58 protein-coding genes, 1 tRNA gene, 2 pseudogenes and 1 riboswitch are annotated in these 55,195 nt (G+C 73.8%); of the genes and pseudogenes, 35 read left to right on the forward strand and 26 right to left on the reverse strand.

The window, feature by feature from the left end; all coding sequences use genetic code 11:
- Positions 1-120: 120 nt before the first annotated feature.
- The 3 genes from AB0H28_RS23230 to AB0H28_RS23240 form a co-directional block, all read right to left on the reverse strand.
- On the reverse strand, positions 121-1,749 hold the full coding sequence (locus tag AB0H28_RS23230; protein ID WP_358043804.1) for an alkaline phosphatase D family protein: 1,629 nt from the start codon (positions 1,747-1,749) through the stop codon (positions 121-123).
- Positions 1,750-1,842: 93 nt separating this feature from the next.
- Positions 1,843-3,276, reverse strand: a complete 1,434-nt coding sequence (locus AB0H28_RS23235; RefSeq protein ID WP_358044123.1) for an MFS transporter — start codon at positions 3,274-3,276, stop codon at positions 1,843-1,845.
- A 72-nt stretch (positions 3,277-3,348) separates the two neighbouring features.
- Positions 3,349-3,585 carry a hypothetical protein gene (locus AB0H28_RS23240; protein WP_358044126.1) on the reverse strand — a complete coding sequence of 79 codons (237 nt, stop codon included), beginning with the start codon at positions 3,583-3,585 and terminating at the stop codon, positions 3,349-3,351.
- Positions 3,586-3,723: 138 nt separating this feature from the next.
- Between AB0H28_RS23240 and AB0H28_RS23245 the strand changes: the two genes are divergently transcribed.
- On the forward strand, positions 3,724-4,860 hold the full coding sequence (locus AB0H28_RS23245) for a geranylgeranyl reductase family protein (RefSeq protein WP_358043807.1): 1,137 nt from the start codon (positions 3,724-3,726) through the stop codon (positions 4,858-4,860).
- Between the two features lie 114 nt (positions 4,861-4,974).
- Here AB0H28_RS23245 and AB0H28_RS23250 read toward each other — a convergent pair.
- Positions 4,975-5,991 (reverse strand): annotated as a pseudogene (locus AB0H28_RS23250) (alcohol dehydrogenase catalytic domain-containing protein); the annotation flags it as partial.
- Between the two features lie 130 nt (positions 5,992-6,121).
- Between AB0H28_RS23250 and AB0H28_RS23255 the strand changes: the two are divergent.
- Positions 6,122-6,307 (forward strand): hypothetical protein, encoded by a 186-nt coding sequence (locus AB0H28_RS23255; RefSeq protein ID WP_358043810.1) that lies wholly within the window; start codon positions 6,122-6,124, stop codon positions 6,305-6,307.
- Positions 6,308-6,382: 75 nt separating this feature from the next.
- On the opposite strand, the gene AB0H28_RS23260 is transcribed toward AB0H28_RS23255, so the two are convergent.
- From AB0H28_RS23260 to AB0H28_RS23270, 3 genes are all read right to left on the reverse strand, one after another.
- Complete coding sequence (locus AB0H28_RS23260) at positions 6,383-8,179, reverse strand: 5'-nucleotidase C-terminal domain-containing protein (RefSeq protein WP_358043813.1); 1,797 nt, start codon at positions 8,177-8,179, stop codon at positions 6,383-6,385.
- A gap of 129 nt (positions 8,180-8,308) precedes the next feature.
- The gene (locus AB0H28_RS23265) at positions 8,309-8,959 is read right to left on the reverse strand and encodes a nucleotidyl transferase AbiEii/AbiGii toxin family protein (protein ID WP_358043816.1); all 651 of its coding nucleotides are present in this window, start codon (positions 8,957-8,959) and stop codon (positions 8,309-8,311) included.
- Positions 8,956-9,282, reverse strand: coding sequence for a hypothetical protein (locus AB0H28_RS23270; RefSeq protein ID WP_358043819.1), 327 nt, complete (start codon positions 9,280-9,282; stop codon positions 8,956-8,958). Before AB0H28_RS23270 ends, AB0H28_RS23265 begins: the two co-directional genes overlap by 4 nt.
- A gap of 332 nt (positions 9,283-9,614) precedes the next feature.
- Here AB0H28_RS23270 and fdh point away from each other — a divergent pair, with 332 nt between their 5' ends.
- The 8 genes from fdh (at position 9,615) to AB0H28_RS23310 (ending at position 18,866) form a co-directional block, all read left to right on the forward strand.
- Positions 9,615-12,941, forward strand: a complete 3,327-nt coding sequence (gene fdh, locus AB0H28_RS23275; RefSeq protein ID WP_358043822.1) for a formate dehydrogenase — start codon at positions 9,615-9,617, stop codon at positions 12,939-12,941.
- Positions 12,934-13,980 (forward strand): 4Fe-4S dicluster domain-containing protein, encoded by a 1,047-nt coding sequence (locus tag AB0H28_RS23280; protein WP_358043825.1) that lies wholly within the window; start codon positions 12,934-12,936, stop codon positions 13,978-13,980. The genes fdh and AB0H28_RS23280 overlap by 8 nt, the downstream gene beginning before the upstream one ends.
- A complete protein-coding gene (nrfD, locus tag AB0H28_RS23285) occupies positions 13,977-15,128 on the forward strand; it encodes an NrfD/PsrC family molybdoenzyme membrane anchor subunit (RefSeq protein ID WP_358043827.1) in 1,152 nt (383 codons plus the stop codon). Before AB0H28_RS23280 ends, nrfD begins: the two co-directional genes overlap by 4 nt.
- A 45-nt stretch (positions 15,129-15,173) precedes the next feature.
- Positions 15,174-15,269: transfer RNA gene (locus tag AB0H28_RS23290), tRNA-Sec, on the forward strand.
- A 21-nt stretch (positions 15,270-15,290) separates the two neighbouring features.
- A complete protein-coding gene (gene selA / locus AB0H28_RS23295; RefSeq protein WP_358043830.1) occupies positions 15,291-16,583 on the forward strand; it encodes an L-seryl-tRNA(Sec) selenium transferase in 1,293 nt (430 codons plus the stop codon).
- A 4-nt stretch (positions 16,584-16,587) separates the two neighbouring features.
- A complete protein-coding gene (selB, locus tag AB0H28_RS23300) occupies positions 16,588-18,351 on the forward strand; it encodes a selenocysteine-specific translation elongation factor (RefSeq protein WP_358043833.1) in 1,764 nt (587 codons plus the stop codon).
- Between the two features lie 65 nt (positions 18,352-18,416).
- The gene (locus tag AB0H28_RS23305; RefSeq protein ID WP_107157830.1) at positions 18,417-18,614 is read left to right on the forward strand and encodes a hypothetical protein; all 198 of its coding nucleotides are present in this window, start codon (positions 18,417-18,419) and stop codon (positions 18,612-18,614) included.
- Positions 18,615-18,680: 66 nt separating this feature from the next.
- Positions 18,681-18,866 (forward strand): hypothetical protein, encoded by a 186-nt coding sequence (locus AB0H28_RS23310; RefSeq protein ID WP_358044132.1) that lies wholly within the window; start codon positions 18,681-18,683, stop codon positions 18,864-18,866.
- Between the two features lie 10 nt (positions 18,867-18,876).
- Here the strand turns inward: AB0H28_RS23310 and AB0H28_RS23315 are convergent, their stop codons facing one another.
- A complete protein-coding gene (locus AB0H28_RS23315) occupies positions 18,877-19,533 on the reverse strand; it encodes a hypothetical protein (RefSeq protein WP_358043836.1) in 657 nt (218 codons plus the stop codon).
- A gap of 128 nt (positions 19,534-19,661) precedes the next feature.
- Here AB0H28_RS23315 and AB0H28_RS23320 point away from each other — a divergent pair, with 128 nt between their 5' ends.
- The gene (locus tag AB0H28_RS23320; RefSeq protein ID WP_358043839.1) at positions 19,662-19,868 is read left to right on the forward strand and encodes a hypothetical protein; all 207 of its coding nucleotides are present in this window, start codon (positions 19,662-19,664) and stop codon (positions 19,866-19,868) included.
- Positions 19,869-19,876: 8 nt separating this feature from the next.
- Here AB0H28_RS23320 and AB0H28_RS23325 read toward each other — a convergent pair whose 3' ends face one another.
- From AB0H28_RS23325 to AB0H28_RS23335, 3 genes are all read right to left on the reverse strand, one after another.
- Complete coding sequence (locus tag AB0H28_RS23325) at positions 19,877-20,341, reverse strand: hypothetical protein (protein ID WP_358043842.1); 465 nt, start codon at positions 20,339-20,341, stop codon at positions 19,877-19,879.
- Positions 20,338-20,547: a phosphatidylethanolamine-binding protein gene (locus AB0H28_RS23330; RefSeq protein WP_358043845.1), complete on the reverse strand. Its 210-nt coding sequence runs from the start codon at positions 20,545-20,547 to the stop codon at positions 20,338-20,340. The genes AB0H28_RS23325 and AB0H28_RS23330 overlap by 4 nt, the downstream gene beginning before the upstream one ends.
- A 64-nt stretch (positions 20,548-20,611) precedes the next feature.
- Positions 20,612-21,493, reverse strand: a complete 882-nt coding sequence (locus AB0H28_RS23335; RefSeq protein WP_358043847.1) for a universal stress protein — start codon at positions 21,491-21,493, stop codon at positions 20,612-20,614.
- Between the two features lie 235 nt (positions 21,494-21,728).
- Between AB0H28_RS23335 and AB0H28_RS23340 the strand changes: the two genes are divergently transcribed.
- The 16 genes from AB0H28_RS23340 (at position 21,729) to gcvP (ending at position 36,493) form a co-directional block, all read left to right on the forward strand.
- Positions 21,729-22,916: a PP2C family protein-serine/threonine phosphatase gene (locus AB0H28_RS23340; RefSeq protein WP_358043850.1), complete on the forward strand. Its 1,188-nt coding sequence runs from the start codon at positions 21,729-21,731 to the stop codon at positions 22,914-22,916.
- 48 nt (positions 22,917-22,964) lie between these two features.
- Positions 22,965-23,441, forward strand: a complete 477-nt coding sequence (locus AB0H28_RS23345; RefSeq protein ID WP_358043853.1) for a MarR family transcriptional regulator — start codon at positions 22,965-22,967, stop codon at positions 23,439-23,441.
- A gap of 290 nt (positions 23,442-23,731) precedes the next feature.
- Entirely contained in the window at positions 23,732-24,355 is a 624-nt protein-coding gene (locus AB0H28_RS23350; protein ID WP_358043856.1) for a CDP-alcohol phosphatidyltransferase family protein, read from the forward strand.
- The gene (locus tag AB0H28_RS23355) at positions 24,352-25,308 is read left to right on the forward strand and encodes a DUF881 domain-containing protein (protein WP_358043859.1); all 957 of its coding nucleotides are present in this window, start codon (positions 24,352-24,354) and stop codon (positions 25,306-25,308) included. The genes AB0H28_RS23350 and AB0H28_RS23355 overlap by 4 nt, the downstream gene beginning before the upstream one ends.
- Positions 25,305-25,637 carry a small basic family protein gene (locus AB0H28_RS23360; RefSeq protein WP_358043862.1) on the forward strand — a complete coding sequence of 111 codons (333 nt, stop codon included), beginning with the start codon at positions 25,305-25,307 and terminating at the stop codon, positions 25,635-25,637. The genes AB0H28_RS23355 and AB0H28_RS23360 overlap by 4 nt, the downstream gene beginning before the upstream one ends.
- Before the next feature lie 10 nt (positions 25,638-25,647).
- The gene (locus AB0H28_RS23365; protein WP_358043865.1) at positions 25,648-26,583 is read left to right on the forward strand and encodes a DUF881 domain-containing protein; all 936 of its coding nucleotides are present in this window, start codon (positions 25,648-25,650) and stop codon (positions 26,581-26,583) included.
- Positions 26,584-26,639: 56 nt separating this feature from the next.
- The gene (gene gcvH, locus AB0H28_RS23370) at positions 26,640-27,020 is read left to right on the forward strand and encodes a glycine cleavage system protein GcvH (protein WP_358043868.1); all 381 of its coding nucleotides are present in this window, start codon (positions 26,640-26,642) and stop codon (positions 27,018-27,020) included.
- A 217-nt stretch (positions 27,021-27,237) separates the two neighbouring features.
- Entirely contained in the window at positions 27,238-27,690 is a 453-nt protein-coding gene (locus AB0H28_RS23375) for an FHA domain-containing protein (protein WP_007071101.1), read from the forward strand.
- A 50-nt stretch (positions 27,691-27,740) separates the two neighbouring features.
- The gene (locus AB0H28_RS23380) at positions 27,741-28,442 is read left to right on the forward strand and encodes a MerR family transcriptional regulator (RefSeq protein WP_358043871.1); all 702 of its coding nucleotides are present in this window, start codon (positions 27,741-27,743) and stop codon (positions 28,440-28,442) included.
- Between the two features lie 214 nt (positions 28,443-28,656).
- Positions 28,657-29,121 (forward strand): bifunctional nuclease family protein, encoded by a 465-nt coding sequence (locus AB0H28_RS23385; protein ID WP_091056860.1) that lies wholly within the window; start codon positions 28,657-28,659, stop codon positions 29,119-29,121.
- A gap of 203 nt (positions 29,122-29,324) precedes the next feature.
- Entirely contained in the window at positions 29,325-29,870 is a 546-nt protein-coding gene (locus AB0H28_RS23390) for a MerR family transcriptional regulator (RefSeq protein ID WP_358043874.1), read from the forward strand.
- A gap of 413 nt (positions 29,871-30,283) precedes the next feature.
- On the forward strand, positions 30,284-30,673 hold the full coding sequence (locus AB0H28_RS23395; RefSeq protein WP_358043877.1) for a group 1 truncated hemoglobin: 390 nt from the start codon (positions 30,284-30,286) through the stop codon (positions 30,671-30,673).
- 2 nt (positions 30,674-30,675) lie between these two features.
- Positions 30,676-31,842 carry a globin domain-containing protein gene (locus AB0H28_RS23400; RefSeq protein ID WP_358043880.1) on the forward strand — a complete coding sequence of 389 codons (1,167 nt, stop codon included), beginning with the start codon at positions 30,676-30,678 and terminating at the stop codon, positions 31,840-31,842.
- Positions 31,839-32,516, forward strand: a complete 678-nt coding sequence (locus tag AB0H28_RS23405; protein WP_358043883.1) for a cell division protein DivIVA — start codon at positions 31,839-31,841, stop codon at positions 32,514-32,516. Before AB0H28_RS23400 ends, AB0H28_RS23405 begins: the two co-directional genes overlap by 4 nt.
- Before the next feature lie 67 nt (positions 32,517-32,583).
- Complete coding sequence (locus AB0H28_RS23410) at positions 32,584-33,426, forward strand: NAD-dependent protein deacetylase (protein ID WP_358043886.1); 843 nt, start codon at positions 32,584-32,586, stop codon at positions 33,424-33,426.
- An 80-nt stretch (positions 33,427-33,506) separates the two neighbouring features.
- Positions 33,507-33,597: riboswitch (glycine riboswitch) on the forward strand.
- Between the two features lie 73 nt (positions 33,598-33,670).
- Entirely contained in the window at positions 33,671-36,493 is a 2,823-nt protein-coding gene (gene gcvP, locus AB0H28_RS23415; protein ID WP_358043889.1) for an aminomethyl-transferring glycine dehydrogenase, read from the forward strand.
- A 95-nt stretch (positions 36,494-36,588) separates the two neighbouring features.
- Here gcvP and AB0H28_RS23420 read toward each other — a convergent pair whose 3' ends face one another.
- Entirely contained in the window at positions 36,589-36,789 is a 201-nt protein-coding gene (locus tag AB0H28_RS23420; RefSeq protein WP_013286363.1) for a DUF5999 family protein, read from the reverse strand.
- Positions 36,790-36,912: 123 nt separating this feature from the next.
- Between AB0H28_RS23420 and AB0H28_RS23425 the strand changes: the two genes are divergently transcribed.
- Positions 36,913-38,103, forward strand: coding sequence for a chorismate-binding protein (locus AB0H28_RS23425; protein WP_358043892.1), 1,191 nt, complete (start codon positions 36,913-36,915; stop codon positions 38,101-38,103).
- A 72-nt stretch (positions 38,104-38,175) separates the two neighbouring features.
- Here AB0H28_RS23425 and AB0H28_RS23430 read toward each other — a convergent pair whose 3' ends face one another.
- Together AB0H28_RS23430 and AB0H28_RS23435 are read right to left on the reverse strand one after the other, a co-directional pair.
- Positions 38,176-38,712, reverse strand: a complete 537-nt coding sequence (locus AB0H28_RS23430; RefSeq protein WP_358043895.1) for a hypothetical protein — start codon at positions 38,710-38,712, stop codon at positions 38,176-38,178.
- A pseudogene (locus AB0H28_RS23435) lies at positions 38,711-38,960 on the reverse strand (alpha/beta fold hydrolase); the annotation flags it as partial. The gene AB0H28_RS23430 and the pseudogene AB0H28_RS23435, both read right to left, overlap by 2 nt.
- Before the next feature lie 126 nt (positions 38,961-39,086).
- Here AB0H28_RS23435 and def point away from each other — a divergent pair.
- Positions 39,087-39,596, forward strand: a complete 510-nt coding sequence (def, locus tag AB0H28_RS23440) for a peptide deformylase (protein WP_358043898.1) — start codon at positions 39,087-39,089, stop codon at positions 39,594-39,596.
- Here the strand turns inward: def and AB0H28_RS23445 are convergent.
- Positions 39,576-40,370 (reverse strand): GNAT family N-acetyltransferase, encoded by a 795-nt coding sequence (locus AB0H28_RS23445; protein WP_358043901.1) that lies wholly within the window; start codon positions 40,368-40,370, stop codon positions 39,576-39,578. The two genes, def and AB0H28_RS23445, sit on opposite strands and share 21 nt — an antisense overlap.
- Position 40,371: 1 nt before the next feature.
- The gene (locus AB0H28_RS23450) at positions 40,372-41,145 is read right to left on the reverse strand and encodes a TSUP family transporter (protein ID WP_358043904.1); all 774 of its coding nucleotides are present in this window, start codon (positions 41,143-41,145) and stop codon (positions 40,372-40,374) included.
- Positions 41,146-41,320: 175 nt separating this feature from the next.
- Between AB0H28_RS23450 and AB0H28_RS23455 the strand changes: the two genes are divergently transcribed.
- On the forward strand, positions 41,321-42,100 hold the full coding sequence (locus AB0H28_RS23455; protein ID WP_358043907.1) for an endonuclease/exonuclease/phosphatase family protein: 780 nt from the start codon (positions 41,321-41,323) through the stop codon (positions 42,098-42,100).
- A 6-nt stretch (positions 42,101-42,106) separates the two neighbouring features.
- Here AB0H28_RS23455 and AB0H28_RS23460 read toward each other — a convergent pair whose 3' ends face one another.
- From AB0H28_RS23460 to AB0H28_RS23470, 3 genes are all read right to left on the reverse strand, one after another.
- On the reverse strand, positions 42,107-43,003 hold the full coding sequence (locus AB0H28_RS23460) for a tetrahydrofolate dehydrogenase/cyclohydrolase catalytic domain-containing protein (protein WP_358043909.1): 897 nt from the start codon (positions 43,001-43,003) through the stop codon (positions 42,107-42,109).
- A gap of 92 nt (positions 43,004-43,095) precedes the next feature.
- On the reverse strand, positions 43,096-44,121 hold the full coding sequence (locus tag AB0H28_RS23465) for a hypothetical protein (RefSeq protein WP_358043912.1): 1,026 nt from the start codon (positions 44,119-44,121) through the stop codon (positions 43,096-43,098).
- A 58-nt stretch (positions 44,122-44,179) separates the two neighbouring features.
- On the reverse strand, positions 44,180-45,178 hold the full coding sequence (locus AB0H28_RS23470; protein WP_358043915.1) for a tyrosine-type recombinase/integrase: 999 nt from the start codon (positions 45,176-45,178) through the stop codon (positions 44,180-44,182).
- Between the two features lie 95 nt (positions 45,179-45,273).
- Between AB0H28_RS23470 and AB0H28_RS23475 the strand changes: the two genes are divergently transcribed.
- Positions 45,274-46,137 (forward strand): aminoglycoside phosphotransferase family protein, encoded by an 864-nt coding sequence (locus AB0H28_RS23475; protein ID WP_358043918.1) that lies wholly within the window; start codon positions 45,274-45,276, stop codon positions 46,135-46,137.
- A 77-nt stretch (positions 46,138-46,214) separates the two neighbouring features.
- Here the strand turns inward: AB0H28_RS23475 and AB0H28_RS23480 are convergent, their stop codons facing one another.
- From AB0H28_RS23480 to pdxY, 4 genes are read right to left on the reverse strand one after another with little or no spacing between them, the layout of a single operon-like run.
- On the reverse strand, positions 46,215-48,575 hold the full coding sequence (locus tag AB0H28_RS23480; RefSeq protein WP_358043921.1) for an excinuclease ABC subunit UvrA: 2,361 nt from the start codon (positions 48,573-48,575) through the stop codon (positions 46,215-46,217).
- Positions 48,576-48,593: 18 nt separating this feature from the next.
- Positions 48,594-49,007, reverse strand: coding sequence for a VOC family protein (locus AB0H28_RS23485; protein WP_358043924.1), 414 nt, complete (start codon positions 49,005-49,007; stop codon positions 48,594-48,596).
- Between the two features lie 5 nt (positions 49,008-49,012).
- Positions 49,013-49,465, reverse strand: a complete 453-nt coding sequence (locus tag AB0H28_RS23490; RefSeq protein WP_358043927.1) for a helix-turn-helix transcriptional regulator — start codon at positions 49,463-49,465, stop codon at positions 49,013-49,015.
- A 46-nt stretch (positions 49,466-49,511) separates the two neighbouring features.
- Positions 49,512-50,363, reverse strand: a complete 852-nt coding sequence (gene pdxY, locus AB0H28_RS23495) for a pyridoxal kinase PdxY (RefSeq protein WP_358043930.1) — start codon at positions 50,361-50,363, stop codon at positions 49,512-49,514.
- Between the two features lie 53 nt (positions 50,364-50,416).
- Here pdxY and AB0H28_RS23500 point away from each other — a divergent pair, with 53 nt between their 5' ends.
- Positions 50,417-50,572 carry a hypothetical protein gene (locus tag AB0H28_RS23500; protein WP_358043933.1) on the forward strand — a complete coding sequence of 52 codons (156 nt, stop codon included), beginning with the start codon at positions 50,417-50,419 and terminating at the stop codon, positions 50,570-50,572.
- A 24-nt stretch (positions 50,573-50,596) separates the two neighbouring features.
- On the opposite strand, the gene AB0H28_RS23505 is transcribed toward AB0H28_RS23500, so the two are convergent.
- A complete protein-coding gene (locus AB0H28_RS23505; protein ID WP_358043935.1) occupies positions 50,597-51,325 on the reverse strand; it encodes an SDR family oxidoreductase in 729 nt (242 codons plus the stop codon).
- 74 nt (positions 51,326-51,399) lie between these two features.
- Here AB0H28_RS23505 and AB0H28_RS23510 point away from each other — a divergent pair, with 74 nt between their 5' ends.
- On the forward strand, positions 51,400-52,233 hold the full coding sequence (locus tag AB0H28_RS23510) for a patatin-like phospholipase family protein (RefSeq protein ID WP_358043938.1): 834 nt from the start codon (positions 51,400-51,402) through the stop codon (positions 52,231-52,233).
- A 9-nt stretch (positions 52,234-52,242) separates the two neighbouring features.
- Here the strand turns inward: AB0H28_RS23510 and AB0H28_RS23515 are convergent, their stop codons facing one another.
- Together AB0H28_RS23515 and AB0H28_RS23520 are read right to left on the reverse strand one after the other, a co-directional pair.
- Positions 52,243-53,436, reverse strand: a complete 1,194-nt coding sequence (locus AB0H28_RS23515) for a sigma-70 family RNA polymerase sigma factor (RefSeq protein WP_358043941.1) — start codon at positions 53,434-53,436, stop codon at positions 52,243-52,245.
- A gap of 25 nt (positions 53,437-53,461) precedes the next feature.
- Positions 53,462-53,854, reverse strand: coding sequence for a YciI family protein (locus AB0H28_RS23520; RefSeq protein ID WP_358043944.1), 393 nt, complete (start codon positions 53,852-53,854; stop codon positions 53,462-53,464).
- A 90-nt stretch (positions 53,855-53,944) separates the two neighbouring features.
- Between AB0H28_RS23520 and AB0H28_RS23525 the strand changes: the two genes are divergently transcribed.
- Together AB0H28_RS23525 and AB0H28_RS23530 are read left to right on the forward strand one after the other, a co-directional pair.
- Positions 53,945-54,409, forward strand: coding sequence for a peroxiredoxin (locus AB0H28_RS23525; protein WP_358043947.1), 465 nt, complete (start codon positions 53,945-53,947; stop codon positions 54,407-54,409).
- A gap of 71 nt (positions 54,410-54,480) precedes the next feature.
- On the forward strand, positions 54,481-55,170 hold the full coding sequence (locus tag AB0H28_RS23530; protein WP_358043950.1) for a hypothetical protein: 690 nt from the start codon (positions 54,481-54,483) through the stop codon (positions 55,168-55,170).
- Positions 55,171-55,195: the final 25 nt, after the last annotated feature.

Raw genomic sequence — 55,195 nt, forward strand, 5'->3', positions numbered from 1 at the left:
CTACCCCGACGCCTACGCCCAGTGGGAGCAGCAGGCCACCGACCTCGTCCACCAGCACTGGAACAAGTAAGCAGACACACCGAAGGCCGGCACCCGGAAAGGGTGCCGGCCTTCGACGCGTCACGAAAGGGGTGCGCCCTCGGAGCGCAGCTTGGCCGAGCCGGCGGCCACCGACCAGCCGGCCACCCAGCGGCTGCCGCTGGTGCTGCTGGTCCGGTCGGCGAGGTGGTACCAGTCCATCCGGCAGCGCTGCGGCGTCACCTCGAACACGCCGTACCCGTGCCCGTCCAGCTCGGTCCAGCGCACGTGCGGGTTGGTCGCGCGGATCAGTCCCGCGCCGAGCTGGCTCAGCGCGTTGCCGGCCGGCAACTTGAGGAAATCGTTGACGTTGTCGCTGGTCACCGACGGCACCACGAATTCGACAGCGGCCGGGTTGGCCGACCCGGTCGCGCGGGTGGTCACCTCGTTGGCCCACGAGGTGTGGATGTCGCCGGTCAGGAACACCACGTCGCGGGTGCCGGTGGCCCGGATGTGGTCGACCAGTTCGTTGCGGTCGGCGTTGTAGCCGTCCCACTGGTCGGCGTTGAGCACCGCGCCGTTCTCCGGGATGCCGAGCAGCTTGCCGAGCGGGCCGAGCAGCCACGCGGGCAGCGTGCCGACGTCCACCCGGGCGATCATCACCGGGTTGCCGACCAGCTTCCAGCGGGCGGTCGAGCCGGCCAGGCCCGCCTTCAGCCAGGCCATCTGCGCGTCGCCGGTGATCGTCCGGGCCGGGTCGTCCACCGCCGTGCCGGATGCCTGCGCCGAGCGGTACGACCGCAGGTCCAGCATGGACAGCTCGGCCAGCCGGCCGAAGCGGAACCGCCGGTAGATCGCCCCGTCCGCGCCGATGCGCACCGGCATCCACTCCAGGTACGCCTGCCGGGCGGCGGCCAGCCGGGCGGCGAACGGACCCTCGGTGCCGGGCGTGTGGTTCTCCGCGCCGCCGGACCACTCGTCGTTGGCCACCTCGTGGTCGTCCCAGGTGATCACCCACGGCACGGCCGCGTGCAGCGCCTGCAGGTGCGGGTCGGTCTTGTAGAGCGCGTGCCGGACCCGGTAGTCGGCCAGCGTGCGCACCTCGTGCGCCGGCTGGGTGGGCCGCACCACCCGGCCGGCGGCGGTGAACTCGCCGGTGCCGTACTCGTAGAGGTAGTCGCCCAGGTGGACGATCAGGTTCAGGTCGTCCCGGTCGGCCAGCCGCCGGTACGCCGCGAAGTAGCCGGCCTCCCAGTTCGCGCAGGACACCACGCCGAGTCGCAGCCGGTCCACCGCCGCGTCGGCGGGCGGGGCGGTGGTGGTGCGGCCGGTCGGCGACCAGGCGTCGGCGTGCCCGAAGCGGTACCAGTAGGTGGTGGCCGGCGCGAGGCCGGAGACGGTGACCTTCACGGTGTGGTCGCGGGCCGCGCCGGTGCTGACCGTGCCGGCGGCGACCGGCGCGGCGAAGTCCGGGTCGGCGGCGACCTGCCAGCTCACCTCGACGTCCGGGCCGACGCCGGAGCCGGGCAGCGCCTCGGGATTGGGCGTGACCCGGGTCCAGAGCAGGATCCCGTCCGGCAGCGGGTCGCCGGAGGCGACGCCGTGCCGGAACGCGGCGGTGGCCGCGCCGGCGGCGGAGGCGTCGGCCAGGGCGGCGCCGGCGAGCACGGCGGTGCCGGCGGACGCGCCGGCGAGGCGCAGCAGGGTACGACGGTCGAGGGTTTTCGTCATGCCCTCGTATCTATCAATGTCGACGTGTGGCGCGCTGCCCCGGTCGCGCAGAGTTCTCCGGGACTTCCCCCCGGGTTGGCCGGGCCGGGTCGATCAGGACCGGCGGCCGGCGACGATGTCGGCCACGGCCACGCCCAGCGCCAGCACGATGATCCCGGCGGCCAGCAGCAGCGAGTGCCGGAACGCGAGCGCCCAGTCGTTCTGGCTCCGGGCCAGCGTCGAGAAGAACAGCGCGCCGACCGCCGCGATGCCGGCGGCGGTGCCGATCCGCTGCCCGGTCTGGAGCATGCCGGCGCCGCTGCCGGCCATCGGCACCGGCACCTCGGACAGGGTGAGCGTCTGGTTGGGCGCGATCACCAGGCCGCTGCCCAGGCCGGCGACGAGCAGCGGCAGCGCGGTGCGCAGCGGCACGTCGTGGTGCGGCTCGCCGGTCAGCGCCAGATCGGTCGCGACCAGACCGACGACCACGGCGAGCAGTCCGACCGCGACAAGCGGCCGGCCGTAGCGGGTGACCACCCGCCCGCCGAGCGCGGAGGCGAGCGCCGAGCCGAGCGCGAACGGGGTGATCGCCAGGCCGGCGACGAGCGCGCTGTAGCCCAGGCCGATCTGGAGGTAGAGGGTGAAGATGAAGAAGATCGCGGTGAAGCCGGCGAAGTAGACCAGCCCGATCAGCGAACCGAGGGTGTACGAGCGCAACCCGAACAGGCGCAGGTCGAACAGGGGTGTGGCCTGCCGGGCGAACCGGCGTTCCCAGCGCGCGAAGCCGGTCAGCAGCAGCAGGCCGAGCGGGATCAGCAGCCACTTCGCCGAGCCCTGCCACTGTTCCCGCTGCACCAGCGGCAGCAGGATCACGGTGACCCCGGTGCCGAGCAGCAGCACGCCCACCGGGTCGAGCCGGTGCCGGTGGGGCCGGCCCTCGGGTCGGCCCGGCACGAGCCGCCAGCCGAGGACCATCGCCACGATGCCGACCGGGATGTTCACGAAGAACACCCACCGCCAGCCGTGCTCCTCGCCGCCGAGCTGGATGAGCAGGCCGCCCAGCAGCGGCCCGACGGCGGTGGAGATCCCGATTGTGGCGCCGAGCAACCCGAACGCGCGCCCCCGGTCGGCGCCCCGGAACAGCTGCTGGATCATGCCGCTGACCTGCGGGTTGACCACGCCGGCGGCGGCGCCCTGGACGAGCCGCGCGACGATCAGCCAGGTCGACGAGGTGGCCAGCCCGGCCAACGCGCTGGTCAGCGTGAACAGTCCCACCCCGACCACGAACGCGGTACGCCGGCCGCGCGCGTCGCCCAGCCGCCCGGCCGGCACCAGCACCAGGCCGAACGTCAACGCATACCCGGACAGCACCCACTGCAGGTCGCTCGGGGTGGCGTCCAGCGCCCGGTCGATCGACGGGACGGCGACGTTGACGATGCTGACGTCGAGCAGCGTCATGAACGCCGCGACCAGGCCGACGCTCAGCGCCTGCCAGCGACGCCTGCCGTCGTACCCCGGGTCGGGCACCGGTGCCCGGTCACCGCTCATCGTGCCCCCCGCCGGCCGTTGATCACGCATGCCCCGATCGCTACCCGGAGCCCGCTGGGGCAAACGACGCGATCAGGCCGTCTGACGTGCGCACCAGCGGGGCCCGAAGTCCAGGCCCGACATCGGCGAGTCCTCCCGGTGCAGCAGCCCCCGCTCGGTGAGCGAGTGCAACGGCTCGTGCACCTCCTCCTCGGGCATCTGGATCTCCGCGGCGATCACGTCCGGGTAGGGCACGTGCCCGCGTACCTCCAGCGCGGTCACCGCCTGGTAGACCCGTTCCTCGAGCGCGGACAGCTGGACCTGAGGCATGGCTCCTCCTCGCCGGTGGGCCGCCCGACGGTGTGGACAGCCCGGCGACCTGCGGTTACCCGGGCGGCCGGCGATGATGCCCACCCGATCGTGGGTCGTGGCGGGCAATCCGGCCCGGCGGTGCCCTAGGCTGCACCCGTGATCATCTGGGAGCTGGTCGTGGTCGGTGGCGGGCCCGCCGGACTCGCCGCCGCGCGCGCGGCGGCCCGGGCCGGTGTGCGCACGCTCGTGGTCGAGCGGGCCACCCACCCCCGGTACAAGACCTGCGGCGGCGGCCTGATCGGCACCTCCCTGGCCGAGGTCGACGGCCTGGTCGAGGTGCCCGCGCACGACCGGGTCGACCGGGTCACGTTCACCCGCGACGGCCGGCGGGCGTTCACCCGCCGCCACCGCGCGCCGCTGGTCACCATGATCCGCCGGGAGGAGTTCGACGACCGGCTGCGCGCCGCCGCGGTGGCCGCCGGCGCCGAGGTGCGCGAGGGCGTCGCGGTGCGCGCGCTGGAGCAGGACCCCGACGGGGTACGCCTGCGGCTGGCCGACGGCGAGGTAATGCGCGCGCGGGTCGTGGTCGGCGCGGACGGCTCGTCCGGCGTGACCGCCCGCCACGTGGGGGTGCGTTTCCGCCAGGTCGACCTGGGGCTGGAGCTGGAGCTGCCGGTGCCCGCGGCCGACCGGGAGCGGTGGCGGGGGCGGGTGCTGCTCGACTGGGGGCCAGTGCCCGGGTCGTACGCCTGGGTCTTCCCGAAGGGCGACCGGCTCACCGTCGGCGTCATCTCCGCCCGCGGCGACGGCGAGCGGACTCGGGCCTACCTGCGCGACTTCGTCGCCCGGCTGGGGCTGGCCGGGATCGACCCGGACCACGACTCCGGCCACCTGACCCGCTGCCGCGCCGAGGACGCCCCGCTGCGCCACGGCCGGGTGCTGGTCGCCGGCGACGCGGCCGGCCTGCTGGAGCCGTGGAGCCGGGAGGGGATCAGCTACGCGCTGCGTTCCGGGCGCCTCGCCGGTGAGGCGGTCGCCGACGGCGACCTCGACGCGTACCCCCGGGAGGTCGGGCGGCGGCTGCTGCCGGAGATGCGCGCCGGACACCGGCTGCTGGAGGTGTTCGAGCGGCGACCCGACGTGTTCCACGCGATGCTGGCCAGCCCGCCCGGCTGGCGGATGTTCGTCCGGTTCTGTCACGGCCGGGTCAGCTTCGCCGACGTGCTCGACCGGCGGCCGGTGCGGGCCGGGCTGTCGCTGGTCGACCGGCTGCCCCCGCTCAGGGGACGATGACCGCCCGCCCGTGGATGTCGCCCCGGCGCAGCGCCTCGTACGCCTGCGGGGCCTCGGCAGCGGGAACGTCCGCACGTCGGCGTGCAGCCGGCCGGCGTGGGCCAGCGCGATCACCTCCTGGAGTTCGGCCCGGGTGCCCCAGAACGGCACCACCACGCTCGTCTCCAGCGGCACCGTGGGCGGCTCGTCGGCGACCGGCCGCACCGGCAACGTGCCGCCGGCCAGGCCGACCAGCAGCAGCTGACCGCCGGTGGCGACGACCTGCCGGGCGGTGTCCACAGTGGGTTGCGCGCCGACGAAGTCGAGCACCACGTCCGCGCCGTCGGGTGCCGGGCCGACCAGCTCGCGGATCGTCCGCACCGCGTCCGGGCCGGCCGGCACCAGGTGGTGCGCGCCGAGCCGTTCGGCCAGGTCCAGGGCGGCGGTGCTGGTGTCCACCGCGACGATCCGCACCGCGGTGGTGGCGATGAGGATCTGCAACGCCATGTGGCCCAGCCCGCCGATGCCGATCACCACGCAGGTGGTGCCGGGCCGCAGCCGGGGCCGGGCCAGTTCCACCGCGTGGTACGGGGTGAGCCCGGCGTCGGTCAGCGGGGCGGCCTGGGTCAGGTCCAGGCCGCCCACGTGCAGCAGCCGCGACGCCGGCACCACCACGTGGTCGGCCAGCCCGCCGTCGCGACTGAGGCCGATCCCGCCGACCGGGGTGACCCGGCAGCGGTTCTCCTCGCCGCGCAGGCAGGCCCGGCACCGACCGCAGCCGATGATCCCGTAGACCGCCGCCCGGTCGCCGGGCGTCCAGCCGTCCACGCCGGGCCCGGGGGTCTCCACCGTGCCGGCGATCTCGTGGCCGAGCGTCATCGGGGTGGGGTACATCCCCGGCGGCGCGTCGAGGATGTGCAGATCCGAGTGGCAGGCGCCGACCGCGCCGACGCGCAGCAGCACCTCGCCGGGCCCGGGCTGCGGCGTCGGCGCCTCGGTCAGCTCCAGCACCCCGGGAGCGGTCATCCGTACCGCGCGCATCGCGTCGCCTCCACCTCGTCGCCGGCCGTCGCGGCGGCATACCCGTGCCGCCCCGGTTGATACCGGGTTCCGGGCGAGCGAGACACCCGTGCCGTTCCACTCGCGCTCCATCCCGCCGCTGGGTGGAACGCCATGGGTGTCTCCGGCCCGTTTTGACGCCCATGTCGTTCCACTCACGCTCCGCCCGGCTCACGGGTGGAACGACCTGGCTGTCCCAGTGGAGGTGGCGCAGAATGCGGGCATGAGCGAACCGGCCGAGTCGTTCACCGACGAGGAGTACGCGTTCCTGCGGCACGTCCGCTTCGGCGAGCTGCCGGCGCGGGTGCGTCCCGAGGAGCGCCTGGCGTCCATCGAGACCGACACCCGCCCGGACCGGCCGGACCCGGTCGGCGGCGAGTCGGAGCGGCACCTGCGCGCGGGCGGCTGACACCCGGGCCACCCCGACGCCGGTGTGGGAGGTGACGAGGGCCCCGGCGTGACGCCGGGGCCCTCGCCGGTCGGCTCAGAAGACCGGCACGCCCTCGCGGACCAGCTTCCAGTTGGGCACGAAGAAGTCGGCCGGGTCGATCACGCCCTTGGCCTGCGCCCAGTCGATGAGCAACTGGCGGATCTCCTGCTGCGCGTTGTAGACCTGGGTCTTCACGATGCCGGGGAAGTTGCCGCCGCCACTGCGCCGGTAGTTGTTCACCGCCACCCCGAACTGCGCGTCGGCGGCCACCGGGGTGTCGGTGCCGGCCAGCACCAGGCGGGTGATCCGCTGCCCGACCGGCTTCGAGATGTCGATGTCGTAGTCGACGCCGGAGAACACGTCGTAGTTGTAGTCCGGCACCGCCGGGTCGCTGATCGCCTCCGGGTCGACCGGGGCGCCCACCGGCACCGTGACGAAGTACTTCGCCGAGTACTCCAGGTATGCCTTGACCTCGGCGCCGGTCAGCACGACCGCTTCCAGGGTGTTGTCGTACACGTAGAGGCCGGCCACGTCGCGGATCCGCACGTCGCCCTGCGGGAAGACCGCGGTGCGGCTGAACGGCGCGGCGATCGACAGCACCGGCAGGTCGGCGTACGCGCCGCCGGCCAGCGCCGCGGTGACCACCTCGGTCTGCACGTGGTTGATGAAGTCCAGGATCGGGGTGTCCTGGTAGCGCGACGCGGCGGCGGACAACTCCACGCTCGACTGCGCGACGACCCGGTTGACGTAGTCGACGGTCTTGGCGTGCTGGCCGCGCACGGCCGCGAGCACCGCCGGGTCCTCGACGACGGTGTTGGTGTTCAGCGTGGTGGCCGCCGAGTCGACCACCTTCCAGCAGCCCTTGGACCGGGTCAGCGTGAAGTCCATCCGGGTCAGTCGCTGGCCCCACTTCGACGGCTCGGAGGTGAGCACCGCCTTGCCGGTCTTCAGGTTGGTGACGAACTTCTCCGGCACCTCGTTGTGGGCGTGACCGAAGAGAATCGCGTCGATGCCGGGCACCTGCTCGGCGATCAGCGCGGTCGGGTTCTCGTTCGGCAGCTCCGGGCCGTAGCTGGAGGTGCCGCTGTCGCCGCCGTGCGCGGAGATGATGACCACGTCGGCGCCGCGCCGGCGCATCACCGGCACCCACTTGGCGGCGGTGGCGACCATGTCGGCGAAGACCAGCCGGCCCTCGACGTTGGCCTTGTCCCAGATGGCCACGCCGGGGTTGGTCAGGCCGAGGATGCCCACCCGCAGCTTCGGCGCGCCGTGTCCGCCGAGCCGGACCTCCTTGATCACGTACGGCAGGAAGGCCGGCTTGCCGGTCTTCTCGTTGATCGCGTTCGCGGCGAGCGCCGGGAAGCCGAGCTGCCGGATCCAGGTGGCGAGCAGCGGCAGGCCGTAGTTGAACTCGTGGTTGCCCAGCGTGACGGCGTCGTAGCGCAGCACGTTCATCGCGTTTGCCATCGGGTGCGTCTCACCGGTGCTGGTGATCGGCTCCTGCTTGGCGTAGTAGGTGGCCAGCGGCGTGCCCTGGATGGTGTCGCCGGCGTCCAGGACCAGCGTCGCCCGGCCCCTGCGCTCGGCCCGGATCTGGTTGACCAGGGTGGCCAGCTTCGCGACGCCGACGTCGTTGTGCTTGCTGTCGTCGAACTCGGCGTCCTTGTAGTAGTCCCAGTTGTAGACGTTGCCGTGGGTGTCCGAGGTGCCGAGGACGGTCAGGTCCCAGGTCTTCGGCTGCTTCGGCTTCGGCTTCGCCTCGGCGGGCGCGCCGGCGAGCAGGGGAGCGGTCGCCGCGGCGGCGGCGACGGCGAGCACCTGGCGCCGCGAGGCGCCGGAGGAGGAGGTCAATGCGGTGCCTTTCGGAGGGGGTACGCGCCTCGTGGGCGCCGTTGCGCACCATAACCACCAGGTGTCACAGGCGCCACATCGCCCCGAGATGTTTCCCGGCCCGTCACCGGCTGCTCCGGTGCCGTCGGGTCAGCGGGGCCAGCCGGACATCCGGCGACGCACCTCGGCGATCCGCGCCGGGTCGAGGCCGTAGCGGGTGAACCGGCGGTCGGCCAGAGCGTCGAGGTAGCGCCCGGCCGCGCGCACGTCGGTGTCGTCCAGCGCCGGGTCCACCTGGCGGGCCAGCTCCAGCAGCTCGGCCACCGCATACCGGTCCAGCGCGGCGGCGACGTCGATGTAGTCGCGTACCTCCCGCCGGTTGACCAGCGCGGCGGTCTTGTTGGCGAGCAGGTCCCGCACGTCCATCACCGGGCCGAAGTCCATCACCACCGGGCTGCGGTGCCGGTCCAGGCGGGCCAGGCTGAGCCGGATCTCCCGGCCGTCCCGGCTCACCACGAAGTCCCGCAGGTCGCGGTCGAAGCCGTCGAACACCTCGCCGAGCCCGCCCGGGTCCGCCTCGTCCACCCGGTAGCCGGCCCGCTCCAGCGCGGCGCGCACCCCGTCCGCCGCCGCGGCGGCGGCGCCCTCGACGTCGGCGAACAGGTCGACGTCCTCGGTGGGGCGGGTGACCAGGCCGTGCGCCGCCCAGGCCACGCCGCCGCCGAGCACGAAGCGGTGCGGGCCGGCGGCGGTCAGCGCCACCCGGGCCACCTCCCGGTAGAAGTCGTGCGGGTGCGTCACGCGCCGCGCAGGCTCCGGTGCCGGCGCTCCCAGGCCAGGCGCACGCCCCGGGGGAGGTTGAGCAGCGGCCACACCCGGCGCAGCGTCGGAGCGTGGATCAGCTCCCGCAGGTCCGCCACCCGGCTCGTCTCCCGCAGCACGTTCTCGTACATCCAGAGCAGCTCGTCCTCGTCGGCCAGGTCGAAGGCGCGCTCGCTGCTCCACATCAGCCGCACCGGCAGCTCCACGATGCCGGTGGTGGGGCCGGTCAGCTCGGCCAGGGTGCGCGCCACCACGGCGGGCCGCCCGGGCCGGGCGAGGTACGCGCTGACGGAGGCCGACATGGCATCAGGGTAACCCCTGCCCGGCGTTCCGGCCGCCATCCGCGGTGACCGGCGTCACGACCCCCGGGCGGAAGAAGGCACCCCCCGGTACCGTTGTGCACAGCGTCGGTGTGACCAGTGTCCCCGGGCCTCACCTAAATTGCCGTCGCGGAATACCGTTCGGCTGGAGCCGCGACGCGCCACTCGCCGAGAGGCGACCTGCACACCGACGCCCAGCGCCGCCCCGACCGTTCCGGCCGGGGCGGCGCTGTTTCCGGCTCGACTCGCGACCGTCGGACCGCTCGCCTAGTGTGCAAGGGGTCAGCCGTGCGCGACGGGAGGGGGTGCCCGGGGTGGGTCTGCGGACGTTCATCCGCCGGTGGCCGGTATACCGGCAACTCACCGGCACCGACCCGCTCGGCCGCGGCGCCGCGGCGCAGTCGGCCCGCTCCGCCGACCTGATCGCGCGCACCGAGACCGCCGACGGCGTGGCCCGTTCGGTCTGCCCCTACTGCGCGGTCGGCTGCGGGCAGCGGGTCTTCCACGCCGACGGCAAGGTCACCCAGATCGAGGGCGACCCGGACAGCCCGATCTCCCGCGGCCGGCTCTGCCCGAAGGGCTCGGCCAGCAAGAGCCTGGTGACCAGCCCGCTGCGCCAGACGAAGGTCCGCTACCGCCGGCCCTACGCCACCGAGTGGGAGGACCTGGACCTCGACGTCGCGCTCGACATGATCGCCGACCGGGTCCTCGCCGCCCGCGACGAGACCTGGGAGGACGTCGACGACGCCGGCCGCCCGCTGAACCGGACGCTGGGCATCTCCAGCCTGGGCGGCGCGACGCTGGACAACGAGGAGAACTACCTCATCAAGAAGCTGTTCACGGCGATGGGGGCACTCCAGATCGAGAACCAGGCCCGGATTTGACACTCCGCCACCGTCCCCGGTCTGGGGACCAGCTTCGGTCGCGGCGGCGCGACGGACTTCCAGCAGGATCTCGCCAACGCTGACGTCATCGTCATCCAGGGCTCCAACATGGCCGAGGCCCACCCGGTGGGCTTCCAGTGGGTGATGGAGGCGAAGAAGCGCGGCGCGAAGGTCTTCCACGTCGACCCGCGGTTCACCCGCACCAGCGCGCTCGCCGACAGCTACCTGCCGATCCGGGCGGGCACGGACATCGCGCTGCTCGGCGGCGTGGTGCGCTACATCCTGGACAACGAGCTGGACTTCCGGGAGTACGTGCTGGCGTACACCAACGCGGCCACCATCGTCAGCGAGCGGTTCGCCGACACCGAGGACCTGGACGGCCTGTTCTCCGGCTACCACCCGGAGACCGGCTCCTACGACCATGCGAGCTGGCAGTACGCGGGCCACGAGGGCAACACCACGATCCGGGGCACCGGCAAGGAGCGTGACTCGGCGTCCGGGATGGAGCACGAGTCGCACGGGGAGCCGGTGCCGGCGCAGGCCCGGCGGGACGAGACGTTGCAACACCCCCGCTGCGTCTACCAGATCCTCAAGCGGCACTTCTCCCGTTACACCCCGCAGATGGTGGCCCGGGTCTGCGGCATCGGCGAGGACAAGTTCCTGGAGTTGGCCCGCGCCTGGACCGAGAACTCGGGTCGGGAGCGCACCGGCGCCCTGGTCTACTCGGTGGGGTGGACGCAGCACAGCGTCGGTGTGCAGTACATCCGCACCGGGGCGATCATCCAGACGCTGCTGGGCAACATGGGCCGGCCGGGCGGCGGCATCCTCGCGCTGCGCGGGCACGCCAGCATCCAGGGCTCCACCGACATCCCGACGCTGTTCAACCTGCTGCCCGGCTATCTGCCGATGCCGCACCACGCCGACCACCCCACGTTCGACAGGTGGGTCGACAGCATCCGGCACCCCGGGCAGAAGGGCTTCTGGGGCAACTCGCGCGCGTTCGCGGCCAGCCTGCTCAAGGCGTACTGGGGTGACGCGGCGACGCCGGAGAACGACTTCTGCTACGGCCACCTGCCCCGGATGACCGGCGACCACGGGACCTACCAGCAGGTCCTGAACATGATCGACGGGCATGTGAAGGGCTACTTCCTGCTCGGGCAGAACCCGGCGGTCGGCTCGGCGCACGGCCGGGCCCAGCGCCTGGGCATGGCCAACCTGGACTGGCTGGTGGTCCGCGACCTGTTCCTGATCGAGAGCGCCACGTTCTGGAAGAACAGCCCGGAGATCGCCACCGGCGAGATCGTGCCGCAGGAGTGCCGCACCGAGGTGTTCTTCCTGCCGGCGGCCTCGCACGTGGAGAAGGAGGGCACCTTCACCCAGACCCAGCGGCTGCTGCAGTGGCGGGAGAAGGCCGTCGACCCGCCCGGCGACGCCCGCTCCGAGCTGTGGTTCTTCTACCACCTGGGCCGGGTGCTGCGGCAGAAGCTGGCCGGCTCCTCCAGGCCCCGCGACCGGGCGCTGCTGGACCTGACCTGGGACTACCCGACGCACGGCGCGCTCGCCGAGCCGAGCGCCGAGGCGGTGCTCAAGGAGATCAACGGCTTCGACGTGGCGACCGGCCGTCCGCTGAACGCGTTCGCCGAGGCGAAGGATGACGGCTCCACCGCCGTCGGCTGCTGGATCTACTCGGGCGTCTACGCCGACGGGGTCAACCAGGCGGCCCGCCGCCGGCCCCGGCACGAGCAGGACTGGGTGGCCGCCGAGTGGGGCTGGGCGTGGCCGGCGAACCGGCGCACCCTCTACAACCGCGCCTCCGCCGACCCGGACGGGCGGCCGTGGAGCGAGCGCAAGAAGTACGTCTGGTGGGACCCGGACGCCGGCGAGTGGACCGGCTACGACGTGCCGGACTTCGAGAAGACGAAACCGCCGTCGTACCGGCCGCCGGAGGACGCCGCCGGCCCGGCGGCGCTCGCCGGTGACGACCCGTTCGTCATGCAGGGCGACGGCAAGGCCTGGCTGTACGCGCCGAGCGGCGTGCTCGACGGCCCGCTGCCGACGCACTACGAGCCCGCCGAGTCGCCGATGCGCAACCCGCTCTACGGGCAGCAGGCCAACCCGACCCGGAAGGTCTACGAGCATCCGGTGAACCGGGTCAACCCGAGCCCGCCGGAGCCGCACGGCGAGGTCTTCCCGTACGTGTTCACGGTCAGCCGGCTCACCGAGCACCACACGGCCGGCGGGATGAGCCGGACCGTGGCACGCCTGGCCGAGCTGCAACCGGAGATGTTCGTCGAGGTGTCCCCGGAGTTGGCCGCCGAGGTCGGGCTGGCGCACCTGGGCTGGGCGCACCTGGTCAGCGGGCGGGCGGTGATCGAGGCGCGGGTGCTGGTCACCGACCGGCTCACGCCGCTGCGGGTGGACGGCCGGACCATCCACCAGGTCTGGCTGCCCTACCACTTCGGCCGCGAGGGGCTGGTCACCGGCGACTCGGCCAACGACCTGTTCGGCATCACGCTGGACCCGAACGTGCTCATCCAGGAGAGCAAGGTCGGCACCTGTGACGTCCGGCCGGGCCGGCGGCCCACCGGGCCGGCCCTGCTCGACCTGGTCGGCGACTACCAGCGGCGGGCCGGGATGACCCCGGACCGTAGGGTGCCGATCGTCACCACCGACGTGCTGGGCGGGGAGACCGCGGCCGGCAGCACCGACGAACAGACCCCCGAGGCCGCGGCGCGCGACGGAGACGACGATGCCTGACGTCAACAGCCGGCCCGGACCGCCGGACCCGGCCGCCGACGCCGGCTGGGAGTCCGCGCCGCCCCGGATGGGCTTCTTCACCGACACCAGCGTCTGCATCGGCTGCAAGGCGTGCGAGGTGGCCTGCAAGGAGTGGAACGGCGTCCCCGACTCGGGATTCGACCTGCTCGGCATGTCCTACGACAACACCGGCGCGTTGACCGCGAACTCCTGGCGGCACGTGGCGTTCATCGAGCAGCCCCGCCCGGCGGGGCACCGCACGCCGCCGTTCGCCGGGGACCCGACCGGCCCGGCGACCAGCAGCCCGTCGTCGGCGGCGGTCGGCGCCGGCACCGCAGCCGACACCGGCACGAATCCCGGGCTGCCGCCGGGCCGACCGGAGCCGGCGGCGCGGATGGCGGCCGGGCCGGAGTTCCTCGGCATGCCCGGCGCGCAGCCGCCCGGGCGGGGGACCGGCGCGGACGGCCGCACCGACTTCCGCTGGCTGATGATGTCCGACGTCTGCAAGCACTGCACCCACGCGGCCTGCCTGGACGTCTGCCCGACCGGGTCGCTGTTCCGCACCGAGTTCGGCACCGTGGTGGTCCAGGAGGACATCTGCAACGGCTGCGGCTACTGCATCTCCGCCTGCCCGTACGGCGTGATCGACAAGCGCGAGGACGACGGCCGGGCGTGGAAGTGCACGCTCTGCTACGACCGGCTGGGCGCCGGCCTGACGCCGGCCTGCGCGCAGGCGTGCCCGACCGAGTCGATCCAGTACGGCCCGCTCGACGAGCTGCGCGAGCGCGCCGCCCGGCGGGTCGCCACGCTGCACGAGCGCGGCGTGCCGGAGGCCCGGCTCTACGGCCACGCCCCGAGCGACGGCGTCGGCGGGGCCGGCGCGTTCTTCCTGCTGCTCGACGAGCCGGAGGTGTACGGGCTGCCGCCGGACCCGGTGGTCACCACCCGGGACCTGCCGCGGATGTGGAAGCGGGCCGGCCTGGCCGCGCTGGCCATGGCGGCGGCGACCGTCGCCGCGTTCGTCGGAGGTTCGTCGTGAGCCCGGACCGTCCGGTTGGTGCCCTGTTCCGTCGCTTCCGGGAGCGCCTGGCCGTCGACGGCGGGCTGCCGCCGGAGAGCGGCAGCCGGGCCACCGGCGCCGGCCCCGGGGTGGGCCGCACCGACGCCGGCGCCCGCGAGGCCGGCCTGGCCCCGCACCCGTCCCGCGACACCGCCCCACGACGTCGCCGTGGCGGCAAGGGCGGCGGCGAGCAGCTCACCGTGCCGCCGGCGGAGTTCACCTCCTACTACGGCCGGCAGGTGGTCAAGCCGCCGGTGTGGCGGTGGGACATCGCGGCCTACCTGTTCACCGGCGGGCTCGCCGCCGGCTCCTCGATGCTGGCCGCCGGCGGGCAGCTCACCGGCCGGCCGGCGCTGCGCCGTGGCGGCCGGGCCGCCGCGCTGGCGGCGGTGGGCGCCAGCGCGTACTTCCTGATCAACGATCTGGGCCGGCCGAGCCGCTTCCACCACATGCTGCGGGTGGCGAAGGTGACCTCGCCGATGTCCGTGGGCACCTGGATCCTCAGCGCGTTCGGCCCGGCCGCCGGGTTGGCCGCGGTCGCCGAGTTCGCGCCCCGGCTGCCGGATCGTGGCGTGCTCGGGTTGGGCCGGCGGCTGCTGCCCCCGGCCGGGCACGCGGCCGGGTTGGTCGCCGCCGTCACCGCGCCGGCGCTGGCCACGTACACCGCGGTGCTGCTGGCCGACACGGCGGTGCCCTCGTGGCACGAGGCGTACCCGGAACTGCCGGTGATCTTCGCGGGCAGCGCGCTGGCCAGCGGCGCCGGCGTGGGGTTGCTGGCCGCGCCGCCCGGGCAGGCCGGCCCGGCGCGACGCCTCGCGGTGGCCGGCGCGGCGCTGGAGCTGTGGGGCGCGCACCGGGTGGAGAACCGGCTCGGCCTGCTCAGCGAGCCCTATGCGGCGGGCACCCCCGGGAAGCTGCTGCGCGCCGGCCGGGCGCTCACCGCCGCCGGGGTGGCCGGCGCGTGGCTCGGCCGCCGGAGCCGGCTGCTGTCGGCGGCCTCCGGCGGCGCGTTGCTCGCCGCGGCGGTCTGCACCCGCTTCGGCATCTTCCACGGCGGCGTCGCGTCGGCGCGCGACCCGAAATACACGGTGCTCCCGCAGCGCGAACGCGCGGACCGGCGGGCCTGACACCTCGCCGGGCGGCCGGTGACCCGCTGTGGTTGACTGCCCGATGGAGGCGTTCAGGCGGCTGGTGCCCCTCCCGGTCTTCAAAACCGGTGTGGTCCGGGATCCGGGCCAGGCGGGTTCGATTCCCGTCCGTCTCCGCCACACCGTCGCAGGGGAGCGCCGATGCGTGAGGTCGACCCGCGGCGGCGAGTGCCGCGCACCGACGCGCTGCTCGCCGACCCGGCGCTGGTCACGGCCGCCGGCACGCTCGGCCGCGACCGGGTCAAGGCCGCGGTCGTCGCGGCCCAGCACCGTGCGCGCCGCGGCGAGATCACCCCCGAGCGGGTACGCGACACCGCGCTGGCCGCGCTGGCCGGGCGCACGCCCCGGCCGGTGCTGAACGCCACCGGCGTCATGCTGCACACCAACCTCGGGCGGGCCCCCCTCGCGCCGGCCGCCGTGGACGCGCTGGTCGCCGCCGCTGGGCACACCGACGTGGAACTCGACCTGGCCACCGGCCGGCGGGCCCGGCGCGGCCGGGAGGCGCTGGCCGCGCTCGCCGCCGCCGTGCCCGACGCGGCCGACGTGCACGTGGTCAACAACGGCGCCGCCGCGCTGGTGCTGGCCGCCACCGCGCTCGCCGCCGGCCGGGAGATCGTGGTCAGCCGCGGTGAACTGGTCGAGATCGGCGACGGGTTCCGCCTGCCCGACCTGCTGGCCAGCACCGGCGCCCGGCTGCGCGAGGTGGGCACCACGAACCGCACCGGCCGGGCCGACTACGCCGCGGCGATCGGCCCGGACACCGGCTTCGTGCTCAAGGTGCACCCGTCGAACTTCGTGGTCACCGGCTTCACCTCGACCGTGCCGGTCGGCGAGCTGGCCACGCTCGGCGTACCGGTGGTCGTCGACATCGGCTCCGGTCTGCTCGCGCCGGACCGGCTGCTGCCCGACGAGCCGGACGCGGCGAGCGCGCTGCGCGCCGGCGCGCACCTGGTCACCGCCAGCGGCGACAAGCTGCTCGGCGGGCCGCAGGCCGGGTTGCTGCTCGGCGACGCCGACCTGGTCGAGCGGTTGCGCCGGCACCCGCTGGCCCGGGCGCTGCGGGTGGACAAGCTGACCCTGGCCGCGCTCGCCGCCACGCTGCACGCGCCCGCCACCCCCACCTGGGAGGCGCTGCGCGCCGACCCGGGCCGGCTGCGCGCCCGCACCGAACGGCTACGTGACCTGCTCGGCGCCGACGGCGGCAAGGCCGAGGTGGTGCCGGCGGCGGCGGTCGTCGGCGGCGGCGGCGCGCCCGGGGTGGAGCTGGACTCGTGGGCGTTGAGCCTGCCCGAGCGCTACGCGGCACCGCTGCGCACCGGTGACCCGGCGATCCTCGGCCGGGTGCTGCACGGCCGGCTCCTGCTGGACCTGCGGGCCGTGCCGGAGGCCGCGGACGACCGCGTGCGAGAGGCGATCCTGCGGGTGGAGGGCTGAGCGGATGTGGGTCGTGGCCACCGCCGGGCACGTCGACCACGGCAAGTCCACGCTGGTCCGGGCGCTGACCGGGATGGAGCCGGACCGGTGGGCGGAGGAACGCCGCCGGGGGATGACCATCGACCTGGGCTTCGCCTGGACCACGCTGCCTTCCGGCGGCACCCTGGCATTCGTCGACGTGCCCGGACACGAACGGTTCGTGCCGAACATGCTGGCCGGGGTCGGCCCGGTCCCGGCCGCGCTGGTCGTCGTCGGCGCCGACGAGGGCTGGATGCCGCAGTCCGCCGAGCACCTGGCCGCGCTGGACGCGCTCGGGGTGTCGTACGGGCTGCTCGCGGTGACCCGCGCCGACCTGGCCGACCCGGCGCCGGCCGCGGCCCGGGCCCGCCGGGAGATCGCCGCGACGTCGCTCGGCGAGGTCGAGTCGGTCGCGGTGTCCGCGGTCACCGGCGCCGGCCTGCCCGAGTTGCGGGCCGCCCTGGACCGCCTGGTCGCCCGGCTGCCCGACCCGGCGGCGGACGCCCCGGTGCGGCTCTGGGTGGACCGGGCGTTCACCGTGCGCGGCAGCGGGACGGTGGTCACCGGCACCCTCGGCGGCGGCCGACTGCGCGTCGGCGACGAACTGGAGCTGGCGGCCACCGGCGAGCCGGTGCGCGTGCGTGGCCTGCACTCGCTGGGCGCGGCCCGCGCCGAGGTGGCGGCGGTCGCCCGGGTGGCGGTGAACCTGCGCGGCCTGCCCCGGGACCGGGTCGGGCGCGGCGACGCGCTGCTGCGCCCCGGCCGGTTCGGCCGCACCGACCTGCTCGACGTGCGCCTGACCGGGGATCCGGCCGCCGACCTGCCGGCGACGCTCATGCTGCACGTCGGCTCGGCGGCGGTGCCGGCCCGGGCCCGGCCACTCGGCCCGGACACCGTGCGGCTGCGCCTGGCCCGCCCGCTGCCGCTGGTCATCGGCGACCGGGCGCTGCTGCGCGACCCCGGCCGGCACCACGTGGCCGGTGGGGTGACCGTGCTGGACGTGGACCCGCCGCCGTTGCGCCGCCGGGGCGCGGCGGCGGCCCGGGCGGACGTGCTGGCCGGGCTGGACGGGCGACCCGACCTGGCCGGTGAGCTGCGCCGTCGGCGGCTGGTGCGGGCCGGGCAGCTCACCCGGATGGGTGTGCCGCCGGCCGCGACCCCGGTGGCCGGGGACTGGCTGGCCGACCCGGAGCACTGGCGGGACCTGGGCCGCCGGCTCGCCGAGGAGGTCGCGCGGCACGCCGCCGCGCATCCGCTCGCCGCCGGCGTGCCGGTCGACGTGCTGCGTCACCGACTCGATCTGCCCGACCGGGCGCTGGTGACCGCGCTGCTGCGTCCGCCGCTGCGGCTGCGCGACGGCCTGGTCACCACCGCGTCGGGCGGGACGCTGCCGGAACCGGTGGCCCGGGCCGTGGCGCGGGTGCGCGCCGAGTACGGCGACCGACCGTTCCAGGCCCCCGAGACGCACCACCTCGCCGGTCTCGGCCTGGGCCCGAAGGAGATCGGCGCCGCGGTGCGGGCCGGCGCGCTGCTCAAGCTGGCGGAGAACGTGGTGCTGCTGCCCGGCGCGCCGGACGACGCGGTGCGGGTCCTCGCCGGGTTGCCGCAGCCGTTCACGCTCAGCGCCGCCCGGCAGGCGCTGGGCACCACCCGCCGGGTGGCGGTGCCGCTGCTGGAGCTGCTGGACCGGCGCGGCGTCACCCGGCGTCTGCCCGACGACGCCCGCGAGGTGGTCCGTTCGCCCGGCTGACCCGGGTGCCAAGTGGGTGAGCCAACCGGCGACGGTGACGCGACCGGTTCACCTACGGTGACGAGATGGACCCTTCCGCGGTCTGGCGGGACAAGAACCACAGGTGGCGGATCGAGGCGTACCGGGCGCCGGACCTGCGGTTCGCCATCTTCGCCACGAACGGCACCACCGAGTCGGCGCCGCTGTGGCTGTTCGGGATGGCCGCGCTGGCCCGCTGGCTGATGACCCACGCCGTCTCGCTCGACGACCTGGAGACCGACTGACCCGTTCGGGGGACGGTCGAGGCGAACCAGCCTGCCGGGGCCGCCGCCGGTCGTACCGTGCGGGGCGTGAAGGACCGAGGACTGCGCACGTTCGTCACCGTGCTCGCCGGGCTGGCCGTGATCTACTTCGGCGCCACCGGGCATCGGGCCAGCGGCGGGGAGGGCGGCGGCGTCTCCGGCGGTGTGGTGCTGCTGGCCCTGCTCGCCTCGCTGCTGGCCTGGCACCTGACCCGACCCGGCCCGGCCAAGTAGCCGGGCCGGGTCACCCGGCCGCCGCGGCGGTGCGGCTCACCTCGCCGGCCGACTCCTCGCCGAGCGCCACCCGCACCAGCGCCGACGCCAGCCGCCCGAAGTCGGCCTCCCCGACCAGCCCGACCAGGCTGCGCGGGTTCGTCGGCAGGCCGAGGCGCCGGGCCCCGGCCAGGGTCCGCCGGTCGGCGAACGGGCGCACGTCGGGCCAGACCGCCTGCGCCTCACGCAGGAAGATGTCCGCGCCGGTCGGACCGATCCCGGGGAACTCGGTGAGCCGACGGCGCAGCACCGCGCGGTCCGCGCCGGCCTCCCGGTGCAGCCGGCGCAGGTCGCCGTGCCAGCGGTCCAGGCACAGCCGGGCGCCGGTGCCGAGCATGGTGGCGGTCCGCTCGTCGTAGCGCCGGTAGTGTCCCCGGCCCAGGGCGTCCACCCGGTCCTGCCAGCTCGCCGCCTCCATCGCCTGCGGGGTGCGCCAGCCGGCGGTGAACAGCTCCCGCGCCGCGGCCACCGCCACGCCGGCCCGGATCCGGGTGCTCAGCAACGTGGTGAGCACCAGCAGTTGGTAGAGCGGTCCGGGCCGGTCCGCGAGCGTGATCCCGGCCTCCTCCGCGTACGTGCGGGACTGCCGGTCCAGCAGGGCCCGCGCCACGTTCCGATCGTCCGGCATTCGGTCCGGTTACCCATCGGGGGCCGGACCAGACGCCGCCGTGGCGGCGGAATGCGCGGGGCGGGGGCGGGTAACCCGAGCGGGCGCGCGGTCGACGGCCGCGCGCTCCCACCGGGAAGGAGAGACCCGTGGTCAAGCCGCAGCAGGAGGAACTGCGCCGGAACGACCTCGGCGCGACCAGCCAGGACAGCCGGAAGTCCGCCATCGGCGGCGGTGGGCGCTCGCGCGGCGGTGGCACGTCGAACGCCGACGCGGGCCGGCCGGTGCCGAAGGGCCAGACGTCGCCGTACGGCCCGGCCGGCGAGCCGGTGGCCGACGACACCAGCGACCGCTGAGCGGCGGGTCACGACGACGGCCGCAGCCTCCGCCAGGTGGCTGCGGCCGTCAACCCGTACGCCAGGTGCGGCACCAGGTCGGAGAGCCAGTCGGTCCGGCGCCAGGTGCGCGGGTCGGTCACACCGAGCAGCGTCATCGAGCCGTCGGAGGCGGCCATCGCCCCGCCGCCGAGCAGCGTCACGCCCACCGGCAGCGGTATCCGCCGACGGGCGGCGAGCAGGCCGAACGCGGCCCCGGCGGCGATGCCGGTGACGTATCCGAGCATCGACCCGAGGCCGGTGCGGCGGTTCGCCGCCTCCTTCTCCGGCCCGAGGTCGACGTGCGCCACGTCAGCCAGGCGTCCGGCGGTCGCCTCCGGGGTGGTGCTGGCGGCGCGGGCCCGCGCCGTCATGTCGAGATAGGTGACCACGTTGAGCGCGGCGCTGCCGACGGCGCCCGCGATGGCGCCGTCGACCATGGCTGCCGCCCTCACTTCGGGTCGCCCGGTTCGCGCTCGCCCTTGGGCCCGTAGGTCCGGTCGCCGCGCGCGACGCCGCGCTGGCCCCGGTCGCCCTGCAGGATCCGGTTGGCCACCTGGTTCGCCTCCTGGTCGGCGGCCCGCCCGGACTGCTCGACGCGATCACGCAGGCGCGCCCGCTGCTTGTCGTAGGCGTTGCTGCCGGGCCGTGGTCCTGGCATCGTTGCCTCCTCCGGTCGTTTCGGCTGTCGGCACCGTCTACCCGCCCGGGGCGCGGGCAACCGTTCAGTCGGCGGCGCGCACCACCGCCACCGGGCAGTCGGCGCGGTGCAGCAGCGCCTGGCTCACCGAGCCGAGCAGCAGCCCGGTCAGCTCGCCGCGGCCCCGCCGGCCGACCACGACCAGTTGGGCGTCGCGCGACGCCGCGGTGAGCGCCGCGACCGGCCGGGCGTGCACCACCTCGCGGGTCACCGGCACGTCCGGCCAGCGTTCCCCGAGCCCGGCCAGCGACTCGGCCAGCACCAGGTCCTCCTCGTCGCGCAGCCGGTCCTCCTCGTGGACCAGGGGTTGCATGTCGCCGGGTCCCGCCGAGGCCGGGTGGGTGTAGGCGTGCACGGCGTGCAGGCGGGCGCCGCGTGACGACGCGGTGCCGGCGGCGAACTCGACCGCCCCGCGGGACGGCGCCGAGCCGTCCACCCCGACCACGACCGGGCCGGCGTCGCGGGCCGCGCCGCGCGCGACCAGCACCGGGCAGTCGGCGTACGAGGCGACCTGCACCGCGACGGAGCCGACCACGAGCGCGGCGAAGCCGCCGAGGCCCCGGTCGCCGAGCACCACAAGCGCGGCGGTGGGGGATTCGCCGAGCAGCACGGCGGACGCCTCCCCGTCGATGATCTCGCCGGTGATCCGCAGCCCGGGGCGTTCCGCGCGGGCGGCGGCGACCGCGTCTGCGACCAGTTGCTCCGCCTGGTTGCGCAAACCGGCCCCGGGTGGCGCCTGGGCGGGCGCGGACACCGGCACGCGCAGCAGCGGCCAGATGAAGGCGTGCACCACCCGCAGCGGGCGGTTGCGCCGGTCGGCCTCGCGGGCGGCCAGGCGCACCGCCCGGGTCGCCGGCTCCGAACCGTCCACCCCCACCACCACGGCCGCGCCGTTCGCCGAGTTCACCCCCGTACCTCCCGTCGCCGGCCGGCCCCCGGCGTCAGTATCGCGGCCGGCCCGGCCGTGCCGGGCTGATACCGCCCGAGTCGACCGCTCGATACGCTGACGGTGAGTGGACGCGCACCGCCCGCATGGCCGACCACCGGTTCGGCGGTCGGCGGACGGCCACCCCCGTCCGGTGTCGGTGGTCCTCCGTATGATGTTTGCCCTGTAGCAATAGTCGTCATCGGAGGATGAGCCCATGCCGGAGGCGTCCGGACCGGTGGCGCGTGCCCTGCGCACCGCGCCACCCGACCAACTGGCGGAGACCGCGGACGCGGTGCTCCGCCAGACGTTCGGCGCCGTGCGGGCGGAGGTGTTCGTCGCCGACTACCGGTCCAGCGGCCTCTGGCCGGTGCTGGACCCGCAGCGCCCCGACGGCGGCCCGCTGCGCTCGCACGGCGGGGCCCAGCGCTGTTTCAGCAGTCAGCAGCCGGTGCTGGACACCGCGGACGACGGGCGCTGTCGGGCCTACCTGCCGCTGTCGGTGTGGGGGGAGCGCCTCGGCGTGCTGATGGTCGAGCTGCCGCGCACCCCGGACGGGGACACCGTCTCGGCCGCGCGGGACGCCGCCGGCGACCTGGCGGTGGCGATCCGCGCGGCCGACCGGGAGACCGACCGCTACCAGCGGGCGCGCCGCCGGGAGCGGCTCAGCATGGCCGCGGAGATGCAGTGGGACCTGCTGCCCGGGCGCAGCGTCCGGCACGGCGACGTGCTGTTGGCCGGGCAGCTCGAACCGGCCTACACCGTCGGCGGGGACCACTTCGACTGGTCCGTCGACGGCGACCGGCTCACCGTCACGGTGCTCAACGGCGCCGGCACCGGGCTGTCCGCGTCGTTGCTCACCGCGGTGACCGTCAACGCCATGCGTAACGCTCGCCGCTCCGGCGGCAGCCTGGTCGAGCAGGCGGAGCTGGCCTCGGACACGATCTTCTATCAGCACCGGGGGGAGCGGCACGTGGCCACGCTGCTGCTGGAGCTGGACGACCGGCGGGGCGTGGTGCGGGCGGTGGACGCCGGGTCTCCGCACGTGTTGCGGCTGCGCGGGGGGCAGGTCACCCGGGTCACGCTGGAGCAGCAGTTGCCGCTGGGCATGTTCGCCGAGACCCGTTACGCGGTGCAGGAGTTCGGTCTGGAGCCGGGGGACCGGCTGTTCGTGGTCAGCGACGGCGTGTACGCGGCGGAGCCCGACGAGCAGGAGCCGTACGGGAATCGGGCGATGGCCCGGGCGATGCGGTCCACTCGGCTGCAGCCGGCGACCGAGGCAGTTGGTACGGTGATGCGCGAACTGCACGCGTACCACGCCGACGCGGATCTCCGCGACGACGCGGTCGTCGTCTGCCTGGACTGGCGCGGTTCCGGTCGGCCGGAGGGCGCCAGTGGGCAGTGACCGGAGCGGCGGAGCGAACACGAGCGGGACGATCGCAGGGGACAGCGGGTGGAGCGACCTCCGAATCTTGCCGCGGCCGTCGAGGCGGCTGCCGAGGCGCTCATCGGTGTGCTCGACTCCGCCACCTCGCGGGACGCCGTCAGTGTCTCGCCCACCCAGTTGCGGGTGCTGTCGCTGATCATGTCGCATCCCGACACCAACGTGAACCGGCTGGCCGAGCTGCTGGACGTGGTGCCCTCGTCGGCCAGCCGACTCTGTGACCGGCTGGAGGCGGTGGGCCTGGTGCGCCGGGTGGCCGACCCGCGCGACCGCCGCGAGGTGCGCCTGCTGCCCACGAACGCGGGGGAGTCGCTGCTGCGCGACCTGCAGGAGCGGCGGCACCGGGCGGTGCAGGCGGTGCTCGACCGGATGCCCAACAGGGTGCAGCACGAGTTGCTGCTGGCGTTGCTCGCGTTCGGGCAGGCGGCCACCACCACCACGGCGGTGCCGCAGGCCGGCTCCGACTCGACCGCCCGCACCGCCTGACGCTTTCCCGGCCGGCCGGTCCCGCGCCGCCGGTCCCACCATTATCCTAGGATGCTTTAGCGGTTGTGACGGCCGCCACCATCACGACACTGAGCAACGACGCAGCGCAGCCGCCGATACCGGCGGAGGAGCCCGATATAGTGGCAGCGCAACTGGCCGGCCCATGATCATTCCGAGATGGGCCGCATCGGGGAGGCGCCGGCACGAGACCGGCCGGCAACGCGCACGTTCCTCCGGCAGCCGCACGAGCGGCTGCCGGACCGTGCTGCGAAGGGGGGGGGGGGGTTGGGGTGTCGCGTGATCCGGCTCCGACGGACGGCGCGCCGATCGCCGCAGATCGCGTCCTGACCCTGCCCAACCTGATCAGCTTCGTCCGGCTGCTGGGGGTGCCGCTCTTCCTCTGGCTCTTCCTCGTGGTCCGGGCCGATGCGGTCGCGGTCGCGGTGCTGGCCGTGGGCGGCACCAGCGACTGGGTGGACGGCTGGGTCGCCCGTCGGATGCGGCAGGTGAGCCGGCTGGGTGAGCTGCTCGACCCGTTCGCCGACCGGCTCTACATCCTGGCGACCCTGCTCGCGTTCACCGCACGCGAGGTGGTGCCCTGGCAGTTCACCGCCGCACTGCTGGCCCGTGAGCTGCTGCTGCTCGGTTCGCTGGGGGTGCTGCGCCGCTACGGCTACGGCCCGCCGCCGGTGCACTACGTGGGCAAGACCGCGACGTTCCTGCTGCTGGCGGCGTTCCCGATCCTGCTGCTGGCCGACTCCGTGCCGGGCCTGGCCACCGCAGCCGGCGCGATCGGGTGGGGGCTGGCCTGGTGGGGCCTGGTGCTCTACTGGGTCGCCGGCGCAATGTACGTGGTGCAGGCCCGCCGACTGGTGCGGGAGATGCGCACGCGGCGCGCGGGAGCGGCGGCGTGACGGCGCCGCCGCCCGGGGGCGGGGAGCGCGACCCGTCGGCGCGGGTGTACGCGCCGGACTTCCTGACCGAGCTGTTCCGCAATCCGTTGGATCCGGGTTACGCCGACGCGGCGGCGCGGCGGGCGGTGGGCCCGGTGTCGCGGGTGCGGCAGGTGCTGGGCCGGCCGGTGAGCCTGGTGGTGCTGGCGGTGATCGGGTTCCTGTTCGCGGTGGCCTACCGGGAGACGATGGCCGAGGAGCCGAGCCGGGCGACGGCGCGGGCCGGTCTGATCGCCGGGATCAAGCAGCGGGAGGCGGAGACCGACCGGTTGACCGTGCGGGCGGAGCAGTTGCGCGAGGAGGTCGGCCGGCAGCGGGACGCGGCGTTGAGCGGCTCGCAGGCGTCGCGGCTGCGCAACCTGGAGGCGGGCACGGGGCTGGGCCGGGTGCGGGGGGACGGCGTGGTGGTGCGGTTGGCCGACGCGCCGCAGGACAAGGACGCGGTGACGGGCGAGGAGGCGTACCTGTCCAAGGTGTTGTATTCCGACCTGCAGAAGGTGGCGAACGGTCTGTGGGCGGCGGGCGCGGAGGCGGTGTCGATCAACGGGCAGCGGTTGACGGCGACGTCGACGATCCGGCAGGCCGGTGAGGCGATCCTGGTGGACTACCGGCCGGTGACGAGCCCCTACGAGGTGCGGGCGATCGGGCCGGGGTCGATGCGGGACACGTTCGACGACGGCCGGGCGGCGGCGCTGATGCGGGAGGTGGCCCGGACGACGGGGTTGTCGTTCGGGGTGAAGGAGGTCGACGACCTCACCCTCCCGGCCGCTCCTGAGCCGCGGCTACGCTACGCCGAGCCTTCCGTGAGCCCGAGCCCGAGCCCGCGGCCGTCGGGCTCGGGTGTCGGCGGTTCGCGCAGCCCTGGGCCGTCCGGCTCGGGTGTTTCTTCCAGTCCCTCCGGAGGTGTTCGATGATCGCGGTGCTGGCGTTGCTCGCCGGTGTGGTGCTGGGGGTGTATCTGGATCCCACGGTGCCGGGTGCGTTGCAGCCGTATCTGCCGATCGCGGTGGTGGCCGCCTTGGACGCGGTGTTCGGCGGGGTGCGGGCGAAGCTGGACCGGATCTTCGACGACAAGCAGTTCGTGGTGTCGTTCATCTCGAACGTGCTGGTGGCGGGCCTGATCGTCTATCTGGGTGACCAGTTGGGCGTGGGTGGCCAGTTGTCGACCGGTGTGGTGGTCGTGCTCGGGGTGCGCATCTTCGGGAATGTGGCGGCGATCCGCCGGCACCTGTTCCGGGCGTAGGTTGGTGGCGATGAGCGAGGAGCACAGCGAGACGGGGACGGGTTGGCCGCAGCCGGCGGGGCCGGGGCGGCCGGCGGGTGAGCCGGATCCGCGTCCGGACGCGCCGGATCCGGACGAGTTGAGCCCGTTGGCCCCGGTCGAGCCTGCGGAGCCGGTCGAGCCTGCGGAGCCCGTCGAGCCCGCGGAGCGGCAGGGCGAACCGGCGCCGGAGTCGGCGGCGGGGCCTGAGCCTGCGCCCCGGCCGGTGTTGCGGCGGCTGACGTCGGCGGGTGCGATGATCGCGGTGCTGCTGGCGTTGTTGGGCTTCACGCTCGTGGTGCAGTTCAAGACGACGTCGACGGATCCGACGCTCGCGGCGACGCGGGAGGAGGATCTGGTGCGGATCTCGTCGGATCTGGATTCGCGGGAGCGGCGGCTGCGGCAGGAGATCGAGGCGTTGGAGGAGAGCCAGCGTCAGTTGCGTTCGGGCGCGCAGGGTCGGCAGGCGGCGTTGGACGAGGCGACGCGCCGGGCGGACGAGCTGGGGATCCTGGCGGGGACGCTGCCGGCGGTGGGGCCGGGGCTGCAGGTGCGGTTCTCGGGTCCGGAGAAGGCGATGTCGTCGACGCGGATCCTGGACGCGGTGCAGGAGTTGCGGGGCGCGGGCGCGGAGGCGATGCAGATCCAGGGCGCGGACGGCACCGCGGTGCGGGTCATCGCGTCGACGTATTTCGTGGACGGGTCCGATGGTGCTCTGGTCGTGGACGGGCGTCGGTTGGTGGGTCCGTACACGATCCTGGTGATCGGTGATCCGGCGACGATGCGTACGGCCTTGAACATTCCGGGCGGGGTGGTCTCAACGGTGCGGGACAACGGCGGTAACGTGACCACCGAGGATCGTGAGGTTGTGGAGGTTTCGCAGCTGCACGCGCCGATCAGGCTGGACCACGCCCGGCCGGTTTCCTGACCGGTCGCGGCCCGCGCCGGTTTCTCCCGGTGCACCGATGACGAAGGACGCAGTTGGTGATTCCTGAGGATCTGCGGTATACCGCCGAGCACGAGTGGGTGGTCGGTGGTGACGGTGGTGTCGTCCGCGTCGGTATCACGCACTTCGCGCAGGACGCCCTGGGTGACATCGTGTTCGTGCAACTGCCGGACTCCGGTGCGGTGGTGGCGGCGGGCGAGTCGCTGGGGGAGATCGAGTCGACGAAGAGCGTGTCGGAGATCTACGCGCCGTTGAGTGGCACGGTGTCGGCGCGCAACGAGGCGTTGTCCGACACGCCGGAGGTGATCAACACGGACCCGTACGGCGCGGGTTGGTTGGTGGAGATCACTCCGGATGATCCGGCGGCGGTCGAGGGTCTGCTGACCGCTGGTGCGTACCGCGAACTCACCGAGAGCTGAGTTTGTGTCGTTCCGGGCGGCGGTTGTGGTTCCGCGCGTCCGGTTGCCCTGCATTTCGGCGCTGGCTAGGCTCGCCCAGTCGACCGAGAACCAATAGTTTGAGCGTTGCGGAATGCGCCTTCCCGGGCACGGGGAGCCAGCCGCCGGGCGTGGGTTTGCCCGGCGGCCAGACCCGCCATTCCCCGACGCCGACCGAACAGATCCGTGAGGTGGTCCCATGACGCGCCCAGACGACGAGTTCCCCCCGCTCGACGTCACTTCGACGCTCAATCTCGGTTCGCTCGACGAAGTGCTGGAGGGGCCGGACACCGACGTGGTGCCGAGCCGCATGTCCGGTTCGTTGCCGCCGGGAATGGCGTTGCTGGTGGTTCGCCGGGGCCCGAACGCGGGTGCCCGGTTCCTGTTGGACCACGATGTGACGACGAGTGGGCGGCATCCGGACAGTGACATCTTCCTCGACGACGTGACGGTGTCGCGGCGGCACGCGGAGTTCCACCGTGACGGTGGCACGTTCACGGTGCGGGACGTGGGCAGCCTGAACGGCACGTACGTGAACCGGGAGCGGGTCGAGGCGGCGACGTTGAGCAACGGTGACGAGGTGCAGATCGGCAAGTTCCGGGTGGTGTTCATCGCCGGTCCGCGCCCGGAGGAGGAGGCCGGCCGGGGGTGAACGAGCCTGCGGCTTCGACGCCGTCCGATGCGGCGCGTGCGCCTGGGCTGATGAGTATCGGCGAGGTGTTGGCGCAGTTGCGGGCGGAGTTTCCGGACGTGACGATCTCGAAGTTGCGGTTCCTGGAGGCCGAGGGCCTGGTGGAGCCGCAGCGGACGCCGGCGGGTTACCGGAAGTACGGCTTCGACGATGTGGCGCGGCTGCGGTTCGTGCTGACCGCGCAGCGGGATCGGTATCTGCCGTTGCGGGTGATCCGGGAGCAGTTGGCGCAGTGGGATTCGTCGGGTGCGCCGTCGGGGCGGTCGCGGCCGAATCTGGTGGCGGTCGGTCCGGATGGTGAGGTGCCGGGTCGGGGTTCGGCGGAGCCGGTCGAGTCGTCCGAGGTGCGGTTGGGCCGGTCGGAGTTGCTGTCGCGCAGCGGGGTCGACGAGTCGACGTTCGTCGAGTTGGAGCGCCTCGGTGTGCTGGTGTCGGATCCGCCGGGGTGGTACGACGCGGATGCGTTGATCATCGCGAGTGCGGTGGCGGGGTTGGCGGCGTACGGGTTCCAGCCGCGGCATCTGCGGGCGTACCGGTCGGCGGCGGATCGGGAGGTCGGTCTGTTCGCGCAGTTGGTGGCGCCGTTGGCGCGGCAGAGTGATCCGGCGGCGCGGGCGCGGGCTGCGGAGACGGCGCGGGAGCTGATGGCGTTGTCGCAGCAGTTGCACGCGGCGTTGGTGCGGGTGGGGCTGCGGTCGACGTTGGGTCGGTGAGGGTGGTGGCGTGGGGCCGGGTGCCGTGGGCGCCCGGCCCTTCGTCGTGGGTGGGCGCGCGACGTTCGTCGGTCTTGGGCGTGTCGTAGGCTTGCCGGGGTAAGCCCGTCTGTCGAGGCGTGGTGCACGTAGCGCGTGGGACTTCCGTGTCCTGGGTCCGTGTACCGTGCAGGGAAGGGCGCGGTGCGAAGGTGACGACGACACGGAGGCGGCGGTGCGCGAGCTGAGCGTGGTCGGAGTTCGGGTGGAGTTGCCCAGCAACCAGCCGATCGTCCTGCTGCGGGAGGTCGAGGGGGACCGCTATCTGCCGATCTGGATCGGCGCGGTCGAGGCGACGGCCATCGCTTACGAGCAGCAGGGGGTCAAGCCGGCTCGGCCGTTGACGCATGATCTTCTGCGGGATGTGTTGGCGGCGGTGCAGGCGCCGTTGCGGGCGGTGGAGATCACCGAGTTGAAGGAGAACGTCTTCTACGCGGATCTGCTGCTGGGTGACGGGGTGCGGGTGTCGGCGCGGCCGAGTGACTCGATCGCGTTGGCGTTGCGGGTGGGTGCGCCGATTCGTTGTGCGGAGCAGGTGCTCAGCGAGGCGGGGATCGTGATCCCCGACGAGCAGGAGGACGAGGTGGAGAAGTTCCGGGAGTTCCTGGATCAGGTGCGTCCGGAGGACTTCGCGGGTTGAGCGGTGGCCGGCCGGTGAGGTCGGGGTGCGCGGCGGCGGTGGTCACGGTGGTGGCGGCTGACCGCCGTGTGTGCTGTGGGTGGGGCGGCGTGTCGGGTGTCTCCTGCCGGTGTTGTCGGCGTGTCGGCGTTAGGGTTGCCGTTCGAGGGGTGCGCGTACGGGGACGTGGACGTGGCGCCGCACGGGCGGGGAGGTTGGTCCGGATGCATGAGCCGCGAGATCCTGGCGCCGACGGTGAGGTGGGCTACCGCGGGGTGACGGCGTGTTCGGCGGTGGGCATCAGTTACCGGCAGTTGGACTACTGGGCGCGGACGTCGCTGGTGGTGCCGAGTGTGCGCGACGCGTCCGGGTCGGGTACGTCCCGGTTGTATTCGTTTCGCGACCTGGTGGTGTTGAAGGTCGTGAAGCGGTTGTTGGACGCCGGGGTGTCGTTGCAGAACATCCGTAAGGCGATCGAGGCGTTGCGGTCGCGTGGGGTGGATGATCTGGCGGGCATCACGTTGATCTCCGACGGGACGACGGTGTACGAGTGCCGGTCGCCGGAGGAGGTGGTCGACCTGTTGCAGGGCGGCCAGGGGGTTTTCGGCATCGCGATCGGTGGTGCGTTCAAGGAGATCCAGGGTTCGTTGTCGACCTTGCCGGCGGAGCCGGTGGGTGGGTCGGAGCAGGACGCCCCGGCGGCGGAGCCGGAGGTGGAGTCGGTGGGGGACGAGTTGGCGGCGCGGCGGGCGCGGCGTCGGGCCGGCTGATCGATCGGCGTCTCGTGCACGGGATCGCGTCGTGACCTTCGGGTCCGGCGCGATTCGTCGTTTCGGTTACGGGCTGTGAGCGTGGGCGGGGTGTCGGTGGCCGGGGCGGGGTTCGCGTCGGCGGTGGCGGGTGTGCGCAGGTGGCGGACAGTGGCCGCGGAGTGTCCGAAAGAGACGGTGGGTGGCCCGCCGGGGCGCGTTTCGGTGTCGTTTCGCCCGGATCGGCGCAGTTACTTCACTGTCCGTGGTCGACAGTTGTCGGGACGGCGACAGGGTCGGCGTGAACCGTGACGACGGGCGCGCTATGGTCCCTCTCGGTCGTCGGCGCGTCGACGTCACGGTGGGTGACGCCGGGGCGGCTGGCGATCCCCCTGTCGCGGCGCTGCCGCGGGCCCCTGGTGGAAGGACCGAGCATGACGGTGACGAACGAGACCACCCCGATCTCCCACTACGAGCGCATCGGCGGCGCGGCGGCGGTGCGCGCCGCGGTGGAGCTGTTCTACGGCAAGGTGCTGGCCGACGGTGACCTGGCCGGCTACTTCGCCGGTGTGGACATGGCCGAGCAGCGGCGGCACATGGCGTTGATGCTCGCGGTGGTGTTGGGTGGGCCGAACGAGTACGCGGGTCGGGGGCTGGCCGAGGCGCATCAGCCGTCGGACGTCGCGGGGGCGCACTACGCGAGGGTCGGTGAGCATCTGACGGCGACGTTTGTGGAGTTGGGTGCGCCGGCGGAGGTGATCGCCGACGTGCAGGTGGTGCTCGGGCAGGTGCGGGAGCAGGTCGTGTCGGCGGGGGACGCCTGAGCGTGGACGCGGCTCGGCTCAAGCAGAGCTGGGCGCTGGTCGCCGGGCACGGCGACCAGGTGCCGCTCTACTTCTATTCGACGTTGTTCCTGACGCATCCGCAGACCCGGCAGATGTTCGGCACGGACATGGCCGGGCAGCGGGACGGTCTGGTGTCGGCGCTGGGGCACATCGTGTCGCACGTGGACCAGGTGGACCGGTTGGTCGGGTTCCTGCAGCGGCTCGGCGCCGACCACCGCAAGTTCGCGGTGCGCGCCGAGCACTACCCGGCGGTGGGTGAGGCGCTGTTGGCCACGGTGCGGCACTTCAGCGGCGCGGCGTGGACCGACGAGTTGGCCGCGGACTGGGCGGGCGCGTACGGGGTCGTCGCGCAGGTGATGACGGACGCCGCGCGGGCGGCGGAGGCGCATTCCCCGCCGTGGTGGGTGGCGGAGATCCTGGCGCACGAGCGGCGCACGTTCGACGTGGCGGTGTTGACGGTGCGGCCGCAGTATCTGTTGCCGTTCGTGGCGGGGCAGTCGATCGGGGTGTCGCATCCGGCGGTGCGGGCGTGGCGGTACTACTCGCCGGCGAACGCGCCGCGCCCGGACGGCACGGTGGAGCTGCACGTGCGGGCGGCGCCGGGTGGCGCGGTGTCGTCGCGGTTGGTGTACGGGTGCGCGGCGGGGGATCAGGTCCACCTGGCGGCGCCGGTGGGGGACGCGTTGACGTTGCGGCCGGCCGGGTCGTCGGATGTGTTGCTGCTGGCCGGCGGGACCGGCTGGGCGCCGGTGAAGGCGTTGGTGGAGCAGGTCGCGGCGGAGGGTTCGGGGCGGCGGGTGGACCTGTATGTGGGGGCCCGCTCGCGTACGGAGTTCTATGACAGCGAGGCGATCGACAAGGCGGCCGCGGCGCACCCGTGGTTGCGGGTGTCGTATGTGGCCGAGTCGGATCCGCTGCGCCCGGGTGAAATGGTGCGGGTCGTCGACCGGGCGTTGTCCGACGGGGACTGGGGGTCGCGGCACGTCTACGTGTGCGGGTCCGACGAGATGGTGAGCCAGTCGGTGGCGGCGTTGACGGGCGCCGGTTACCAGCCGGGCCAGGTGCATCACGAGGGCTTCGGCGAGCACTGGTACGGGTCGACGTGGCGTGCGGTGACCAACCCTGACCAGTCCGGAGTGACCCGATGAGCGTGAATCCGATCAGCGGTTACGACGCGCAGCAGGTGTCGGGGCCGGTGCAGGTGCGGCTGACCTCGGACCGGGTGCGGCGGTGGCAGTTCGTCTCGGCGGCGTTCACCCGCCGCGGCTACGAGCAGGCCGACGTGGACCGGTTCCGGATGCAGGTGGCCGACGAGTTGGATCTGCTGGCCGTGCAGGTGGCGCACCTGCGGGCGGAGAACGAGCGGCTCACCGACCGGCTGGAGTTGCACCGGCACGGGGTGATTCCGAGCGCCGACAACCCGGCGACGCCGGCGGCGAAGGAGGTCAACCTGTTGTCGGCGGCGCAGCGGGAGGCTGAGCAGATCATCGCGCAGGCCCACGACTACGCCCGGCGGGTCGCCGAGTACGCCCGCACGCAGTACGAGAGTTATCTGCGGGCGGCGGCGGAGGAGGCGCGGCAGGAGGCCGAGCGGGCGGTGGTGGAGTATCGCAGCGCGGCCGGTCAGAACGCCGACGACGCGGTGGCCACCCGGGAGGCGTTGCGGATCTTCGGGGAGATGATGATGTCGCACATGCGGGCGGCGGCGCGGCATCTCGACGACGGCAGCGAGCAGTTGGCGCGCACGATGGAGCGGATCGCCCGGGAGGTGCCGCCGGCCGGTGGTGACGCGCCGCCGGCGTTGCCGCGGCACCAGCGTTGAGCGGTAAGCGACGGCCGGGGCCACGGTGGGGTGGGGGGTGCGGGGGTGGGCGAGGCAGCATAGGTGGGTGAGCGGAGATGCGTTCGAGGCGTTGACGTCGTTGGTGGCCGGTGGGGGTGTGGTGGTCCTCAGCGGCGCGGGGCTGTCCACCGAGTCGGGCATCCCGGACTATCGGGGGCCCTCCGGCGCGGCCCGCCGGCACACCCCGATGACGTTGCAGGCGTTCACCCGGGACGCGGACGCGCGGCGGCGCTACTGGGCGCGCAGCCACGTGGGGTGGCGCACCATCGCCCGGGCCGTGCCCAACGACGGGCATCGGGCGGTGGCCCGGCTGCAGCGCGCCGGGCTGCTCGCCGGGATCATCACCCAGAACGTCGACGGGTTGCACACCGCCGCCGGCGCCACCGGGGTGATCGAGTTGCACGGGCGGCTCGACGAGGTGACCTGCCTGGACTGCGGCAACGGCACCGGCCGTGAGGAGCTGCACCGGCGGTTGAGCGAGGCCAACCCGGGGTTCGACGCGGTCGCGGCGCACGTCAACCCCGACGGCGACGTCGACCTGCCCGACGAGGCGGTGACCGGGTTCCGCACCGTCGACTGCGCGGTGTGCGGCACGGGGATGCTGAAACCGGACGTGGTGTTCTTCGGCGAGACGGTGCCGGCGGCCCGGGTGGCGGACTGTTTCGCCCTGGTCGAGCGGGCGCGGGCGTTGCTGGTGCTCGGTTCGTCGTTGACGGTGATGTCGGGTCGGCGGTTCGTGCTGCGCGCGGCGAAGCGCGGCATCGCGGTGGGCATCGTCAACCAGGGGGCCACGCGCGGCGACGGCTACGCCACGCTGCGCCTCGACGCGCCGCTGGGCGCCACGCTGACCGCCGTGGCGGCGCGGCTCGCCGCGCCGGCGCCGGTGTGACCGCCCCCACGACCCGCCGACGTGATCACCCCGGGAGATGAGCCGGAAACACGCCCGCTGGTAGCGTGGGAGGCGCCGGTACCACCCACGTGGGAGAGACCGTCGCACCGACGGCGCCGAAGGGGCAGATTCTCCCCGGAACCTCTCAGGCAAAAGGACCACGTGGGCAGGCGCTGTGGAGCGCGTCAGCGCGACTCAGGGGGAGGCCGACCCGTCGACCTCGCCCCCGCAAGGAGCGCCGCGCATGACCGCAGAGCAGTTCGCCGACCGGCACATCGGCCCCGGCCCGGACGACGAACGCCGGATGTTGCAGGCCGTCGGCTACGGCTGCGTCGACGAGCTGATGGACGCGGCGATCCCCGAGGTGATCCGCTGGCACGGCACCCTGGACCTGCCCGCGCCCGCCTCGGAGCGGGAGGCCCTGGCCGAGCTGCGTGTCCTGGCCGCCGGGAACACCGTCGCCGTGTCGATGATCGGCCTGGGTTACCACGGCACGCACACCCCGGCGGTGATCCGCCGCAACGTGCTGGAGAATCCCGCCTGGTACACCGCCTACACGCCCTACCAGCCGGAGATCAGCCAGGGCCGGTTGGAGGCGCTGCTGAACTTCCAGACCATGGTCACCGACCTGACCGGGCTGGGCACCGCGAACGCGTCGATGCTCGACGAGGCCACCGCCGCGGCCGAGGCGATGACCCTCGCCCGCCGCGCGTCCAAGAGCAACAGCCCGGTGTACGTGGTGGACGCCGACGCGCTGCCGCAGACCATCGCGGTGATCACCGGGCGGGCCGAGCCGCTGGGCATCGAGGTGCGGGTGCTCGACCTGGACGTCGAGGAGTTGCCGGCGGGATTTTTCGGCCTGCACCTGCAGTTTCCGGGCGCGTCCGGCGCGGTGCGTGAGCACCGCGCGTTGGTCGAGGCGGCACACGCCGTCGGTGCGCTGGTGACCGTGGCGGCGGACCTGCTGGCGTTGACGCTGCTGCGCCCGCCGGGGGAGATCGGCGTCGACATCGCCGTCGGCACCACCCAACGCTTCGGGGTGCCGATGGGTTTCGGCGGGCCGCACGCCGGCTACCTGGCGGTGCGCGCCGGCCTGGAGCGGATGCTGCCGGGCCGCCTGGTCGGGGTGTCGCGCGACGCCGACGGCAACCGGGCCTACCGGCTGGCGTTGCAGACCCGCGAGCAGCACATCCGGCGGGAGAAGGCGACCAGCAACATCTGCACCGCGCAGGTGCTCCTCGCGGTGATGGCCGGCATGTACGCCGTCTACCACGGCCCGGACGGGTTGCGGGCGATCGCCCGGCGTACCCATGCCGCGGCGGCGCGGCTCGCGGCCGGGCTGCGCGCCGGCGGTGTCGAGGTGGCCGACGTGGCGTTCTTCGACACCGTCACCGCGATCGTGCCCGGCCGGGCCGCGGACGTGGTGGCCGCCGCGGCCGAGCGCAACGTCAACCTGCGGCTGGTCGACGCCGACCGGGTCGGCGTGTCCTGCGACGAGACCACCACCGCCGGGCACCTCGCGGCGGTGTGGGCGGCGTTCGGCGTCGACGGGTTCGACGGTGACGTCGACGCGGCGCTGCCCGGCGCGCTGGCGCGCACCTCGGACTTCCTCACCCACCCGGTGTTCGGCAGCCACCATTCGGAGACGGCGATGCTGCGCTACCTGCGCCGGCTGGCCGACTTCGACTACGCGCTGGACCGGGGCATGATCCCGTTGGGGTCGTGCACGATGAAGCTCAACGCCACCGCCGAGATGGAACCGGTCACCTGGCCGGAGTTCGCGCATCTGCACCCGTTCGCGCCCGCGGCGCAGACCGCCGGCTACCGGGAGCTGATCGGGCAGGTGGAGGGCTGGCTGGCGGAGGTGACCGGCTACGACGCGGTCAGTGTGCAGCCCAACGCCGGGTCGCAGGGGGAACTGGCCGGGCTGCTGGCGATCCGCGCCTACCACCGCGACCGCGGCGAGGGTCACCGCGACGTGTGCCTGATCCCGTCGTCGGCGCACGGCACCAACGCCGCGTCGGCGGTGATGGCCGGGATGCGGGTGGTCGTGGTCGGCTGCGACGCCGACGGCAACGTCGACCTGGTCGACCTCGACACGAAGATCGACAAGCATCGGGACGCCCTCGCGGCGATCATGGTGACGTACCCGTCGACGCACGGGGTGTACGAGACGGGCATCGCGCAGTTGTGCGCGAAGGTCCACGACGCCGGCGGTCAGGTGTACGTCGACGGGGCGAACCTCAACGCCCTGGTCGGGTTCGCCAAGCCGGGGCGCTTCGGCGCGGACGTGTCGCACCTGAACCTGCACAAGACGTTCTGCATCCCGCACGGCGGTGGCGGTCCGGGCGTCGGCCCGGTGGCGGTGCGGGCGCACCTGGCGCCGTTCCTGCCCGGCGACCCGGCCGGTGGGCACGTCGACGGGCGGCCGGCGATCTCGGCGGCCCGCTACGGGTCGGCGGGGATCCTGCCGATCCCGTGGGCGTATCTGCGGATGATGGGCGCGTCCGGGTTGGCCCGGGCGACCGGGGTGGCGGTGCTGGCGGCGAACTACGTGGCGGTGCGGCTGCGCCAGCACTTCCCGGTGCTGTACGCCGGCAACAAGGGCCTGGTGGCGCACGAGTGCATTCTGGACCTGCGGCCGTTGACGAAGGCCAGCGGGGTCAGCGTCGACGACGTGGCGAAGCGGCTGATCGACTACGGGTTCCACGCCCCGACGATGTCGTTTCCGGTGGCCGGCACGCTGATGGTGGAGCCGACCGAGAGTGAGGACCTGGCCGAGCTGGACCGGTTCTGCGACGCGATGATCGCGATCCGCGCCGAGATCGACGAGGTGGCGGCGGGTCGGTGGCCGGCGGGGGACAACCCCCTGTCGAACGCGCCGCACACCGCGGCGATGGTGTCCGCCGACGAATGGCCGCACCCGTACCCGCGGTCGGTGGGCGCCTATCCGGGCGGGGTGGACCGGGCGGGGAAGTACTGGCCGCCGGTGCGGCGGGTCGACGGCGCGTACGGCGACCGGAACCTGATCTGTTCGTGTCCCGCGCCGGAGGCGTTCGAGGACTGAGGGCGCTCACGCCGGGGCGGTGGGTGTGTCGCCGCCCCGGCCGGCGCGCCGACGGTGACCGTCGGCGCGTACGCTCACTGACGCTGGGTGATCGCTCAGGCGACGAGTGCGTGGCGGGCCGGTCCCCGGTGCGGGGCGATGGTCCGCCCGTCGGGGAGCAGCTCACCGGTGTCCTCGAAGACGATGACGCCGTTGCAGAGCAGGCTCCAGCCCTGCTCAGGGAAGCAGGCGAGGACGCGGGCGGCTTCGCGGTCGGTCGCGTCGGCGGAGGGGCAGGTGGGTTGGTGCTGACACATCGGGTTCTCCGGACTGTGGGGGCACTGTGTCATGGTTCACATGACCAGTGACGCACAGTACCAAGCGAAACTGCGCGCCATCGAGCAAGGTCGGGGCTTGTTCACCCAGAATCGGCTGAACGGATGAGCTGGTTCCGCCCAGACGTCGTGGAAGCGCTCCCACAGGTGCCGGTCGATGTGCCGGGCGCACCGCGATCCTGCCGCACCCGCCTGGTCGAGATTGCCCGGCTGCAGTGGCGTGTGCACGACGGCGGCGACCCCGCCGACCTGGCGCACAACTTCCTCGCCGCGCACGGCGTACCCGTCGACGACCTGACCCGACCCGGCCGGCACACCCCCGACGGGGTGTGCGGGGCGGCGCTGTTCCTGTCCGCCGCCGCCGGCGCGCACACCATCGGCGCGCCCACCGGCGCGCCGACCCCGGCGCCCGCGCTGCCCGACCTGGTCGTGGCCGTCTACCGACACGCCGACCCGCCACCGCCACCGCCGGCCACCACCGGCGGCTGGCGGCTGGGACAGTGGCACGACAGCTGGACGCCCGCCGCGCACGCCGACGCCGTGCGGTCGGTGCGCGCCGCCATCGCCCGCGGCGACGTCTACCAGGTCAACCTCGTCGGACACGCCGCCGCCGCCTACACCGGCGACCCCCGCCCGGCGCTGGCCCGCCTCGCCGCGCTGCCCGGCGCCCGCTACGGCGGCACCCTGAGCGGACCCGGCTGGACCCTGGGCTGCGCCTCCCCGGAGACGCTGATCGCCCTCGAGGACGGCCGGCTGGTCACCCGACCGATCAAGGGCACCCGCCCGGCCACCACCGCCGGACGCCGCGAGCTGCTCACCTCCACCAAGGAACGCGCCGAACACGTGATGATCGTCGACCTGGAACGCAACGACCTCGCCCGGGTCGCCCGCACCGGCTCCGTGCGCGTCGACGAGCTGTTCGCCGTACGCCGCTGGTGCGACCTGTGGCAGGCCGAGTCGACGGTGTCGGCGGCGCCCGCCGACGGCCTCGGCCTGGCCGACCTGCTGCGCGCGGTCTGCCCCGGCGGGTCGGTGACCGGCGCGCCCAAGCACGCCGCCCTGACCCAGGTCGCCGCGCTGGAGCCGGTCGGCCGCGGCGCCGGCATGGGGGCGCTGGGCTGGATCGCCGCCGACCGGATCGACCTGGGGTTGACCATCCGCACCGCAGCGGCCGACACCGACCGGCTGCACCTGTGGGCCGGCGGCGGCATCACCTGGGGCAGCGACCCCGCCGCCGAGGTCGCCGAGGCCGCCGCCAAGGCCGCCCCGGTGCGGGCGCTGCTCGCCGCCGGCTGACCGGCGGCGGGCCCGGACGTCGGCGACCGGCGGCGCCGGGCCGCTGGGCCGCCGGGCCGTGCACCGCGCCGCTCAGAACTGCTCGGGCAGCGGCAGCGGCGCCACGACGGCAACGCCGGCGCCCGGCGCGCAGTGCCGCGGCGGCGGCCGGTCGACCGACGGCGACCGGGAGTGCAGCCGCCCGACACCGGGCGGCCCGGCGCGGCGGGTCACCTCGCAGGTGACCAGGTGCAGCGGCGCCGGCGGCGCGACGAACCGGCCGGCGCCCCAGCGCACCCAGATCGCCACCCGGCCGGCCGCCACCTCGGCCGCCAGCTTCTCCCAGGTGCGCCGCCGGTCGGTGTGGTCGACCTCGACCACCACCGGCGGGCCGTCCGGCCGGGCGCACGCCACATCGAGCACGGAGTGCCGGTCCGCCATCGGCGGCGGCAGCGGCAGCACGCTGGGCGCCCGGCGGTAGACCCGCCAACCCCGCTCCCGCGCCCAGGCGGCCACGGCGTCGACGATCAGCGCGGTCACCCGATCGGTGCTCAGGTCGGTGAAGGTCAGGCCGCCGAGCCGGCGGCCCAGCGCCGCCGCCAGCAGTGCACCGTCCCGCTCGCCGTCCATCGGTTGCCAGGCTATCGGCCACCCGGGTCGCCGACGGGGTGCTGCGCCCACAACCACGCTGGTCGAACAGCACCACCCGGTAGGCGCGCGGGTCGAACAGCCGCCGCCACGACGCGCCGGCGCCGGAGCCGCCGTGCACCACCAACGCCGGCCGGCCGTCGGGATTGCCGCAGGTCTCCCCATAGACGCGCTGGCCGTCACCGACCTCCAGGTGCCCCCCACGCGTACGGCTCGACCGGTGGATACATGGGCCCGGTCCTCCCGCCACAGCCGGATACGACAGCGCCGTCAGACTAGGCGCCACCGCCGACACCACCGGCTCCCACCCGTGGGTGGGCACCCCACGACGGTAAGCAACGGATAGGCTTGCGGGCATGACGATGCGCCCGATCCGGATCATCGGCGACCCCGTCCTGCGCACCCCCAGCGACCCGGTCACCACCTTCGACGCCGAACTGCGCACCCTCGTGCAGGACCTGATGGACACCCTGCTCGGCGCACCCGGACGCGCCGGCGTCGCCGCACCCCAGATCGGCGTCAACACCCAGGTGTTCGTCTACGACGCCGACGGGCGCCGCGGCCACCTCGTCAATCCCACCCTGGAACTGTCCGACGAACCCCAGGACGACGACGAGGGCTGCCTGTCCATCCCCGGGCTCTACTTCCCGACCCCCCGCGCCCTGCACGCCACCGCCCACGGCTACGACCAGCACGGCGAACCACTCACCATCACCGGCAGCGGCTTCCTCGCCCGCGCCCTGCAACACGAAACCGACCACCTGCACGGCCGGCTCTACGTCGACACCCTGCGCGGCGACACCCGCCGCCGTGCCCTGCGCGAGATCCGCGCCGGACGCTTCGACTCACCCAGCCGCAGCCGCTGACGACACCCGCCGCGTCAACGCGCACTCGGTGAACCCGGCCACCCGGGTGAACCCCAACCGCGCGTACAACCGCACCGCCGCCGCGTTGTCCGCCCGCACATTGAGCGTCACGTGATCCACCGACGCCCGCAACCGACCGCACAACGCCGCCACCGCGCCCGCGGCCAACCCCCGCCCCCGCGCCTGCGGATGCGTCGTCACGTTACCCACCGCCGCCACCCGCCACCGCGGCGAGAACACGTGCACCCCCGCCACCGCCACCAACCGACCCCGCTCCCACACCCCCACGTACTGGCCGGTCTCCAACATCCGCGGATCGAACCAGTTCCCCGGATACGCCACCGCGTACAACTCGCGCACCTGCGCCAGATCCGCCGCACCCAACGGCTCACCCCGCGGCGCCACCGCCGCCAACCGGCCCGGATCCGTCAACGCCATCCGGTCGTGCGGCGCCGACTCCGACACCACATACCAGCGGGCCACCGTCTCCTCCAGACCGGGGGACAGGTGCGCCCACATCCGGGCCGGCAACACCGGCGCCGCCCGCGCCAGCAACCCCGACAACGCCGCCACCCGCGCCGGCGCCGCGAACGCCAACAACGTCGGCAACTCCACCCCGTGATACAGCAACACCACCTCGTCGCCCGCGCGGAACCACGACGTGAACGGCCAGAAGAAATCGTCCAGATCACCCAACTGGTAGGCGTGCAACACCGGATCCCGACCCAACAGAGCGGCCAACACCGCCCGGTCGTGCTCCGCCCGCACCCCCATCTCAACCCACCACCCACTGGTCGTAGCCCAACCGCGCCACCAACGCCACCACCACCAGCAACAACACCGCCCGCACGAACCCGGTGCCCCGGCGCAACGCCATCCGCGCGCCCACCGACGCCCCCGCCACATTGCACACCGCCATCGCCGCCCCCAACCACCACCACACGTGCCCACCCACCCCGAACACCACCAACGCACCAAGATTCGTCCCCGCGTTCACCACCTTCGCCATCGCCGACGAGTGCACGAAATCCGCACCCACCAACGCGGTGAACGCCACCACCAGGAACGTCCCCGTACCCGGACCGATCAACCCGTCATACAACGCGACAGCCAACCCCGCCACCAGCACCGCCACCACCACCCGCCACCGCGTCCGCCGAGCCGGCGCCGCCACCGTGCCCAACCGCGGCCGGGCCACCACGAACACCGCCACCGCCAGCAACACCACCAACACCACCGGCCGGTACGCCCCCGCCGGCACCGCCCCCGCCAACGCCGCACCCAACCCCGCCGTCACCACCGCCAATCCCGCCGCCGGACCCGCCACCACCCAGTCCAGCTTCGTCCGCCGCGCATACGTCACCGCCGCCGTCGACGTACCGAAGATCGCCGCCAACTTGTTCGTCCCCAACGCCGTCGCCACCGGCACCCCCGGCGCGGCCACCAACAACGCCGGCAACAACACCAGACCACCACCACCCACCACCGCATCCACCCAACCCGCCAGGGCGGCCACGCACAGCAACGTCGTCAACGCCCACGCATCCACGCCGCGCATTCTGCCCAACCCGCCACCACCAGCGAGAACGCCTGTGGCCAGCCTCACCGCCCCCGACGCCGCCGCAACCACACCCCCGCAGCCGCCACCGCCACGAACACCACCATCGAACAGCACAACAACTTCAGCACCCGGCCAGCCTGCCACGGCGACGTAGGGTGTGCAGGTGCGCCTGGCCACCTTCAACCTGCTGCACGGCCGCTCCCTCACCGACGGGCTCGTCGACCCCGACCGGCTCACCGCCGCCGTCACCGCCCTCGACGCCGACGTCCTCGCCCTGCAGGAAGTCGACCGCGACCAGAGCCGCAGCGGCAAACTCGACCTCACCGCCCTCGCCGCCCGCGCCCTGCACGCCGAGCACCACCGCTTCGCCGCCGCCGTCGTCGGCACCCCCGGCGAACAGTTCCGCCCCCTCACCCACGACGACGACGGCCACGGCGAACCCCTCTACGGCGTCGGCCTCATCAGCCGCCACCCCGCACGCACCTGGCAGGTCACCCGGCTACCCGCCGCACCCGTACGCTCACCCATCTACGTACCCGGCCCCGGCGGCGGCCTCGTCCTGCTCCGCGACGAACCCCGCGTCGTGCTCGCCGCCGTCCTCGACACCCCCCACGGCCCCCTCACCGTCGCCGCCACCCACCTGTCCTTCGTCCCCGGCTGGAACATCTGGCAACTGCGCCGCGTCGTACGCGCCCTGCGCGCGCTACCCGCACCCCGCATCCTGCTCGGCGACCTCAACCTCCCCGCCGGAGCCGCCGCCACCCTCACCCGCTGGCGGCCCCTCGCCCGCCGCCCCACCTACCCGGCCGGGCAACCCCGCGTCCAACTCGACCACGTCCTCGCCGACCCGCACCACCTCGACCGGCTCCCACCCGTCACCGCCGTCGACACCCCGATGTTCACCATCTCCGACCACCGGCCCCTCGTCGTCGACCTCGGCTGACACCGCTCACCCCAACCCGGCCCGCCGCTGCGCCGCCCGCACCGCGTTACGGAACAACATCGCCACCGTCGTCGGACCCACCCCACCGACGCGCGGCGTGATCGCCCCCGCCACCCGCGCACACGACTCGTCCACATCCGGCAGCAACCGCCGCCCCTCGTACCGCACCCCACCACCGACCACCACCGCACCCGGACGCACATGCTCCGGCCGCACGATCCCCGGCACCCCCGCCGCCGCCACCAGGATCTCCGCCCGCCGCGCATACCGCGGCCAGTCCGCCACCCCGGTGTGCACCACCGTCACCGCCGCGTTCGCCGTCGGCCGCTTCTGCGCCAACAACAACGCCAACGGACGACCCAACGTCGCCCCCCGACCCAGGACCACCACCTCCCGACCCGACACCGGCACCCGATGAAACGCCAACAACGCCTCGATCCCCGCCGGCGTACACGGCAACGGCCCCGGCAACCCCAACGCCAACCGACCCATGTTCACCGGATGCATCCCGTCGACGTCCTTGTCCGGATCCAGCTCCGCCAACGCCCGGTCATAATCCAGATGCCCCGGAATCGGATGCTGCACCAACACCCCGTGCACCCCCGCGTCGGCGTTGAAATCCGCCACCACCGCACGCAGATCCGCCTGCGACGCCGACGCCGCCAGATGCACGTGCGGCGACGCGAACCCCAACGCCGCCGCCTGCTTCTGCTTGATCCGGATGTAACCCGCGCTCGCGTCGTCGTCACCCACCAGCACCGTCGCCAACGCCGGCGTCACCCCCGCCGCCCGCAACCGCCCCACCGACGCGGCCACCTCGGCCAACACCTGATCCGCCACCGGCGCACCCGGCAACAACCGCGCGCTCACGCCCGACCCCACCGACACCGAAGAAGAAGACATGCGACACCTCGCCCGCGGAGGCCCAGGCGGTCGACCCCCACGACGAGCTCCCCGATGGTTCAACCCATCCCCGTGCCGCCAGTCGCGCCCCCTCAGCCTGCCACAACCCGCCCCGACACCACATCCACCACCGACTGCCACCCCGGCAACGACGCCAGCACCGCATCCGCCCGCCGCCGCCGATCCGCCGCCGACGCCACCCCCAGATCCGCCAGCACCGCCTCGAAAGCCGGCCGCACCAGCCGCTCCCGCCCCGGCGCCACCGCCGCCAGCACCGCAAGACACCGCGCGTACGTCACCAGCACCCAGAACATCGCCTCCCGGTGCCGCCCCGCCGCCACCAACTCCGCGCACCCGTCGAACACCACCGGCCGCCCCGCCGCACCCAGATCCGCACCGAACGCGAAACCCTCCCGCGGCAGCCCCGCCACCTCCTCGAACACCACCACCAACCCGGCCAGATGCTCCCGCACCCGACCCGCGCCGACCCCGCCGCCGTCCAACGTCGCCAGCAACTCCGGATAACGCCCACCGAACCCGTGCCCCGCCAACACCTCCGCCGCCCGCACGTACCGTCGCCGCACCGTCGGATCCACCAACCCCGCCACCGCCGGCCACACCGCCAACAGCGACGTCGGGAACACCCACGCCAACACCTGATCCGCCAACGGCGCCCCCGCGTCCAGCACCCGCAACCCGTCCTCCACCCGCCGCCGCACCCCCGCGCTGCGCCGCCGCACCCACACCGGATCCGCGAACCCCGCCGCCACCCGCCGCCGCACCGCGGCCAACCGCCCCGACGGATCAGCGATCACCCCATCGGTACGGAACATCGGCGCGAACACCCACGACCCCAACACGTCGTCCGGGTCACCCACCTGCGCCCAGGTCACCGCGCTGACCTCCAGCAGCACCCCACGACGGACGAACTTGCCCACCTTGTCGCCGGGGGAGCCCCGCACCAGCAACACGTCCACGTCCGACGACGCCGGCAACACCGCGTCGTCCGGCAACCCCACCGTCGACCCGCTGAACAACGCCCCCTCCACCGACGGATCCGACCGCATCCGCTCCCGCACCCAGTCGACCGCCACCGCCCGCGCCGCACCCACCCGCATCCGACACATTCTCCCCGCCGCGGCCCATCGGAGGCGATCAGCCATGCTCGTCGATCGGTCACGAGCCGTCCACCAACCCCGCCACCGCCCGGTTGGTGCGGTTCGCCGCCACCGCCGCCCGCTGCTGACCCGCCGTCACCTCGATGTACGTCTGCGACGACGCCAACGACGCGTGCCCCAGCAACCGCATGATCTCCGCCGCACCCGCCCCGTCCTCCGCCAACCGCGTCGCGAACGTGTGCCGTAACGCGTGCAACCGCGCGCCCCGCGGCACCCGGTCGCCGATGCCGGCCCGCCGATAACACGACTCGACCAGATACTGCAGGCCACCCCGGCGCAACGGCTCACCCGCCCGGTCCACCAGCAACGGCCCGTCCGGCCGCACGCTGCGCGTCCCGAACCGCACCCGCCGGCTCTGCAGGTAGTCGGTCAACACCCGGTCCACGCCCGCCTCGATCGGCACCGTCCGTGGCCGTCCACCCTTGCCGGCCACGTCGACGCGCCGTTCGCCGTCACGTCCGGCCACCGACGACACCCGCAACGCCAGCAGCTCCGACAGGCGCAACCCGGCGCACAGCGCCAGCGCCAGCACCGCCAGGTCCCGCTCCGGCCACGGGTCACGCTGGCGGCCCTCGGCCCGCGCCACCGCCGCCAGCAGCTCCTCCGGGGTGTCCTCGCCCCGCAGCGGCTTGGGCCGGGGGAGCGGCGTGCGGGGCCGCCCCACCGCCGGCATCGGATTCCCCGCCACGACGCCCTCGGCCACCAGGAACGTGAAGAAGCTGTTCCAGGTGGACCAGGCGCGGTGCACGGAGGCAGCGGCGCGGGGAGCGGCGAAGCGGGCGAACGCGGCGCGCATGACCCGGGGGGACAAGGCGTCGATCGGCAGTCGGTGCGGGGGGAGGGGAGTGGCGTCGTCGTCCGTCACGACCAGGGCCGCCACCGCGCTCAGGTCCCGTCGGTAGGCGGCCAGCGTGTGGGGGGAGGGCTTGCGGGTGGCCCGGGCGGTCAGGAATTCCTCGATCAAGGCTCCTACCGCTTCGTCTGTTTTGTCATGCATAAGGGATATTATGCATGATTCTCACGTTCGCGCCAGGCCGGCACCTCGGGGGAGAGCGGCCGAAAAGCGGTTGCCGCGCCCCGCAGACTGAGCCCATGGTCGAGATCGACGACGCGCTCGTCCGCACCCTCGTCGCCGAACAGTTCCCGCACTGGGCGCACCTGCCGGTGACCGCGGTGGCCCGGCAGGGATGGGACAACCGGACCTTCCGCCTCGGCGACCACCTGCTGGCCCGCCTGCCCAGCGCCGAGGGCTACGCCTGCGGCGTCGCCAAGGAGGACCACTGCCTGCCGATCCTGGCCCGCCACCTGCCGCTGCCCGTGCCCGAACCGGTCGCCACCGGCACGCCCGGCGCCGGCTATCCGTACCCCTGGTCCGTGCGACGGTGGCTGCCCGGCGACACCCTGGCCGCCGCCCACGGCCTCGACCGCGCCGCCGTGGCCCGCGACCTCGGCGGTGTGCTGAGCGCGCTGCGCCGGGTCCCGACCGCCGGCGGACCGGCTGCCGGCCGGCACTGCGCCTTCCGGGGCTGCCATCCGAGCGTCTACGGCGACGAGGTCGAGCAGGCCCTGGCGGTGCTGGGCGACCGGGTGGACGCCGCCGCCTGCCGTGCCGTGTGGGCGCGGGCGCTGACGTCGGCCTGGCCGGACGCGCCGGTGTGGTTCCACGGCGACGTCTCGGCCGGCAACCTGCTCGTCGCGGAGGGGCGGCTCACCGCGATTATCGACTTCGGGCAGTGCGGTGTCGGCGATCCGGCCTGCGATCTGGTGCCGGCGTGGACCTGGTGCGTGGGCGCCGAGCGCGCGGTGTTCCGGGACGCCGTCGGGTTGCCGGCCGACGTGTGGCGGCGGGCGCGGGGGTGGGTGTTGTGGAAGGCGTTGGTGACGTTGGCGAACGGGTCGGCTGCGGGGTCGTCGGGGGTGCTGGCGGCGGTGCTGGCCGATCCGGTGGACGAGTGAGGAACGCCCGACCCCGTTTACTTTACATAATGTAGATTATCGAATCGAACCAGGAAGGGTGGATCGGGGCGCCGGAGTCAGGCTCCGACGTATGCGGCGAGGTGCTCGCCGGTGACCGTGGCGCGGGCGGCCACCAGGTCGGCCGGGGTGCCCTCGAAGACGATCCGGCCGCCGTCGTGGCCGGCGCCCGGACCGAGGTCGATGATCCAGTCGGCGTGCGCCATGACCGCCTGGTGGTGTTCGATGACGATCACGGACTTGCCGGCGTCGACGAGCCGGTCCAGCAGGCCGAGCAGTTGGGCGACGTCGGCCAGGTGCAGGCCGGTGGTCGGCTCGTCCAGGACGTAGACGCCGCCCTTGTCCCCCATCCGGGTGGCGAGCTTGAGCCGCTGCCGCTCCCCTCCGGACAGCGTGGTCAGTGGTTGACCGAGGGTGAGGTAACCGAGTCCGACGTCGGCGAGGCGGTCGAGGATCGCGTGGGCGGCCGGGGTGCGGGCGTCGCCGGCGCCGAAGAACTTCTCCGCCTCGCTGACCGGCATGGCGAGGACCTCGCTGATGTCGTGGCCGCCGAGGTGGTAGTCGAGTACGGCGGCCTGGAACCGCTTGCCCTCGCAGTCCTCGCAGGTGCTGGCGACGCCGGCCATGATGCCCAGGTCGGTGTAGATGACGCCGGCGCCGTTGCAGGTGGGGCACGCGCCCTCGGAGTTGGCGCTGAACAGGGCCGGTTTGACGCCGTTGGCTCTGGCGAAGGCTTTGCGGATGGGGTCGAGCAGGCCGGTGTAGGTGGCCGGGTTGCTGCGCCGGGAACCGCGGATGGCGCTCTGGTCGACGCTGACGACGTCGTCGCGCCGGGCCAGGGAGCCGTGGATGAGGGAGCTCTTGCCGGAGCCGGCGACGCCGGTGACGACGACCAGGACGCCGAGGGGGATGTCGACGTCGACGTCGCGCAGGTTGTGGGTGCGGGCGCCGCGGATGGGCAGGGCGCCGGCGGGTGTGCGCAGGGTGCCCTTGAGGGCGGCGCGGTCGTCGAGGTGGCTGCCGGTGGTGGTGTCGCTGGCGCGCAGGCCGTCGACGGTGCCCTGGTAGCAGATGGTGCCGCCGTCGGTGCCGGCGCCGGGGCCGAGGTCGACGACGTGGTCGGCGATGGCGATGGTTTCCGGTTTGTGTTCGACGACCAGGACGGTGTTGCCCTTGTCGCGCAGGCGCAGCAGGAGGTTGTTCATCCGGGCGATGTCGTGCGGGTGCAGGCCGATGGTGGGTTCGTCGAAGACGTAGGTGACGTCGGTGAGCGACGAGCCGAGGTGGCGGATCATCTTGGTGCGTTGGGCCTCGCCGCCGGAGAGGGTGCCGGCGGGGCGGTCGAGGCTGAGGTAGCCGAGGCCGATCTCGACGAAGGAGTCGAGGGTGTCCCCCAGCGCGGTGAGCAGCGGGCCGACGGAGGGTTCGTGCAGGTCGCGGACCCAGGTGGCGAGGTCGCTGATCTGCATGGCGCAGGCGTCGGCGATGTTGATGCCGTTGATCTTCGAGGAGCGGGCTTCGGGGCTCAGGCGGGTGCCGGCGCAGTCGGGGCAGGTGGTGAACGTGACGGCTCGTTCGACGAAGGCGCGGATGTGCGGCTGCATGGCGTCGACGTCCTTGGCGAGCATGGACTTGCCGATGGCGGGGACGAGGCCGGTGTAGGTGACGTTGATGCCCTCGACCTTGATCTTGGTGGGTTCCTTGTGGAGGAGGTCGTGCAGTTCGCGCTTGGTGTAGTCGCGGATGGGCTTGTCCGGGTCGAACAGGCCGCTGGCGCGGAAGATGCGGCCGTACCAGCCGTCCATGCTGTAGCCGGGGATGGTGATGGCGCCTTCGTTGAGGCTGCGGTCGGCGTCGTAGAGGACGGTGAGGTCGATGTCGTTGACGGTGCCGCGGCCCTCGCAGCGGGGGCACATGCCGCCGAGGCGGGTGAAGGTGGCCTTCTTGGCCCGGGTCCTGTCGGGGCCGCGGTCGACGGTGACGGCGCCGGTGGCGCGGACGGAGGGGACGTTGAAGGAGTAGGCGTTGGGTGGGCCGATGGCCGGTCGGCCGAGGCGGCTGAAGAGGATGCGCAGCATGGCGTTGGCGTCGGTGGCGGTGCCGACGGTGGAGCGTGGGTCGGCGCCCATGCGTTCCTGGTCGACGATGATGGCGGTGGTGAGCCCTTCGAGGATGTCGACCTCGGGTCGGGACAGGGTGGGCATGAAGCCCTGGACGAAGGCGCTGTAGGTCTCGTTGATGAGGCGTTGCGACTCGGCGGCGATGGTGCCGAAGACCAGGGAGCTCTTGCCGGAGCCGGAGACGCCGGTGAACACGGTGAGGCGGCGTTTGGGCAGCTCGACGTCGACGTCGCGCAGGTTGTTCTCGCGGGCGCCGTGAACGCGGATGACGTCGTGGCGGTCGGCGGGTGCCGTGGTCATGAGTCTCCGTCCTGGGGTTCAGCGTCGTTCGTTGATGCGGATGAGGTTGCCGGTGGGGTCGCGGAAGGCGCAGTCGCGGACGCCGTAGGGCTGTTCGGCGGGTTCCTGGACGACGTCGGCGCCGCCGGCCTGCAGGCGGTCGAACAGGGCGTCGAGGTCGTCGGTGGCGAGGGTGAGGGCGCCGTAGCTGCCCTTGGCGATGAGTTCGAGGATGGTGCGCCGTTCGTCGTCGGTGATGCCGGGGTCGACGGCCGGGGGGTGCAGGACGATGCCGGTGTCGGGCTGCTCGGGTGGGCCGACGGTGAGCCAGCGCATGGTGTTGCCCTGGCCGACGTCGTTGCGCAGGTCGAAGCCGAGGGTGTCGCGGTAGAAGGCGAGGGCGGCGTCGGCGTCGGTGTGGGGCAGGAAGGCGTAGTGGATGGTGGTCGTCATGGTGGTCACGGTAGTGGGGGTGGTCCGGGTCGGGCTTCTCGATTCCTGATCGGTCGGGCGGCCTGTTTGGTGAGGCAGGTCGGTGGTTCGGCGGTGCCGGGGGCGTGGCGGGCGCGGTAGGCGCTGGGTGGTTCGCCGACGAGTTCGGTGAAGCGGGTGCTGAAGGTGCCCAGGGACTGGCAGCCGACGGTGAAGCAGACGTCGGTGACGGTGAGGTCGCCGCGGCGCAGCAGGGCCATGGCGCGTTCGATGCGGCGGGTCATGAGGTACGCGTACGGGGACTCGCCGTAGGTCTGGCGGAACTGGCGGCTGAGGTGGCCGGCGGACATGTGTTCGCCGCGGGCGAGTGCTTCGACGTCGAGGGGTTGGGCGTACTCGCGGTCGATGCGGTCGCGGACGCGGCGCAGCCGGGTGAGGTCGCGCAGGCGTTGGGCGAACGCCGGGTCGTCGGGTTGCACTTGTGCATCTTCGCTGGTGGGCCCGTGTTCGCGCGACGGGGGTCGGTCAGCGTAGCCGGCGGGCGGTGAAGCGGGTGGGCGGGTCGGCGATGGCGTCCTGGGCGGCGACGAGTTGCAGTTCGCGGGTGCCGGCGGCGAGGGTCGCTTCGAGGACCGCGAAGATCGAGTTGGTGGTGCGTTCCAGCGCGGTGCGGGGTGAGCCGGTGGTGGCGAGGTGGGCCAGGTAGAGGGCGGCGGTGACGTCGCCGCCGCCGTTGGGGCTGATCGGCAGCAGCGGGGTGGTGACGGCCCAGGCGCCGGCGGCGCCGGCGGCGACGACCTCCAGGTGGCCCTCGGGCAGGTCGGCGTGCAGGACGCTGGTGACCAGGACGTGTTCGGGGCCGGTGGCCCGCACGGTGTCGATGGCGGTGAGCAGGTCGTCGAGGGTGTCGGTGCGGCGGCCGGCGAGGAATTCCAGTTCGAACTGGTTGGGGGTGACGATGTCGGCGCGCGGGACGACGGTGTCGCGGAGGTGTTCGGGGATGCCGGGGCGGACGAACATGCCGCGTCCGACGTCGCCCATGACCGGGTCGCAGCAGTAGCGGGCGGCGGGGTTGGCGGCCTTGACCTGGGCGACGGCGTCGAGGATGACGGCGCCGACGGCGGGGTCGCCCTGGTAGCCGGAGAGCACGGCGTCGGCGGTGCCGAGCACGCCGCGGTCGGCGATGCCGGCGATGACGTCGGCGACGTCGGTGGGGGTGAGCAGAGGGCCGCGCCAGGCACCGTAGCCGGTGTGGTTGGAGAAGTGCACTGTCAGCACCGGCCACACCTCGTGCCGCAGGCGTTGCAGCGGGAACACGGCGGCGGAGTTGCCGACGTGGCCGTAGGCGACCGAGGACTGGATGGACAGGATCTTCACCGGCCCATCGTCGCATCGGGCAGGTCGGTGCGACGAGCGTCCACCAGAACTCCTTGATCGCGTACTTCGGCATCGGGCGGGCGGCGATCGGCGTGCTGGTGGCCTCTCCCCTGTCCCGGCAGTTGCTGTCGTTCTTCGATTCCGGTTACGACGCTGGCTTCGGCGTGGCGCAGACGCTGCTCGTCGCGGCGGAGTTGTTCGCCAACTGAGGGTGGCGGGCGCGGCGGGCGTTGCTACAGGCCGCCGGCCACGCGCAGGACCGCGCCGGTGGTGTAGGAGGCGTCGGGGCCGAGCAGGTACGAGATGGCGCCGGCGACCTCGTCGGGTTCGCCGGCGCGGCCCAGCGGGATGCGGCCGGCGGCGGTGTCGGGGCGGTCCGGCACGCCGGAGCGGGCGTGGATATCGGTGCGGATGATGCCGGGGGCCACCGCGTTGACCCGGATGCCGCGTGGCGCGAGTTCCTTGGCCAGGCCGACGGTGAGGGTGTCGGTGGCGGCCTTGACGGCGGCGTAGTGGATGTATTCGCCGGGGCTGCCGAGGGTCGCGGCGGCGGAGGAGACGTTGACGATCGCGCCGCCGCGGGTCATCCGGGCGGCGGCCTGCTGGGCGCACAGGACGTAGCCGACGAGGTTGACGTCGACGACCTCGCGCAGGTCCTCGGCGCGCAGGTCGGTGAAGGGGCCGATCGGGCTGGTGACGCCGGCGTTGTTCACCAGGCCGGTGAGCGGGCCGAGGAGTTCGGCGGCGGCGAAGAGCCGGTGGACCTGCGCGGGGTCGCCCGTGTCGGCGGCGACGGTGACGGCGCGGCGGCCGGCGGCGCGCACGCCGGCGGCGACGGCCGCCGCGGCGTCGTGGTCGGTGCGGTAGCCGATGACCAGGTCGTGGCCGTCGGCGGCGAGCCGGCGGGTGGTGGCCGCGCCGATGCCGCGCCCTCCCCCGGTGACGATGGTGACCCAGGTCAATGTGCGCTCCCCTGCCCCGCTGGTGGGGGCGACGTTACCGTGGGCGGGACCAGCGGGGCGGAGAGGACGGTCACATGGAGCGGGCGTTGGTGCTGGGTGGCGGCGGGGTGACCGGGGTGGCCTGGGAGTTGGGGTTGCTGGCCGGGTTGGCCGAGCGGGGTGTGGGGGTGGCCGGGGTGGACCTGGTGGTGGGCACGTCGGCGGGGTCGGTGGTCGGGGCGCAGGTGTGCTCCGGTGTGCCGCTGGCGCGGTGGTACGCGGCGCAGTTGCGCCCGCCGGGCGACGAGGTGCCCGCGCGGTTGGGCCTGGGGGTGTTGGCGCGGTGGGCGTGGGCCGGTGGGCGGGGTCGGGACGCGGCGCGGGCCCGGGCGCGGGTGGGTGCGTTGGCGTTGTCGGCGCGTACCCCGTCGGAGGCGTCGCGGCGAGCGGTGATCGCGGCGCGGCTGCCGTCGGCGGTGTGGCCGGCGCGGCGGCTGTTGGTCACCGCGGTGGATGCGGCCTCGGGTGAGTTCGTGGTGTTCGACGCCGGCAGTGGGGTGTCGCTGGTCGACGCGGTGGGGGCGAGTTGTGCGGTGCCGGGGGTGTGGCCGCCGGTGACGGTGGGTGGGCGGCGTTACGTCGACGGTGGGGTGCGCTCGCCGGTGAACGCGGACCTGGCCGCCGGGGCCGGGCGGGTGGTGGTGCTGGCGCCGACGAGCGCCGCGGTCGGGCCGATGCCGCGGTTGTCGGCGCAGGTGGCGGCGTTGCGGTCGGCGGGGGCGCGGGTAGCGGTGGTGGTGCCGGACCGGGCGGCGCGGGCGGCGATCGGGCGTAACGTGCTGGATCCGACGCGGCGGGCGGCGTCGGCGCGGGCCGGGTTCGCGCAGGCCGGGGCGGTGGCCGGCGAGGTGGCGGCGGTGTGGGCGTGAGCACGGCGGTCACCGTCCGGTGAGCCGCCGGTTGAGGTAGCGCTGTTCGGGCAGGCTCGCGGTCAGCGCGGCGGCGCGGCGGTAGTGGGCGGCGGCGTCCGGGTCGCCGGTGCGTTCCAGCAGGTGGGCGCGCACGGCGTGCAGCCGGTGGTGGCGCAGCATCGCCGGGTCGGTGAGCAGCGGGTCGAGCAAAGCCAGTCCGAGCGACGGGCCGTGTGCCATGGCCACGGCGACGGCTTGGTTGAGGGTGACGAACGGGCTGGGGGCGACCCGGCTGAGCATGTCGTAGAGGATGCTGATCTGCCGCCAGTCGGTGGCCGGGAAGGTCGGGGCCTCGGCGTGCACGGCGGCGATGGCGGCCTGGAGTTGGTAGCGGCCCACCGGTCCGTGGGGCAGGGCCTGCCCGAGCAGGGTGACGCCTTCGTCGATGAGGTCGTGGCGCCAGCGTGTGCGGTCCTGCTCGGCCAGCGGCACCAGGTCGCCGGCGGCGTCGGTGCGGGCGGGTGAGCGGGCGTGGGTGAGCAGCATCAGCGCCAGCGCTCCGGTCGCCTCGTGGTGGTCGGGTAGCGCGGCGTGGACCTGGCGGGTGAGCCGGATCGCCTCCTCGGCGAGTTCCACGTCGAGGAGGGTCGTCCCGGAGGTGCGGGTGTAGCCCTCGGTGAAGACCAGGTGGCACACGTCCAGCACGGCGGCCACTCGGGCGGGCAGCTCCGGTGGTGACGGCAGGGTGAACCGTGCGCCGGCCCGGCGTAGGGCGGTGCGGGCCCGGTGGAGGCGTTGGGTCATGGTGCGGGCCGGGACCAGGTGGGCCGCGGCGATCTGTTCCACCCGTAGTCCCGCCACGGCGCGCAGGGTCAGCGCCACCTGCGAGGGTCTGCTCAGCGCCGGGTGGCAGCAGAGGAACAGCAGCCGCAGCGTGTCGTCGGCGCGGTTGGTGGGGGTCTGGTCGACGGCGGCGTCCGGCCGGCGCGCGGCGTCGAGGCTCTCACGTCGGGCGCGGGCCGAGTCGGCGCGCAGCTGGTCGATCAGCCGTCGGGAGGCGACCCGGACGAGCCACGCCCGCGGGTCGTCGGGGACGCCGGTGACGGGCCAGCGGGTCACGGCCGCCTCGGCCGCCTCCTGCACGGCGTCGTCGCAGGCGTCGAGGTGGCCCCAGCGGCGCAGCAGCGCGGCGCGGACGTGTGGTGCTTCCCGACGCCACACGTCCGCGAGGTCGGGGGGCTGGTGGTTACTGATCGCCGCCGCCGGGCCACATCAGGGGGCGCAGCTCGACGGTCTCCCCCGGGCCGGCGAACTTCGCGGCGACGGCGTGCGCGCGGGCCGGGTCCTCGACGTCGATGAGGAAGAAACCGGCGAGGTGTTCCTTGGTTTCGGAGTAGGGGCCGTCGCTGACCAGCGGTGTGCCGTCGCGCCACCGGTACAGGCGGGCGGCGGACGGGGCGCCGAGCGCCTCGCCGCCGATCAGTTCGCCGTTGGCGTGCAGTTCGGTCATCACCTGCTCGAAGTCGGCGTGGAGCCGGTCGCGTACCTCGGCGGGCAACTCCTGGTGGGCGGCCAGGTAGTCGGCGGTGGGGTGGCCCCACGGCTCCGGGTTCGAGTGGATCATGATCACGTACTTCACTGTCGTTCCTTCGCGTCGTGCGGCGGTGCTTCCTCGCCGCTCGTCGGGTACGTCGGAGCCGGATCGCCGATGTCTACCTATCCTCGTGGCATGAGTAACGCGTGGGGTGTCGGTGACCTGGTCGAGGATTTCACGCTGCCGGACCAGACGGGTACGCCCCGGCGGCTGTCGGAGTTCCTGGCCGCCGGTCCGGTGGTGCTGTTCTTCTACCCGGCGGCGATGACGAGGGGTTGCACGGCGGAGAGCTGCCACTTCCGGGACCTGGCGGCGCAGTTCGCGGCGCTGGGCGCGGCCCGGGTGGGGATCAGCCGGGATCCGGTGCACCGGCAGGCGGAGTTCGCCCGCCGGCACGACTTCGACTACCCGTTGTTGTCGGACGTCGACGGCACGGTGGCCGGCGCGTTCGGGGTGCGGCGGCGGCTGCCGCTGGGCGCGTTGAGCACCCGGCGGATGACGTTCGTGATCGGCGCGGACCGGCGGGTGCTGGCCGTGGTGCACAGCGAGCTGAGCATGAACGAGCACGCCGACGCGGCGTTGCGCGCGCTCGGGGGTTGATCGTCGCGTTGTCGTGCCGGCCTGGTATCAAGGCGGCAATCAAACAGGTGTACGGAAGAGGGCGTGGCGTGATGGCGGTGCAGGGTTTGTCCACTGACGAGGTCCAGCAGATCCGTGAGTCGTTGGCGGCGGGCCGTAAGCCGCGGGTGGTGTTCACCGAGGCGGCCGGGCAGATGGCCGGGCAGCTCGGGCAGGTGGTGGAGTTGACCGACCCGGCGGTGTCGGAGGAGTTCGTGGTGGTGCGGTTCGGCCGCGACGAGTTGCCCTTCTCCCCCGCCGACGTGGCGGTCGCGCCGCGCGGCGCCGGGCGGCGGCCGGCCGCCGAGGCGAAGCCGGAGCCGCCGGCGCAGCAGCAGCCGGCCGCGCCGGAGCCGGAGTTCGTGCTGGACGCGCCGCGGGTGCCGGCGCCGCGGCGGGAGGAGCCGAAGGCGCAGCAGCCGGCGGAGCCGAAGCCGGCGAAGCGGGCGGTGAAGGCGGCGAAGCCGAAGGGCCCGGCGGGGCTGACGGTGACGCTGGCCTACGCCGAGGGTGAGTGGACGGTCGCCGCGCAGCAGGGCACGAAGGCGTTGGCCCGGCCGTACGTGGTGAAGCCGGCCGAGGCGCTGCGGATGGTGGCGCTGGTGGACGTGCCCGGGGTGCAGGAGGCGGTGGAGCAGATCCTGGCCGCGGAGCGGGCCGAGGCGGAGCAGCAGGCGCAGAAGCTGCGCGCCGAGCTGGCCGAGATCGAGGCGCGGCTGGCGGAGCTGCGCGAGGCGCGCTGAGCGGGCCCGGACGCCCCGCGGGGCC

Origin of the sequence: Micromonospora sp. NPDC050980 (assembly GCF_040653835.1) — a bacterium.
Classification (GTDB): Bacteria; Actinomycetota; Actinomycetes; order Mycobacteriales; family Micromonosporaceae; genus Micromonospora.

Bases quoted from the DNA above. Each gene is read 5' to 3' on its own strand.
- AB0H28_RS23230 (WP_358043804.1), bottom strand. From the start codon at position 1,749: ATGACGAAAACCCTCGACCGTCGTACCCTGCTGCGCCTCGCCGGCGCG.
- AB0H28_RS23235 (WP_358044123.1), bottom strand. From the start codon at position 3,276: ATGAGCGGTGACCGGGCACCGGTGCCCGACCCGGGGTACGACGGCAGG.
- AB0H28_RS23240 (WP_358044126.1), bottom strand. From the start codon at position 3,585: ATGCCTCAGGTCCAGCTGTCCGCGCTCGAGGAACGGGTCTACCAGGCG.
- AB0H28_RS23255 (WP_358043810.1), top strand. From the start codon at position 6,122: ATGAGCGAACCGGCCGAGTCGTTCACCGACGAGGAGTACGCGTTCCTG.
- AB0H28_RS23270 (WP_358043819.1), bottom strand. From the start codon at position 9,282: ATGTCGGCCTCCGTCAGCGCGTACCTCGCCCGGCCCGGGCGGCCCGCC.
- AB0H28_RS23280 (WP_358043825.1), top strand. From the start codon at position 12,934: ATGCCTGACGTCAACAGCCGGCCCGGACCGCCGGACCCGGCCGCCGAC.
- selA (WP_358043830.1), top strand. From the start codon at position 15,291: ATGCGTGAGGTCGACCCGCGGCGGCGAGTGCCGCGCACCGACGCGCTG.
- selB (WP_358043833.1), top strand. From the start codon at position 16,588: ATGTGGGTCGTGGCCACCGCCGGGCACGTCGACCACGGCAAGTCCACG.
- AB0H28_RS23305 (WP_107157830.1), top strand. From the start codon at position 18,417: ATGGACCCTTCCGCGGTCTGGCGGGACAAGAACCACAGGTGGCGGATC.
- AB0H28_RS23315 (WP_358043836.1), bottom strand. From the start codon at position 19,533: ATGCCGGACGATCGGAACGTGGCGCGGGCCCTGCTGGACCGGCAGTCC.
- AB0H28_RS23330 (WP_358043845.1), bottom strand. From the start codon at position 20,547: ATGCCAGGACCACGGCCCGGCAGCAACGCCTACGACAAGCAGCGGGCG.
- AB0H28_RS23340 (WP_358043850.1), top strand. From the start codon at position 21,729: ATGCCGGAGGCGTCCGGACCGGTGGCGCGTGCCCTGCGCACCGCGCCA.
- AB0H28_RS23360 (WP_358043862.1), top strand. From the start codon at position 25,305: ATGATCGCGGTGCTGGCGTTGCTCGCCGGTGTGGTGCTGGGGGTGTAT.
- AB0H28_RS23365 (WP_358043865.1), top strand. From the start codon at position 25,648: ATGAGCGAGGAGCACAGCGAGACGGGGACGGGTTGGCCGCAGCCGGCG.
- AB0H28_RS23375 (WP_007071101.1), top strand. From the start codon at position 27,238: ATGACGCGCCCAGACGACGAGTTCCCCCCGCTCGACGTCACTTCGACG.
- AB0H28_RS23380 (WP_358043871.1), top strand. From the start codon at position 27,741: ATGAGTATCGGCGAGGTGTTGGCGCAGTTGCGGGCGGAGTTTCCGGAC.
- AB0H28_RS23390 (WP_358043874.1), top strand. From the start codon at position 29,325: ATGCATGAGCCGCGAGATCCTGGCGCCGACGGTGAGGTGGGCTACCGC.
- AB0H28_RS23395 (WP_358043877.1), top strand. From the start codon at position 30,284: ATGACGGTGACGAACGAGACCACCCCGATCTCCCACTACGAGCGCATC.
- AB0H28_RS23405 (WP_358043883.1), top strand. From the start codon at position 31,839: ATGAGCGTGAATCCGATCAGCGGTTACGACGCGCAGCAGGTGTCGGGG.
- gcvP (WP_358043889.1), top strand. From the start codon at position 33,671: ATGACCGCAGAGCAGTTCGCCGACCGGCACATCGGCCCCGGCCCGGAC.
- AB0H28_RS23420 (WP_013286363.1), bottom strand. From the start codon at position 36,789: ATGTGTCAGCACCAACCCACCTGCCCCTCCGCCGACGCGACCGACCGC.
- AB0H28_RS23425 (WP_358043892.1), top strand. From the start codon at position 36,913: ATGAGCTGGTTCCGCCCAGACGTCGTGGAAGCGCTCCCACAGGTGCCG.
- AB0H28_RS23430 (WP_358043895.1), bottom strand. From the start codon at position 38,712: ATGGACGGCGAGCGGGACGGTGCACTGCTGGCGGCGGCGCTGGGCCGC.
- def (WP_358043898.1), top strand. From the start codon at position 39,087: ATGACGATGCGCCCGATCCGGATCATCGGCGACCCCGTCCTGCGCACC.
- AB0H28_RS23445 (WP_358043901.1), bottom strand. From the start codon at position 40,370: ATGGGGGTGCGGGCGGAGCACGACCGGGCGGTGTTGGCCGCTCTGTTG.
- AB0H28_RS23460 (WP_358043909.1), bottom strand. From the start codon at position 43,003: ATGTCTTCTTCTTCGGTGTCGGTGGGGTCGGGCGTGAGCGCGCGGTTG.
- AB0H28_RS23465 (WP_358043912.1), bottom strand. From the start codon at position 44,121: ATGCGGGTGGGTGCGGCGCGGGCGGTGGCGGTCGACTGGGTGCGGGAG.
- AB0H28_RS23470 (WP_358043915.1), bottom strand. From the start codon at position 45,178: ATGCATGACAAAACAGACGAAGCGGTAGGAGCCTTGATCGAGGAATTC.
- AB0H28_RS23475 (WP_358043918.1), top strand. From the start codon at position 45,274: ATGGTCGAGATCGACGACGCGCTCGTCCGCACCCTCGTCGCCGAACAG.
- AB0H28_RS23480 (WP_358043921.1), bottom strand. From the start codon at position 48,575: ATGACCACGGCACCCGCCGACCGCCACGACGTCATCCGCGTTCACGGC.
- AB0H28_RS23485 (WP_358043924.1), bottom strand. From the start codon at position 49,007: ATGACGACCACCATCCACTACGCCTTCCTGCCCCACACCGACGCCGAC.
- AB0H28_RS23510 (WP_358043938.1), top strand. From the start codon at position 51,400: ATGGAGCGGGCGTTGGTGCTGGGTGGCGGCGGGGTGACCGGGGTGGCC.
- AB0H28_RS23525 (WP_358043947.1), top strand. From the start codon at position 53,945: ATGAGTAACGCGTGGGGTGTCGGTGACCTGGTCGAGGATTTCACGCTG.
- AB0H28_RS23530 (WP_358043950.1), top strand. From the start codon at position 54,481: ATGGCGGTGCAGGGTTTGTCCACTGACGAGGTCCAGCAGATCCGTGAG.